At 69.8% G+C, this 56,917-nt stretch carries 52 protein-coding genes (1 of these 52 running past the window's edge); 40 read left to right on the forward strand and 12 right to left on the reverse strand.

Translation table 11 applies throughout. The annotated features are described in order from the left end of the window. On the forward strand, positions 1-834 hold the 3' portion of the coding sequence (locus TR42_RS04855) for a glycosyltransferase family 4 protein (protein WP_042213585.1). 231 nt of this gene lie to the left of the window's left edge; only the last 834 of its 1,065 coding nucleotides appear in the window; its start codon lies beyond the left edge, outside the window; it ends in the stop codon at positions 832-834. Between the two features lie 274 nt (positions 835-1,108). Here the strand turns inward: TR42_RS04855 and TR42_RS04860 are convergent, their stop codons facing one another. Both TR42_RS04860 and TR42_RS04865 read right to left on the reverse strand, forming a co-directional pair. Beyond that, positions 1,109-2,149 carry an acyltransferase family protein gene (locus TR42_RS04860; protein WP_042213587.1) on the reverse strand — a complete coding sequence of 347 codons (1,041 nt, stop codon included), beginning with the start codon at positions 2,147-2,149 and terminating at the stop codon, positions 1,109-1,111. A 301-nt stretch (positions 2,150-2,450) separates the two neighbouring features. Continuing rightward, positions 2,451-3,365 carry an acyltransferase family protein gene (locus TR42_RS04865; protein ID WP_143058943.1) on the reverse strand — a complete coding sequence of 305 codons (915 nt, stop codon included), beginning with the start codon at positions 3,363-3,365 and terminating at the stop codon, positions 2,451-2,453. 396 nt (positions 3,366-3,761) lie between these two features. On the opposite strand from TR42_RS04865, the gene TR42_RS04870 reads away from it, so the two are divergent. The 4 genes from TR42_RS04870 to TR42_RS04880 all read left to right on the forward strand — a co-directional run bounded on the left by TR42_RS04870 (position 3,762) and on the right by TR42_RS04880 (position 7,951). Beyond that, positions 3,762-4,694, forward strand: a complete 933-nt coding sequence (locus TR42_RS04870; RefSeq protein ID WP_042213591.1) for a sulfotransferase — start codon at positions 3,762-3,764, stop codon at positions 4,692-4,694. Positions 4,695-4,984: 290 nt separating this feature from the next. Beyond that, on the forward strand, positions 4,985-6,169 hold the full coding sequence (locus TR42_RS14990; protein WP_161786622.1) for a hypothetical protein: 1,185 nt from the start codon (positions 4,985-4,987) through the stop codon (positions 6,167-6,169). A 7-nt stretch (positions 6,170-6,176) separates the two neighbouring features. Continuing rightward, positions 6,177-7,133 carry a glycosyltransferase family 2 protein gene (locus TR42_RS14565; protein ID WP_074789322.1) on the forward strand — a complete coding sequence of 319 codons (957 nt, stop codon included), beginning with the start codon at positions 6,177-6,179 and terminating at the stop codon, positions 7,131-7,133. Between the two features lie 62 nt (positions 7,134-7,195). Further along, positions 7,196-7,951, forward strand: a complete 756-nt coding sequence (locus tag TR42_RS04880; protein ID WP_042213594.1) for a hypothetical protein — start codon at positions 7,196-7,198, stop codon at positions 7,949-7,951. On the opposite strand, the gene TR42_RS14745 is transcribed toward TR42_RS04880, so the two are convergent. Continuing rightward, a complete protein-coding gene (locus TR42_RS14745) occupies positions 7,891-8,718 on the reverse strand; it encodes a hypothetical protein (protein ID WP_143058942.1) in 828 nt (275 codons plus the stop codon). The two genes, TR42_RS04880 and TR42_RS14745, sit on opposite strands and share 61 nt — an antisense overlap. Positions 8,719-8,811: 93 nt before the next feature. On the opposite strand from TR42_RS14745, the gene TR42_RS14750 reads away from it, so the two are divergent. The 10 genes from TR42_RS14750 to TR42_RS04920 all read left to right on the forward strand — a co-directional run bounded on the left by TR42_RS14750 (position 8,812) and on the right by TR42_RS04920 (position 17,213). Continuing rightward, entirely contained in the window at positions 8,812-9,762 is a 951-nt protein-coding gene (locus tag TR42_RS14750; RefSeq protein ID WP_074789319.1) for a hypothetical protein, read from the forward strand. Next, the gene (locus TR42_RS14160; RefSeq protein WP_161786623.1) at positions 9,752-10,153 is read left to right on the forward strand and encodes a PqqD family protein; all 402 of its coding nucleotides are present in this window, start codon (positions 9,752-9,754) and stop codon (positions 10,151-10,153) included. The genes TR42_RS14750 and TR42_RS14160 overlap by 11 nt, the downstream gene beginning before the upstream one ends. A 515-nt stretch (positions 10,154-10,668) precedes the next feature. Beyond that, on the forward strand, positions 10,669-11,679 hold the full coding sequence (locus TR42_RS14570) for a CpsD/CapB family tyrosine-protein kinase (RefSeq protein ID WP_236623360.1): 1,011 nt from the start codon (positions 10,669-10,671) through the stop codon (positions 11,677-11,679). Position 11,680: 1 nt separating this feature from the next. Further along, positions 11,681-13,084 (forward strand): arsenate reductase/protein-tyrosine-phosphatase family protein, encoded by a 1,404-nt coding sequence (locus TR42_RS14170; RefSeq protein ID WP_052405610.1) that lies wholly within the window; start codon positions 11,681-11,683, stop codon positions 13,082-13,084. Further along, positions 13,084-13,395 (forward strand): hypothetical protein, encoded by a 312-nt coding sequence (locus TR42_RS04895; RefSeq protein WP_143058939.1) that lies wholly within the window; start codon positions 13,084-13,086, stop codon positions 13,393-13,395. Before TR42_RS14170 ends, TR42_RS04895 begins: the two co-directional genes overlap by 1 nt. A gap of 150 nt (positions 13,396-13,545) precedes the next feature. Further along, on the forward strand, positions 13,546-14,031 hold the full coding sequence (locus tag TR42_RS04900; protein ID WP_143058938.1) for a hypothetical protein: 486 nt from the start codon (positions 13,546-13,548) through the stop codon (positions 14,029-14,031). A 74-nt stretch (positions 14,032-14,105) separates the two neighbouring features. Continuing rightward, positions 14,106-14,579, forward strand: coding sequence for a hypothetical protein (locus tag TR42_RS04905; RefSeq protein WP_042213599.1), 474 nt, complete (start codon positions 14,106-14,108; stop codon positions 14,577-14,579). A gap of 96 nt (positions 14,580-14,675) precedes the next feature. Next, entirely contained in the window at positions 14,676-15,206 is a 531-nt protein-coding gene (locus TR42_RS04910; protein ID WP_042213601.1) for a hypothetical protein, read from the forward strand. Positions 15,207-15,325: 119 nt separating this feature from the next. After that, positions 15,326-16,330, forward strand: coding sequence for a hypothetical protein (locus TR42_RS04915; RefSeq protein ID WP_042213603.1), 1,005 nt, complete (start codon positions 15,326-15,328; stop codon positions 16,328-16,330). Between the two features lie 133 nt (positions 16,331-16,463). Next, positions 16,464-17,213: a hypothetical protein gene (locus tag TR42_RS04920; protein ID WP_042213605.1), complete on the forward strand. Its 750-nt coding sequence runs from the start codon at positions 16,464-16,466 to the stop codon at positions 17,211-17,213. A 31-nt stretch (positions 17,214-17,244) separates the two neighbouring features. On the opposite strand, the gene TR42_RS04925 is transcribed toward TR42_RS04920, so the two are convergent. Next, complete coding sequence (locus tag TR42_RS04925; RefSeq protein WP_042213607.1) at positions 17,245-18,279, reverse strand: glycosyltransferase family 4 protein; 1,035 nt, start codon at positions 18,277-18,279, stop codon at positions 17,245-17,247. A 241-nt stretch (positions 18,280-18,520) separates the two neighbouring features. Here TR42_RS04925 and TR42_RS04930 point away from each other — a divergent pair, with 241 nt between their 5' ends. The 6 genes from TR42_RS04930 (at position 18,521) to TR42_RS04955 (ending at position 25,254) form a co-directional block, all read left to right on the forward strand. Beyond that, positions 18,521-20,020 carry a UbiA family prenyltransferase gene (locus tag TR42_RS04930; RefSeq protein ID WP_052405612.1) on the forward strand — a complete coding sequence of 500 codons (1,500 nt, stop codon included), beginning with the start codon at positions 18,521-18,523 and terminating at the stop codon, positions 20,018-20,020. Continuing rightward, entirely contained in the window at positions 20,017-20,430 is a 414-nt protein-coding gene (locus TR42_RS04935; protein WP_042213609.1) for a GtrA family protein, read from the forward strand. The genes TR42_RS04930 and TR42_RS04935 overlap by 4 nt, the downstream gene beginning before the upstream one ends. Then, a complete protein-coding gene (locus TR42_RS04940; protein ID WP_042213611.1) occupies positions 20,427-21,725 on the forward strand; it encodes an FAD-binding oxidoreductase in 1,299 nt (432 codons plus the stop codon). Before TR42_RS04935 ends, TR42_RS04940 begins: the two co-directional genes overlap by 4 nt. Before the next feature lie 3 nt (positions 21,726-21,728). Then, positions 21,729-22,472 carry an SDR family NAD(P)-dependent oxidoreductase gene (locus TR42_RS04945; protein WP_042213613.1) on the forward strand — a complete coding sequence of 248 codons (744 nt, stop codon included), beginning with the start codon at positions 21,729-21,731 and terminating at the stop codon, positions 22,470-22,472. Positions 22,473-22,535: 63 nt separating this feature from the next. Continuing rightward, entirely contained in the window at positions 22,536-23,789 is a 1,254-nt protein-coding gene (locus TR42_RS04950; protein ID WP_143058936.1) for a hypothetical protein, read from the forward strand. Between the two features lie 202 nt (positions 23,790-23,991). Next, positions 23,992-25,254: a hypothetical protein gene (locus TR42_RS04955; RefSeq protein WP_042213618.1), complete on the forward strand. Its 1,263-nt coding sequence runs from the start codon at positions 23,992-23,994 to the stop codon at positions 25,252-25,254. A 16-nt stretch (positions 25,255-25,270) separates the two neighbouring features. On the opposite strand, the gene metX (TR42_RS04960) is transcribed toward TR42_RS04955, so the two are convergent. Further along, positions 25,271-26,497 (reverse strand): homoserine O-acetyltransferase MetX, encoded by a 1,227-nt coding sequence (gene metX / locus TR42_RS04960; RefSeq protein WP_081953188.1) that lies wholly within the window; start codon positions 26,495-26,497, stop codon positions 25,271-25,273. Then, complete coding sequence (locus TR42_RS04965; RefSeq protein ID WP_042213620.1) at positions 26,494-27,852, reverse strand: bifunctional o-acetylhomoserine/o-acetylserine sulfhydrylase; 1,359 nt, start codon at positions 27,850-27,852, stop codon at positions 26,494-26,496. The genes metX (TR42_RS04960) and TR42_RS04965 overlap by 4 nt, the downstream gene beginning before the upstream one ends. 448 nt (positions 27,853-28,300) lie before the next feature. Between TR42_RS04965 and TR42_RS04970 the strand changes: the two genes are divergently transcribed. Beyond that, positions 28,301-30,385 (forward strand): acyltransferase family protein, encoded by a 2,085-nt coding sequence (locus TR42_RS04970; protein ID WP_052405615.1) that lies wholly within the window; start codon positions 28,301-28,303, stop codon positions 30,383-30,385. A gap of 23 nt (positions 30,386-30,408) precedes the next feature. On the opposite strand, the gene metX (TR42_RS04975) is transcribed toward TR42_RS04970, so the two are convergent. Beyond that, positions 30,409-31,605, reverse strand: coding sequence for a homoserine O-acetyltransferase MetX (gene metX / locus TR42_RS04975; protein ID WP_081953189.1), 1,197 nt, complete (start codon positions 31,603-31,605; stop codon positions 30,409-30,411). A 147-nt stretch (positions 31,606-31,752) separates the two neighbouring features. Here metX (TR42_RS04975) and TR42_RS14175 point away from each other — a divergent pair, with 147 nt between their 5' ends. Further along, the gene (locus TR42_RS14175; protein ID WP_143058935.1) at positions 31,753-33,192 is read left to right on the forward strand and encodes a C40 family peptidase; all 1,440 of its coding nucleotides are present in this window, start codon (positions 31,753-31,755) and stop codon (positions 33,190-33,192) included. Positions 33,193-33,283: 91 nt separating this feature from the next. Here the strand turns inward: TR42_RS14175 and TR42_RS04985 are convergent, their stop codons facing one another. Then, positions 33,284-33,808 (reverse strand): inorganic diphosphatase, encoded by a 525-nt coding sequence (locus TR42_RS04985; protein WP_042213622.1) that lies wholly within the window; start codon positions 33,806-33,808, stop codon positions 33,284-33,286. A 72-nt stretch (positions 33,809-33,880) separates the two neighbouring features. Here TR42_RS04985 and dacB point away from each other — a divergent pair, with 72 nt between their 5' ends. From dacB to TR42_RS05025, 8 genes are all read left to right on the forward strand, one after another. Continuing rightward, complete coding sequence (gene dacB, locus TR42_RS04990; RefSeq protein WP_161786624.1) at positions 33,881-35,317, forward strand: D-alanyl-D-alanine carboxypeptidase/D-alanyl-D-alanine endopeptidase; 1,437 nt, start codon at positions 33,881-33,883, stop codon at positions 35,315-35,317. Then, positions 35,307-36,332, forward strand: coding sequence for a tRNA lysidine(34) synthetase TilS (gene tilS / locus TR42_RS04995; protein ID WP_236623363.1), 1,026 nt, complete (start codon positions 35,307-35,309; stop codon positions 36,330-36,332). The genes dacB and tilS overlap by 11 nt, the downstream gene beginning before the upstream one ends. A gap of 14 nt (positions 36,333-36,346) precedes the next feature. Next, a complete protein-coding gene (gene hpt / locus TR42_RS05000; RefSeq protein WP_042213626.1) occupies positions 36,347-36,886 on the forward strand; it encodes a hypoxanthine phosphoribosyltransferase in 540 nt (179 codons plus the stop codon). Between the two features lie 185 nt (positions 36,887-37,071). Next, complete coding sequence (gene ftsH / locus TR42_RS05005; protein WP_042213627.1) at positions 37,072-39,105, forward strand: ATP-dependent zinc metalloprotease FtsH; 2,034 nt, start codon at positions 37,072-37,074, stop codon at positions 39,103-39,105. A gap of 2 nt (positions 39,106-39,107) precedes the next feature. Further along, positions 39,108-39,674, forward strand: a complete 567-nt coding sequence (gene folE / locus TR42_RS05010) for a GTP cyclohydrolase I FolE (protein WP_042213630.1) — start codon at positions 39,108-39,110, stop codon at positions 39,672-39,674. 17 nt (positions 39,675-39,691) lie between these two features. Next, positions 39,692-40,504: a dihydropteroate synthase gene (folP, locus tag TR42_RS05015; protein ID WP_074789310.1), complete on the forward strand. Its 813-nt coding sequence runs from the start codon at positions 39,692-39,694 to the stop codon at positions 40,502-40,504. An 11-nt stretch (positions 40,505-40,515) separates the two neighbouring features. Then, the gene (gene folK / locus TR42_RS05020) at positions 40,516-41,550 is read left to right on the forward strand and encodes a 2-amino-4-hydroxy-6-hydroxymethyldihydropteridine diphosphokinase (RefSeq protein ID WP_052405620.1); all 1,035 of its coding nucleotides are present in this window, start codon (positions 40,516-40,518) and stop codon (positions 41,548-41,550) included. 34 nt (positions 41,551-41,584) lie between these two features. Beyond that, positions 41,585-42,055, forward strand: coding sequence for a DUF3180 domain-containing protein (locus TR42_RS05025; RefSeq protein ID WP_052405621.1), 471 nt, complete (start codon positions 41,585-41,587; stop codon positions 42,053-42,055). Here TR42_RS05025 and TR42_RS05030 read toward each other — a convergent pair. Continuing rightward, the gene (locus TR42_RS05030) at positions 42,052-44,124 is read right to left on the reverse strand and encodes an acyltransferase family protein (RefSeq protein ID WP_236623364.1); all 2,073 of its coding nucleotides are present in this window, start codon (positions 44,122-44,124) and stop codon (positions 42,052-42,054) included. The genes TR42_RS05025 and TR42_RS05030 overlap by 4 nt on opposite strands. A 195-nt stretch (positions 44,125-44,319) precedes the next feature. Here TR42_RS05030 and TR42_RS05035 point away from each other — a divergent pair, with 195 nt between their 5' ends. The 6 genes from TR42_RS05035 to TR42_RS05060 all read left to right on the forward strand — a co-directional run bounded on the left by TR42_RS05035 (position 44,320) and on the right by TR42_RS05060 (position 50,530). Next, complete coding sequence (locus tag TR42_RS05035; RefSeq protein ID WP_042213634.1) at positions 44,320-44,802, forward strand: PH domain-containing protein; 483 nt, start codon at positions 44,320-44,322, stop codon at positions 44,800-44,802. After that, complete coding sequence (locus TR42_RS05040; protein ID WP_042213636.1) at positions 44,799-46,406, forward strand: PH domain-containing protein; 1,608 nt, start codon at positions 44,799-44,801, stop codon at positions 46,404-46,406. The genes TR42_RS05035 and TR42_RS05040 overlap by 4 nt, the downstream gene beginning before the upstream one ends. Further along, positions 46,399-47,328, forward strand: a complete 930-nt coding sequence (locus TR42_RS05045; protein WP_042213638.1) for a Rossmann-like and DUF2520 domain-containing protein — start codon at positions 46,399-46,401, stop codon at positions 47,326-47,328. The genes TR42_RS05040 and TR42_RS05045 overlap by 8 nt, the downstream gene beginning before the upstream one ends. Further along, positions 47,328-48,200, forward strand: coding sequence for a pantoate--beta-alanine ligase (gene panC, locus TR42_RS05050; RefSeq protein WP_042213640.1), 873 nt, complete (start codon positions 47,328-47,330; stop codon positions 48,198-48,200). Before TR42_RS05045 ends, panC begins: the two co-directional genes overlap by 1 nt. Positions 48,201-48,223: 23 nt before the next feature. Beyond that, positions 48,224-48,709: an aspartate 1-decarboxylase gene (panD, locus tag TR42_RS05055; RefSeq protein ID WP_042213642.1), complete on the forward strand. Its 486-nt coding sequence runs from the start codon at positions 48,224-48,226 to the stop codon at positions 48,707-48,709. 126 nt (positions 48,710-48,835) lie between these two features. Continuing rightward, entirely contained in the window at positions 48,836-50,530 is a 1,695-nt protein-coding gene (locus TR42_RS05060; RefSeq protein WP_042213644.1) for an L-aspartate oxidase, read from the forward strand. A 234-nt stretch (positions 50,531-50,764) separates the two neighbouring features. Here the strand turns inward: TR42_RS05060 and TR42_RS05065 are convergent, their stop codons facing one another. The 3 genes from TR42_RS05065 to TR42_RS05075 form a co-directional block, all read right to left on the reverse strand. After that, positions 50,765-52,447, reverse strand: coding sequence for an FAD-dependent oxidoreductase (locus tag TR42_RS05065; protein ID WP_042213645.1), 1,683 nt, complete (start codon positions 52,445-52,447; stop codon positions 50,765-50,767). A gap of 122 nt (positions 52,448-52,569) precedes the next feature. After that, a complete protein-coding gene (locus TR42_RS14180) occupies positions 52,570-53,646 on the reverse strand; it encodes an acyltransferase family protein (RefSeq protein WP_143058934.1) in 1,077 nt (358 codons plus the stop codon). 107 nt (positions 53,647-53,753) lie between these two features. Then, positions 53,754-54,014: a metal-sensitive transcriptional regulator gene (locus tag TR42_RS05075; protein ID WP_042213859.1), complete on the reverse strand. Its 261-nt coding sequence runs from the start codon at positions 54,012-54,014 to the stop codon at positions 53,754-53,756. 105 nt (positions 54,015-54,119) lie between these two features. On the opposite strand from TR42_RS05075, the gene nadC reads away from it, so the two are divergent. From nadC to TR42_RS15120, 3 genes are all read left to right on the forward strand, one after another. Continuing rightward, positions 54,120-55,046, forward strand: a complete 927-nt coding sequence (gene nadC, locus TR42_RS05080) for a carboxylating nicotinate-nucleotide diphosphorylase (RefSeq protein WP_042213647.1) — start codon at positions 54,120-54,122, stop codon at positions 55,044-55,046. Between the two features lie 94 nt (positions 55,047-55,140). Next, positions 55,141-56,604, forward strand: a complete 1,464-nt coding sequence (gene lysS, locus TR42_RS05085) for a lysine--tRNA ligase (protein WP_081953204.1) — start codon at positions 55,141-55,143, stop codon at positions 56,602-56,604. A 1-nt stretch (position 56,605) separates the two neighbouring features. Then, entirely contained in the window at positions 56,606-56,773 is a 168-nt protein-coding gene (locus TR42_RS15120) for a hypothetical protein (RefSeq protein ID WP_169742204.1), read from the forward strand. Positions 56,774-56,917 lie beyond the last annotated feature (144 nt).

Here is a 56,917-nt window from a genome sequence, read left to right on the forward strand (position 1 = left end):
GCGCGACGGGCGTTGCAGTGCCGCCAGTATGACATCGTGCACTCGCATGGCGACGACTGGGCGCTACGGCTGAGGGGCACGCCCCTTGTCCGCACGTTCCACGGAAGCAGCTGGCGCGAAGCAGTGAGCTCCCGTGGCGCCCGTCGCATGAATCACGTGGTGCTCGCTGCCCTGGAGCATTTCTCGGCACGGCGCGCACGGGTTCGGATCGCGGTCGGCCTCGATTCGCAGGAGGAGTTCCACTGTGACATGGTGATGCCGCCCATTCAGAGGGTGTCACGTGCCGGGCTGAGCAAGCACGAGCGCCCGTCCTTCGTGTTCATCGGCTCATTCCACGGGAGGAAGCGTGGAGCGGTTGTGCTTGAAGCAGTCGAGCACGCGCGGCAGTTCGAGCCTAACCTGTCACTTGATGTGGTGGGGCCACCAGGCGATGCATCGAACTGGCCGAGTTGGGTGCGCCATCACAGCGGCATCGCCGACGCCCAAGTGTATGAGCTCATCGAACGCAGTTGGGCGCTCCTCGCGCCGTCGAGCTACGAGGGGTTCGGCATTCCGGTGTTCGAAGCCGCTGCGCTCGGTACTGTGGCGGTCGCCAGTCCCAACCCAGGCAGCAAGTTCATCGCTGGGCGATTTGGGGCCTCCCTAGTGATCCGGCTGCGTGATGACAGCGGCTTCGTCGAGGAGGTCTTGTCGATCGCGCAGGCTGTCGCGGCGCCGTCAAGTGTCGACCCGGAAGGAGACCGCCGTGCCGTCGAGGGAATGCTCGCAGACGCGAGTGCGCGGACACTCATCGAAAAGGTCTATGCGCGGCTGCTTGGTGGACGCCGCCCCTAGGCCGATGGTGGCAGCCACATACGCCGCAGCGGTGCGAGGAGCCTGACCGGCTCTCATGGCCACGGGTGATGTGTTGTTCATTCCGCGCTGGCGGCACGAGTGTGAACGGCTGTCGTACTCGACGGGGGCTGAGGTCGCCGAGCGAGTTATGCCGGCGGCGGGCAGGCGATGTAGCAGCCCGCGGCGTGGCCAAGCATTGCGGAAGCGTGCCAGGCTCACCCCCTGGTGATCGCCGGGCAAGAACGGGCGACAGCGTCACTGCGCGGAAGCAGAGTCAGCGGGCAACGACGCGAGAAGTCAGCGCTTCCGGGGCCCGGAATAGCCACGCAACACGCAAGCGATCCGCGATGGAATAGAGCAGGAGGGGCCCTACGACCCCGACGCTCACGCTCACCACCACTAGTACCGGCAATGAGTGGACCTCCAGCGCCAGCAGCGCTGCACGCGCACCCACGGCGAACACGATATGCCCGAGGAAGACCGCCATGGAACGTGCTCCGATGTAGGCGAGTGCAACCCCTCGCCGGCCGGAGGCGAGCAACCGCGCTGCCGCGAGCACCGCTACGAGGCCGAGCGTAGACGCCAGGACTCCGAGAACTATCGATTCGACATCGCGCGTTGCGCCGCCGGTGGTGGGCGGCGTCGCCGGTTGCAGCACGGCGATCGCCGCCATCGCGGTGAAGCTCGCGACTGCCGTTGCGGACAGCATTGCCGTCGAGAAGCGAGCTTGGAAACGCACGAACCTTTCCCCACGCCAAACCACGCCCACCATGTAGTACCCAGTGAGTGCGGCGCCCTGCGTTCCCAGATAGGGCCCGTTCAGGCCCCAGGTGGCTACCGAGACGGCGGCCGCAACAGCAAGGACGACCCACCCTCCCGAACGGTTGAGCCATGGGTTCAGTGCTGCGGCGACAAGCGTGACAATCGCAATCCATCCGAGGAACCACAGTTGCCCATCGGGATTCCACAGTTGCAGCAGAGTCGTCGGCGATGCCTCGCCGTTGGTGGCGGTATCGCCCAGAATCTTGGCGGCCCCTTGAACGATTGACCACACCATGTAGAGCCAAAGGAAGGTCACATCGCGCCGCACTGCATACGCCCATCGACCTTCGCGGTCGAGGCCCTGTCGGACAAAGAGCCCTGCAACGAAAGCGAATACGGTGAGGTGCCACATGTACAGCGACGCGTCGACTGCTTCGAACAGCGCCTTGGAGTTCACTACGCCTGCCGCGTTCAGTCCGCGCCACACGTGGCCGGCAACAATGGCGATGATCGCGATGCCCTTGGCGATGTCGAGCGAGCGGTCTCTGGACATGACCGAATCTTAGTGGGCCTGGTGAGTTGGCAACGGAGACGGGCAGGAGCACCCGCGTGAGCCTCCCTGAAACGCTTTCGCTCGCAGCCAAACTCTGGGTCGGCCAGATGGCCCGCCACGCTCGCGGGAGTCTCCGAAATCCGCCTGGGCGATGTCACAGCGGGAGGGTGGGGCAGAGGGAGCCGCGCGGCGGAGCCAAGCGCGAAGGCGCGGATCAAGGTCGACGCCGCCTACACGACTCGGAGAAGTGGAGACAGGCAGGCTGCAGCTGGGATGCTTGCCCTTTTCGGGCACAAGTTGCCTATTTGCGCGCGAGTCGACGGCCCCACGCGTTGAACGGTTGTTCCACGGTGGCATAAAGGAGGCGCGCCGCCACCAACGCGACCACCAGGTTGACCGCCGTGAGCCACGCCATGGGAAGCGCGATCAGATGATCGAGCGTGACCCGCACCGGTGTCGCCAGGAGATAGAAGGAGTAACTCACGGTGCCGAGCCACACGAGTGCCGGGACGTGCGCGACGTTGCGGCATGCGAACGCGAACGCGAAGAGCGCCAGGCCACCAAAGTAGGAGAGCGGGTAGTTGAGGGAGTTCCACAGCGGATCATCAAGGCCGACCCACGCGCCGAGAGCGACGCCGACTACAATCGCAGATCCTAGCCGGACCAGTTGAGCGCGCACGAGGATTCCCTGGTGAGTTTGATATGCGGCGTGCCCGAGCGCGCTCGTCGCAAGTAGGAGCGGCATGGTGGCAGGCAGCTCATGGCCGAGGACGCGTTCTGCGACGTTCATTGTGACGTAGACGGCAAGCCACGCGTAGCCGAGCTTCCATGAGTGAGCGAGGCGCCCGCGTCGCTTCGCGATGACTTGCTGTGCGTAGTACACCCATTCGATGCTCAGGGTCCACGCTGGGCCGAGGAGCGAGCCCAAGCCGACTAGTTGCTGCAACATCGTGTAGTTGATCGCGACCTCCGCGAGCCACGCGGGCGACGTCCATGGCTCCGAGCCGTATGCAACGACAAGCATGACCGTGAGTGCAACGAAGTACGCGGGGTAGAGTCGGAACACTCGCTTGATCAGGAACTCGCGTTCGCCCGTCCGGTCGAGGCTTACTGAGATGATGAATCCGCTGACGAGGAAGAACGCGACGACACCGACGCGGCCTATGTCGAAGTACGTCTCGCTGAACTCGCGGAACCAAGGGACGCGGTGAAGCATGTGTGCGAGAAGAAGACGAGGAGAGCTGCGAGACCGCGCGTCCACTCAAGAAAAACGAACAACCGCGCGTCTTTGGCTTTGTCTCTCGCGCGCCATCGGAGTGGCGATGCGGCACGAATCTTCTGCGCGCCGTTGTGCGATCCAGCCATGTTTGCTCCCCCGGGTAAGCATGGTGAGAGCCGTCAAGCCTGGGGACGAGCTCTCGATTCCACGTCTCGCGCAGCAATATACATCCGGGCACTTCGATGCTTCGGTGTCGGCTCGCAACAGCCCAGGACCCGATCCGCGCGATGGCGCGTCGCGAACGCGACCGAGCCCGACTGCGAATGAGCATCGCAGCCACCCGCGGAACAGGCGTGCCATGATGTCTCCCAGTAGCGGCCGGGAGGGGCGGACTTGCCGAAGCAGAACGTGATCTACGTGGCGAGCATTGGGCGCAGCGGTTCGACGCTGCTCGAGTCCATGCTTGGGGCACATAGCGCCATCGAGACCGTGGGCGAGGCGCACATCTGGCCGCATGAAGAGCGTTCTGACATTCGACCGTGCTCGTGCGGTGAGCTCATGTCGTCGTGCCCGTTCTGGCGCGCGGTGGCCGACGAGGTCCCGTTGGCCGAGATGATGGGGCCTGGCATCGACTTCTTTCGAGAGCATCACAACGCGGGGCGAACGCTCCGCCCTCGGCTGCTCCGTCAGATGTCTCCCGCGTGGCGGGCGTCTGCCGATGCGCACGCAGAGATCAACGCATACGCTGCCAACAATGCACGCCTGTTCGAGGCGTTCTCGCATCAGATGCGCGAGCAGTGCGGTCGTGCGCCTGAGTGGATCGTCGATGCGTCGAAGGATCCGTATCGACTGCTGTGGTTCGCGCGGTCGGGCATGTTCAACCTCAAAGTCGTCCATGTGACCAAGGATCCCGTCGCGTTCTCGTACTCGGTTACCAGGACTGAGATCGAGGCGGGTCAGAGGGCGAAGAGCATCTATCTCGGAGCCCGCCAGACTGGCGCTTGGGTAGCGCAGAATGCTCTCGTCTCGAGGATTGCGACGAATGTCCTGCAGCCCGCCGACTACATGCATCTTCGCTATGAGGACTTCGCGACCGATCCCCACGCGGCGTTCGAACAGGTGTGCAGCTTCGTTGGTGTCGCGTACGAGAGCGATGCAGTGCGCAACTTTCGGAGCGGTAATATGCATACAGTCGCGGGCAACCCCATGCGCTACGAGTCGCGACCGATCGAGTTGGACGAGCGCTGGCGCGACAGATTGCCGGCTGCGAACAAGTGGGTTGCAGCAGCGTTGTCGGTTCCCGTCAAGCGCCGCATGGGCTACTAGTGACTCGCGTCGCATCGCGTTACAGGACTTCGACGGCGCGTGCTGCCGCGCGGATGGCGTCGCCCCCGACTTCATGGTGGCTGGGGCCCGGCTGGTATCTGATTACGGCTCTCGTGGTGACTGGGGCGGCCTTCTTCATCGCGACAGCCAGTTCACGAGTAGCGGTCGCCGTGGTACTCACGGCGATCGGTCTCAGCCTCGGCTCACGGACCCGCATTCTCGTTTACGCCGCGATGCTAGCGCCGTTCTTGGGCCTGATGAGGCGAGTATTGAGTGGTGATACGGGGCGCGTGGACTTCGATCCTTTGGTGGTCGTCCCGCTCGTACTCACGGTAGTGGTGCTGGCGTTTCCGACGCGAGGCGTCGCCCGTCCGCGCCGCCGGGTACTTCCGCTCGCACTGGTATTCGCTTCGATAGCGCTCGCGCTTGTGGTCGTTCACGGGGCGTTCGCGTTCGATGTGCTCTATGGCGTGACAACCCTGGTGCTGCCGGTACTGCTGGTAGCAAGCATCGCAGACGGTCGCACTCCGGACGCATGGCCGGCCGTCATGCGAGTCCTCCCCGTGGTCGGAGTGCTCGCGGGCGCGTATGGAGTGCTCCAGTTCTACGTTCTCCCCGACTGGGACAGGGCATGGATGGCGGCTTCGGAACTCACGAGTATTGGCAGCCCTGAACCGCTTCAGGTCCGCGTCTTTGGCGGGTCCGAAGCTCCGGGTGCTTTCGCGTTCTTCTTGGGGATTGTCGTCGTGGTCGCTCTCGCACGCGCACTCGAGGCACGAGGGGCGGCACGGGTTCCGTGGTTCGTGTTGGCGGCGGCGCTGACGTTCCCCATCGTGCTCTCGGGAGTGCGCGCGACGCTCGCGGGCATTGCAGTCTGCATTGTCGTGCTATCGCTGCTCTATGGGCGAGGTCTCGGACGGCTGCTCCCGCTCGTGCTGTTGGCAGTTCTTACCTTGGTGATGCAGCGCACCGTGGGACTGTTCGGAGAAACCTCGAAGTTGCTCACTGCCGAGCGCCTCACCAACCTCGACGTGGCCAATGATGGCTCGGTGCAGGCGCGGCTCAAACTCTATGCGGCCCTGTTGAGGCCTTGGGAGCTGCTTGCGGGGGATCCCGCTGCAAGGCGCTCCGACGGTATGGTGCCGGATGTCGCGATTCGTTTCGGTATCTTCGCAGGCGTGATCATGGGGTGCCTCTTGGTGTGGATGACGGTGCAGGCCGTGCGGAATCTGCGGAACTCCGCTGCCGTGGCGGCCTCGCTCGTGACCGTGTTCTTCGTCGTCCACTCCTTCGCGGGCAACACTTTCTCCTCTGCTGCGGGCGTTGTGGCGGCAATGGCGCTCGGCTCGTCACTCGCGGCGCGAACTGCCGAGCCGGCCCTCGAAGGGGAGCTCGACCAAGTGGTGTCAGGCCGTTCCGTGCGCAAACCTGACAGCGGGGATCGCCGAACTGGTCGCAGCACGAGGAGGGGGTGAAACGGCTTTGCAGAGCCTCTCGGTCACCGTGGTGGTTCCAAGCTACAGGCGTCCCGACGACCTGCATGCGTGCCTCGAAGCGCTGGATCGGCAGCATTTCGCGCCGGACGTGATCGCCGTCGTCGCGAGGCCTGAAGACGCATCGACGCGCGCGGTCGCGGACCTCTGGGGCGCCAAGGTAGTCCCGGTTACACGGCCTGGTCTCGCTGCCGCGATCGAGGTGGGCATCAATGCGGCGGACACTGCGCTGGTGGCTTTCACCGACGATGACGCGCGCCCCCATTCCGACTGGCTGGCACGCATCGTCGCGACGTTCTCTGGCAACGAGGAACTCGGATTCGTGGGCGGACGCGACAACGTCCGGGGAGACGCGCTTGCCGGCTCGGAATCGCTCATCGTTGGGGCCATCCATCGTGGGCGCATTCTTGGCAACCATGCTCTCGGCAAGGGCGCTGCGCGCAACGTCGACCACGTGAAAGGCGCGAACATGGCCTTTCGTGTGTCGGCAATACGCGGCTTCCCACTCGCCGACCTAGTCGCGGGGGATGGCGCCCAACACAGGAACGAACTCTTTCTCTGTTGGGGCGCCGCGACGCGCGGTTGGGTCGGTGTCTATGACCCGCATATCCAAGTCGAGCATCTCCCTGCGGTGCGAGGTCCGGCCGATGACCGCAAGGCAGTGGCAACTGCGCGAACTGCGCTGGATACGCGCAACGCGGCGCTCGCCGCACTGCTGTTCCTGCCTGGTACGCGGCGTTCGGCCGTCGTATTGCGCGCGGTACTCGTTGGTGAGAGATTCCGGCCCGGCATCGCTTGGGCTGGCGCAGCGCGCCTTCGTAGGCTTGAGCCGCGCGCTTCCCTGCTTGCGAGTTTGCGCGGGACAGCGCAGGCTTTCATCGATGCTCGTGCGGCACGGCGGGTGCTGCGTGAATCTGCCTGGGCTGGCGAAGGGACCAAGCTGTGAGATCACCTACGCAACGCCGGCTCGTGTGGTTTCTTCACTTCCACAAGGCCGGAGGGTCATCGGTGATCGACCTCGCGCGCTTCAACAACGAGGTCTTGTCGGCGGCCCACGCGAACGGCAATCCGCTCGATCTGGAACATCGCAAGGTAGCAAGGCCGTGGGAACTGTCCCCCAGCGGATTGCGAGCGCACGTGGATGGACTGCGCGAAGCTGGGGTGACATTTGTGGCAAGCGAGTGGGGGGTGCCGGACCTCGACGCCTTGGCAGCGATGGAGGATGTCGACGTAGTCACTGTGGTCCGTGAACCGGTTGCTCGAATCGTCTCAAATTTCGGCTTTGACTATCTCCGCGGATTCACCGAAGCTACGTCCATCGAAGAGTACGTCGACCATCACTGCGATACCCATACGCAGACGGACTACTATACGCGCATGATCCTCGGGGCTGCGTACCGGATCGACGGCGATAGCGCGATGCAGGTCGCAGAGGTGGCACGGCGTCTTCAGCTTGTTCGCTATGTCGGGGTGCTTGAGGATCCCGCGTGGATTAGCGGCCTGTCGGACGCCTTGAATTGGCAGGCCGCGCCTGTAGCGGCTAAGTCGTCGAACCTTGGAGCAGTGCAGCGCGGAATACGGGTCATTCGCCAGCTAGGGCGAGGCCGCTTGGACCTCGCGATTCGGGCATTCGGTGCGGCACCGCACGTGGGTCCCGAATCGCGCGAGTGGCTGGCAGAGAGGAACGCTACGGATCTGCGGGTCTACAGTCGGCTCGCCTCGGATTCGACGCGAGCCTCGGACGAACTGAGGAGCGACCCGTAGACCTGGACGTCGGCCTGATTGCGGTCGACGAGCCACGCGCGGTCCGCGTCAGCAACGCCGACTGGAGCTAGCGCACGAAGCAGCAGCTCGGGCCGCTTGCGCCTTAACTGGGTGAAGGCGCGCCGGGCGACGGTCGATCGTTGGTGGGCGGCGGAGTTCGCGTGGAGATCGCCAGAGGCCCACCCGAGAGCGTCGGCTACCGCACCCATCGCATTCGGTGCTTCAAGCACCTGGACGACGTCGAAGCCGTCGAGCACCGCAAGTGCTTGGCGTGCAGACTCAGCGGGAGCGACATCTGTCGCCCATCTCTCGCGGAGGAGCATGCGCGAGTAGTAGTTGTGCTGAGTATGTCCATGCGAACGGTCTGCGCAGTAGCCGCGTATGGATCTTGCTCGCGTATCGCCGAGGAAGTGGTCGTAGGTGTAGTTGGATGTCATCCGAGCGATCGGATCGCGAATCAACGTCACGAGCCGAACCCTCGGGTCCGCAATGAGTGTGTCAAGCGCCGGCATCCCCCACTCCGTTGCAACGAAAGTCACACCCGATGCTTCGTAGGTGTCGACTAGCGCGCTGAGTCCCTCGGGTGACAGTTCCCAGACTCGCTCGAAACGACCATCGGTGTCGACCGGGTTGGCGCCACGGTGATGAGCGGGGAGGCGCTCGCCGTTGATCTCAGCGAGCTGAGCGAGCGATGTTCCCCCGGCTTTCCGGAAGTGCACGAACCAGGTGAGGGAATAGTCGCGATTCCTAGTTGACTCAGGGCTCACGTGGTGCTCTCCTCGCCGGATGCTGCGTAGTTGCTGGGACACATCACGGTATCAGTGCAGCGCACGAAGTCCTCCGACCGGTACCGTGCAGAGGTGGGATCAGAGACGGCGTTGACGCAACGGGATGCGGTGCTCCTTGCGCAAGTCGTTGCGCAACGGGCGGCGTCAGAGATCGGCGCGCGAACCGTCGCCATCAAGGGACCTGTTGCGGAATTCCATGGGTTGCGTCCGCCGAGGGCCATGTCCGACGCCGATATCTGGTGTGAACCTGGTCGGGTTGGCGACCTCGTCGCGCGGTTGGGCGACTACGGCTGGAGGCCGAGGCCAGAATCGGCGCTCGGAAGGCTCTTGACCACGCACTCAATCAGCGTCATTCATCCGGGTTGGCCGTGCGACATTGATGTACACCGCGATTTTCCTGGATTCTTGGCTGACCCGGAAGGCGTGTTCGATGAGCTGTGGGAACGTCGGGTCGCGATCGACATTGCCGGGATTATGGTCGATGCGTTGGACCGTGAAGCTTCGATACTTGTTGGGGCGCTGCATGCACTTCGCAATCCTGGCCGCCGGGTCCGTGACGACGCGGAGTTGCAGTACCTTGAGGCCGCCATACGAGGCACATTCGATGTCGAGGGGCTGCAGCGACTCAGGGAGGAGGCCGAGCTGCTCGGTGCGATGGAAACCGCGCGTGCGTTCCTTGAACGTGTCGGACTCGAACTGGGCCCCCCGTTGCCGCCGGGCAAGGACAAAGACTTGGACGCATGGCGGCTACGCACGGCGTCAGGTGCGTCCGTACTTGTGCGCACATTGATTGCGTTGCGTGATTCTCGGTGGCGCTCACGTCCGCGTCTGCTGCTCGCGGCGATCTGGCCATCCGCGGCGAGTCTGCGTATTGATCACCCTGAAATAGTTGCGGGACGGGCGTCGGCTCTTGGCACTCGTGTCGTGCGACTTTCGCGAGGGGTGCGTTCGGTGCCGGCGGCTCTGCGAGCATCGAGCCGCGTGCGGCGTGGCCACCAGGTGGAGCGCGATCGTGAAATCTGATTCGGTGGTGCCAGCGCGGCGCGATGGCAATGCGGTCCTTGAGCGCGCAGACTCTGTGGTCCTTCTCAACCCGGATCGGCTGTCGGTACAGCAGCAGGCTCTGATTCTCATTGGATCTGCGTTCGAGGTGTGGGCGGCTGTCGACGAGCGTCGGACGATCGTAGAAATCTGTGAGCTTCTAGGCGAGCGCTATGGCAAAGCCGCGAGTGAATTGGAGCACGATGTGTTCTCCCTGCTCGTTCGCTTGCAGAGTCTCGGCTTCGTCGAGTTTGGCGACGTGCGTTCGGTTGACACCCAGAACGTGAGTGAGTGCCGATCGCAGTTTCGCGTTCGCCGCGACTCTGGACCGGCTGGCGAGCAGCAGTGGGGGAGCGGAGTTTCATGGAATTGAATGATTACCTGCACGTTTTTCGCACGCGGTGGATCGCTATCGTTGTCATCACGGTGCTCACGGGGATTCTCGCGGGTGCCTGGACCCTGACGCAAGACAAGGTCTTCACGGCGACAGGTTCAGCGATCATCACCACTGGCGCAAGCCAGGACCTCGGTAGTGCGCTGGTAGGCGACAACTATGCGAAGTCGCGGGTCAAGAGCTATCTCGATGTCGCGAAGTCGCGGAAGGTCGCCGAGTTCGCCGCGGAGCAGTTGGGCATTAGCGTGAGGCCCGATGCGCTCGTCGCGCGGGTGACTGTTACCAACCCGACTGACACCGCGGTCCTTCGTGTCGCTGCGAACGGACCCACGCCCGAAGCAGCGCGTGATCTGGCGGAGGCCTGGATCGCGGGCATGACCCAAACAGTCGCCGATCTTGAGAACGAAGGCAGCGCGGCGAGCGTAGATATGTCGGTCGTCAAATTGCAGACACTGGACAGCGCAGTCCTCCCGACCTCGCCCACATCTCCGAATGTGCGGTTCGCCGTTTCCCTCGGACTGCTTATGGGCCTCGCGCTCGGCATCGGGTACGCGCTCGTCAAGGCGGCCCTCGACCGCCGCCTCCGAAAGCCTGGGGACGTCGAGCGGGAGTTCGACGTCCCCGTCGTCGGCGCGCTGCCGTTCGACGAGGCTATCGGCGCCTCCGGCAGCCCGACCGCCACCACCGACTTCGCGATGAAGGAGGCGGTGCGTCAGCTGCGGACCAACCTCCAGTTCATGGACGTGGACAACCCGCCGCGCGTCATCGTGGTGACATCGGCGCTCCCTGGCGACGGCAAGTCGACCGCGGTCATCAAGCTCGCCGAGGCGATCGCGGAGTCTGGTCAGGACGTGGTGCTGGTCGACGCGGACCTGCGCCGACCCGTGATCGCCAAGAAGCTCCGGCTGGTCGAGGGGGCAGGCCTCACCGACGTGCTGGTGGGCCGCGCGAAGGCCGCGGACGTCCTCCAGGCCTACGGTCCCACGGATCACTTCTATGTCCTGGCGTCCGGTGCGGTCCCGCCGAACCCGTCCGAGCTGCTCGGCTCCGACGCGATGAAGACCGTGCTCTACGGCTTCCCCAAGAAGGCCATCGTGCTGGTCGACACGCCGCCGCTGATCCCCGTGACGGATGCCGCTGTGCTGACGGCACGCACCGACGGCGCCCTCATCGTCGCGCGCTCGGGCAAGACGACCATCGACCTGCTCGACCGCGCCCTCCAGAACCTCGACAAGGTCAAGGGTCGCGCGCTCGGCGTGATCCTCAACTCGGTGCCGCGCAAGGGCGCGCACCGGGACCAGTACGCGTACGCCTATGAGTACGAGCGCAAGGCTACGGAGGGCGACGCCGAGCCTGCGACTGTTCCGACGGCACAGGCGAAGCCTGCGCCTCACACCCCGAAGCATGCGACCCGGCGCCAGGCAGCCGCGGAGCCGCCGGCCGGGATCCTCGACTGGGACACTGCGGCCAAGGGGGAGTCGCGCCGCGCGGCGGGGGAGAGCTGACGTGTTGGCACCGCTGATCGACACGCGCATGCGGGTGCTCATCGTCGACCACGACAACCGCGGGCGCTCGGCGGCCGGCGAACGCCTGCTCCGCCACCACCTCGCCCGCCATGGCGTGCCGGCAGAGCGCATCCGCGTGACCAGTGCGGGCCTCGACGCGGCCGACGGCGAGCTCATGCTCGACGTGGTGCGTGACGAGATCGAGCGTCTCGGCGCCAACGCGGACGGGTTCCGCACGCGATCGCTCAGCGGCGCGATCGTGGACGGTGCCGACCTGATCGTCACCGGCACCAAGGCTGAATGGGAGCAGCTGGTCCGCGTCTACCCGCACGTCGCGCGCCGGGCATTCACGCTCTCCGAGCTCGCGCACCTCTACGACGGTGCGGTGCGGGCGGCGCCGCTGGCCGAGCACGCGACGATGCTCGCCCGTCGCAGAGACGCCTCGCCGGGCCTTCCCCTCGACTTCGACCTGCCGCCCGTGCAGGACGCGGAGATCCACGTCGCGGTGCTGGGGGCGCGCATCGATGAGGCGTGCGCATGGGTCGCGGACATGTGGTCGGCGCTGCTGCCTGCGGGGGCGAGCCCTGCGGAGCCGACCGGCGAGGCGATGGTGCTGGACGCCTTCGGCGTGCGCGTGGCGGTCGACTTCGCCGGCGCCGATGTCGCGCCGATGGTCCTGCGCGCGAGTCGGATGTGGAGCCGGTGCGTGGTCGAGCCCATGGACGATGCGGCGGCCGAGGTCGCGCTCCGGGTCACGGTGGACTCGGATCCGAAGGTCCTCGCGGCGGCGCGGGCGCGAGGGGAGCTCGCCTACCCCGACATGGGTCACGCGCTGCACCTGCTCACCAGCGCCATCACCGTGCGCGCGATCGAACGCCGAGTCGGGGGACCGGTGCTGCTGCACGCTGCAGGCGTCGCGGCGCCCTCGGGCGACGTGGTCGGCTTCGTCGCGCCCTCCGGAACAGGCAAGACCACGCTCGCGCGCACGCTCGGCGCGCACTACGGTTACGTCACCGATGAGACCCTCGCGGTCTACGAGGGCCGCGTGGTCAAGCCGTATCCGAAGCCGCTCTCGGTCCTCCGAGCCCCTCCGCACACCCTCAAAGAGGAGTGGGGCCCCGAATCGCTCGACCTGGTTCCCACCCCGACCCGACACCTGCGACTGGCCAGGCTGATCCTGATCGAGCGGGACATCTACGCCGATCGCCCGGCCCTGGAGGAGGTGCCCCTGCTCGAAGGGCTCGCCCACCTCGCCGAGCAGGTCTCGTACCTCGCCCGCCTGCCGATGAAGCTGCACACGCTCGCGGACCTCGCAGAGTCGGTCGGCGGCATCGCGCGCCTGCGCTATCGCGAGGCTCGCGACATCATCCCGCTCATGCCCCAGCTGCTCGGGGAGGCCGGCTGATGCCTGCGAGGTCAGGGCCCGACGCTCCGATGGGGCTCGGTGCAGACGACCGGGTGCGGTCGGTGTGGGACGACGTGATCGAGCGTGACGGTCAGATGCTTGTGCTGTCCGGCAACGAGGTGTCGCTCCTCTCGATCGTCGCCACCGAGATCGCCCGTGCAGCCCACGACGGCATCACGCTCGAGGCGCTCGCGGACCATCTGGTCGAGGTCTTCGGCCCCCCGCAGCACACCGACGGCGTGGATGCCGTGAGGGAGATCATCGACGTGCTCATGCAGCGCGGCGTGATGGTCATCGAGCGGCCGCGCTAGGGCGTGGGGGAAGTGGCGGGCGAATCGCCAGGGTTTGCCACGGTCTGTAGCGATAACGGCGTTCCCCTAGGTCTTTACATGAATCGCTGCCGCTCCTAGCCTGGTCGCAGGCGCCGGGGCGACCCCGGCTTGCGAGCTGAGGGGTTCGTGTTGAGCGTTGCTGAGGACGGCCTGTCGCGCCGTCGCATCATCCAGGGAGTGGCGTGGGCAACTCCGGCGATCATGGTCGCGACGGCATCGCCGCCGGCCGCCGCGTCGGGGCCGGATGCAGCGACGATCGTGCTGGCGGCCTCGCAGTCGCACGGCACGGGCCAGAACTACACCGTCACCGCGACCGTGCAGAACGGTCCCAACACCGACGAGTCGCTGAAGAACATTCGCCTGGAGCTCCGAAGCGGTCAGAGCATGACCGTCACGGTGCCCGACGGCGCAGCCTGGTCCATCGTCTCGGGCAACGGCACCACGAGCGTGGTCATCGCGCTCGCGGTCGAGGCCCTGGCGGACAGCGAGAGCGAGACGGTCACCATTCCGCTCAGCGCGCCCAGTGGCGCGACCTCGGTGGTGGCCTCGGCGATGCGGTACTTCCTGAACAGTTCGCGCGGCGCGGCGGTGACGGTGACCGACGCGACGCTGTGACGTGTTGCCGTTGAGGCGCCTGTGGTCACCGCTTACCCTGGGGGAGGACGTTCCTCCAGGGTAAGGGGCATCTCATGGCTCCTGAGCCGGCCGAGTCTCGCGAGATCTCACGCAGGCACGTGATCATCGGCGCCGCCTGGGTGACCCCTGCCGTGCTGATCGCGACGGGCTCGCCGCCTGCGGCCGCATCCCTTGAGAACCCGCTCGACGGGTCCTACGTCGAGAGCATCGAGTCCGCGAACGACGACCTCTACCGCGCGACCATCCGCCTGCCCGAGGGCACCGTGCTCGAGGGTGCGACCCTGACCGTCAACTGGGTGCCCACGAACGATGGGGCCTCGGTGCAGGTCGAGACCGGGAGTGACCTGTGGGATCCCGGCAACACCAACGCCTCCTCGGTGGTCTTCATCGCACCAGGCCCCATCTCGGACGCCGATACCTTCCTGGTGCGCTTCGACAAGGGCATGAACGGCAGCGCCTGGACCGCGCTGCTGGAGGGCACCGTCGACGGTCAGGACGCGTCGGCGTTCTTCACCGGCACGCTCTGACATTCAAGACATGTGCGCCGCATCGGTCGCAAAGCGGCATGAATCGCTCTAACCTGCCAGTACGCGATGTTTTCCTGCACGTCGAAGGAGGCGCGAATGGCCGAGACCAACGAGCCGCGATTCACCGTCAGCCGACGCCGGGTGGTGGTCGGAGCCGCATGGGCGGCTCCGGCGGTCCTCATCGCGACTGGATCGCCGCCTGCCGCGGCCTCCACGCACACTCCGCCGGACTGGCAGCTCGAAGGCTCCGGTGAGACGTACAACACGGACACCATCTACGGCTACATCCACCTCACCAACACCGAGCCGACGGACGGTACCGGGCAGACCGTCAACGGACCCGTGACCATCCTGGTCGAGTTTCCCGGCGGTGCGCTCGCGCCCGCGCCGCCCGGGGCGAGCTTCGATCAGCCGGTCGACGGCTGGTCGGTCTCCCAGTCATCCGAGACCGTCACGTTCACCTACGACTACGACATAGCGCCAGGAGAGGGCTCGGGCACGGTGAACTACGAGATCCCGCTCACCGCGGCGGACCTCACGGGCACCATCACGATGACCGCGACCGCGTACGACGACGACGGCAACCCTGTGTACGCGTACTACACGTTCAACCTCGAGGACATCTGAGGTCGAGGCGCCGCGAGCATCGAGCCTGATGTCCGGCCCAGGCGTCTTCGGCGGGGCGTAAACTAGTGAGCTCCGGGTGTCTATGGGAGGCACCCGCCGCTGAGGAAGTTGCACCCCCGATGACAGATGTCGACGACGCCCGCGCGCGCGGGGAAGCCGTGTCGCGCCGCCGCGTGCTCCACGGCATCGCCTGGACCACGCCCGCCGTGCTCATCGCCACCTCATCGCCGCCCGCTGCCGCGTCAGGTGGTGAAGGCATCTCGTCCGCCCAGGGCGCCCTCGCTCTCGCCGGCACCTTCACGGCGCTCAACGAGTCCGCATTCACGTTCGACACGATGGTGGCGTATGCGGGCGCGGCGCGCTCCGCAGGCGCTGGGGTCAGCCCCGTCACCTCCGTCACTCTCGATCTCGCGCTCCCCTCGGGCCGGGTGACGGGGGAGGCGCCGAGCATCGTCTCCGGGTCCGCGTGGACCTACACCGGGGCAGCGACGGCGGGCGGGGAGACTTCCTTCACCTTCGCCTGGCAGGGTGACAACCTGACGGATGCGACGCCGAGCACCTCGCCGCTGACCGTCACCATCCCCAAGACCGCGAGCCTCGACGCGGCCGCCGTGACGTTCACCGCGCGCGGCACCTCCGCGGGCCTTCCGGTGCCGCCCAGCGTGGTGGTCGACACCAGGGCCGTTCTCACGGCGAACGCGCCCACGTTCGCCCATGGCGGGGCGATCCGCCATCAGGAGTGGTTCCAGTCCAACCCGAAGGTCGACGCGTGGGTGTTCAACGCCGCGCTGGTCTGGTCGGGACCCTGGTCGCCGGTGGGGCCCGCCATCAACCACATCGCGGTGGAGTTCCGCATCCCTGCCGGAGAGTCGGACGGCACGCTGCTGCCGTCCTGGGACGGAATCGGAGCCGGCTGGACCGCGGACGGCGTGCCTGCCGTGGTCGATGGGTTCTGGCGGGTGCGCTATCGCTACAACGGTGCGATCTCGAAGGGTTCCGAGCGGACGGACGAGCTCAGGTTCGCGCTGAAGGCACCGGTTGCCACGGCGACGGCGGTGCAGTACACGCTGACGGGCCAGTCGGCCGGGGTCGCGCTCACCGCCGCCGGGGTCGTCTCCCGCTGAGCTCGCGCGATCGTCGGGGCGCCGTCGGGTGTGAGCGCTTTCGGTCGAAATGCGGATGTGATCTGCGTCACATCGCTTCACAATGGGGGTTCAACCGGGCGCCTTCCAGGGATCTCGTCGTTATCGTCGCCGCATGGCGGACATCTCGCGGAGGCGCGTGGTCATCGGTGCGGCGTGGGTGACGCCGGCCGTCCTGGTCGCCACGAGCTCGCCGCCCGCCGCGGCCTCAGGGGGTGCCGGCGAGGAGCCGCCGCCGTGCGTCGACTCCGACCTCGGCGCGGCCGCTGCCGTCACGCCTCTCGACTGGGAGGTCACGAGCGGCGCGCTTCACCGCGACTGGCGTACCACGGGGTGGACGCCCGCGAGCGACGATGACGCCGCGGCGATCTCCGTTCCGAACAACTGGTGGAGCATCAGTGGGCCGGGGTTCCTCTCGATGGACGACAACCTGTCCTCATCTGCGCCCGCGGAGGTGACCGCGCGGTACACGTTCGAGGCGTCATCTGCGGTGGTCTACCGACTCTCGCTCGATCTCCGGACCGGGTACGGCAGCGACTCGGGCTGGATCAGCTCGCGTCAGCGTATGACTCTCACCGCCGACGGTACGCACGGCTCGACCGCCCTGCTCAGCCTTGCGGTGGCGCACCCGGCAGACAAGGGTCGGCCCACGGGAAGCCCGTCCGACGACGAGGTCGCGGCCCAGGGTTACGCGCTGCTTCCGATCGGCACCGCCACCCGCGACGTGCTGCTCTCCGGCGTGAGCGGGCTGGTGACGCTCACGTTCACCTTCACCGTGGACCCCGTGATCGACGCCCGCGGGCACCAGGTGAGTGACGACATCTGGGTGTCCAAGCCCTCGGTGGTCCAGGCCGGTTGCACCTGACGCACCACGCCAGGCGCCGGCGCGGGCCCGCTCAGCGCACCGGCAGCCCGGCGGCAGCGCGCTCGATGACGTCGAGGTAGCGGCGCCCCATATCGGAGGAGCGGCGCCCCGAGAGCGCCGAAGGAATCGCGGCGCGCAATGCCGAAGCCTCGTCCGCATCGCACACGAGCTGCCGCGCGGCGTCAGCAAGAGCGTCGAGATCGCCGTTGGGGACCACGATGCCGGCAGCTCCCGCCGCCTCGCCGAGTCCGCCGTCTCGCGTGACCACGGGCACGCAGCCGCACGCCATGGCTTCGAGTGCGACGACGCCGAACGGCTCGGCCCAGCGCGACGGTACGAGCACGAAGCGGTGTGCGTTGAGCTCGCCGCACACCTCGGGCCCCGTCAGCTCGCCGGTGAAGCGCACCTGGGTCTCGATGCCGAGGTCGATGGCGAGCGTCTCGAGCGCTTCACGTTCGGGTCCGTCACCGATCACCGTGAGATCGGCCGGTCTCCCCTCGGCGACGAGCCTGGCGATGGTCTCGATGGCGAGATCTGCGCCCTTGTCGCTCACGAGTCGTCCCACGAATGCGAAAGTACGCCGTCGTTCGGCGACCGGTGTCGTGTCGAAGAAGACATCATCGCGGTAGGAGTTCGGGATCACCGTTGACGCGGTCGAGAGGTGCTCGGCGATCGCGGCGCTGATCGAGATCACATGGGCGCGCGCAAGCACCTTCTGCTTGAGCACGTCGCGCGCCGACACCCGGCCATCCATCCGGCTGATCCATGTCCGGACCGCGATCACGAGCGGGCGACGCGCCAGGAGCAGCGGCCAGATGAATTGCAGGCAGATGTTGTTGTGGAATACGACGTCCGCGTCGCGGTGGGCGCGGAGGAGAGCGGACGGGGTCGGCCTCCGGAGCATCGTGAACCCGAACGCCGCATCGTCCACGTCGCGCGCCGTGCTGTGCGTCACCACCGTGACGGTGTGGCCCTGTTCGGCGAACTGGGTGGCGAGAAGCTCTGACATGCGCTCGATGCCGCCGACGTCCGGCGCGAACCTGTGCGTGACCAGCAGTACCCTCATCGCCGCCCCCCGGCATGTCCGCGTGGGTCCGAGACCGAACCTTCGCTCCGATCATGCCGTGTTTGCGGGTGGCTGTGAAGCGGTGCCCGAGGGTCGCGCCGACGGCGACGGTCCCGGCGGCGAGCAGGGGTACGTCGCCTCACGAATCTCGCGCCGGGGGTTGACACGGACGGCCGAAAGCGGCGGAATGGTCCCAGGCTGCGCTTTTTGCGGTCTACGCGGCGATTTGGGGGGAGCCGTCATGAAGAACGCGAGGCCTGCCGAGGCGCTGCTCGCTGCTCAGCGCGAGGACTTCGGGCGCGACGGCGAGGAGCGGGCGGCGGTGCCGCTCTGCGTCGACCTCGACGGCACGCTCATCGCCACGGATGTGCTGCATGAGGGCCTCGGCTGGATCGCCACGCATGACCCGTTGGCGCTGCTCCGGGTGCCCGGATGGTGGCGGCGCGGCCGGCAGCACGTCAAGAGCCGAGTGGCGGCATTGGCAGACGTGCCGGCGGTCGACCTGCCGCTCCGCCCCGAAGTCGTCGAGCTCATCCGCAGGGCGAGCGCGGACGGACGTCAGGTCATCGTGGTGACGGCGGCGGCGGACGAGGCGGTCCAGGACCTGGCCGCCGTGGTGCCTGGCGTCTCCGAGGTCGTCGGATCGACCGAGAGGCGCGGCAACCTGTCGGGCGAGCGTAAGGCTGCCTACCTCGTCGATCGCTTCGGCCCAGGAGGCTTCGACTACGTCGGTGACTCGAGCGCGGACCTCGCCGTGTGGGCGACCGCTCGCAGCGCGTTCGCGGTGGCCCCGTCCAGCGCCGTGGCGCGGAGGCTCGACGCCCTGGACGTCGACGCGACGGTGCTGCCTGCGAAGTCGAGTGCGCCCCGGTCCTGGCTGCGGCAGATCCGCCTTCACCAGGCAGCCAAGAACGCTTTGGTCTTCGCGCCGCTCGTGCTTGCGCACGAGATCTTCGACCTGGGTCTCCTCGGTCGGGCCCTGGCGATGGCGGTCGCCTTCACGATGCTCGCCTCGGCCACCTACATCTGGAACGACCTTCACGACCTCGCTGACGACCGCGCCCACCCGTCGAAGCGGTTCCGGCCGCTCGCGGCGGGCGACATCGGGATCCTGCCCGCGCTCGCAGCGGCGCTCGCGCTGACCCTCGGCGCCCTTGCGCTCGGGTTCGCGCTGGGGTTGCCGTCTCTGGCGATCCTGCTGGCCTACCTGTCCCTCACCCTCTGGTACTCGGCGCGCCTCAAGCGCATGATCGTGGCGGACGCGATCGCGCTCGCGGCGCTCTTCACGCTCAGGATCCTCGGTGGCGCCGCCGCTACCGCGCTCGAGGTCACCATCTGGCTCATCCTCGTCTCGACCTTCCTCTTCTTCAGCCTGTCGCTGATGAAGCGGTACTCCGAGTACGTCAAATACGAGATCGAGTCGAGTCCCGGTCGCGGCTACTTCGCCACCGATGCGGCGACGCTGCAGATGCTCGGTGTGGGATCCGCGCTCGTCTCCGCGCTCGTCATGGGCCTGTACGTCGCGAGCGACGACGTGGTCGCGCACTACTCCACTCCTGAACTCCTCTGGGCCGTCGTGCCGCTGCTCCTGTACTGGGTCTCGCGGCTCTGGATTCTCACGGGTCGCGGGCACATCGACGACGACCCGGTGCTCTACGCCATCAAGGAACGCGCCAGCCAGGTGGTCGGGCTCGCGATCGTGATCGTGCTGGTGGCGGCCACGGTGGTGGACCTCGGATGAGCGTCGCGCTCCTTTACGCGCTGTTCGCGGCGATCGCCACCGCCGTCAACATCGGCACCCAGGCGCTCGTCGACGCCGCGCTCGTGCACGACCTGGACCTGTACATCGCCCTTGTGATCGGCACGGTCGCGGGGCTGGTCTGCAAGTACCTGCTCGACAAGCGGTGGATCTTCGGCTTCGCCGCGCGCTCACGCGCGCACGAGGCGCGCACCTTCGTCATCTACGCCACGTTCAGCGTGGTGACCACCGTGATCTTCTGGGGGACAGAGCTCATGTTCGAAGCCATCTGGGGTACCGACCGCATGCGCTACCTCGGCGGGGCCTTGGGGCTCGCGCTCGGCTATGCGTCGAAGTACTTCCTGGACAAGCGCATCACATTCGCCTCGACCGAGCGGAGCGCGGTCGCATGACCGCCGTGACCGCCTGGGGGAACCTGGCGCCCGCCGAGCACAGCATCGTCGCCCTGCGCGACCGCGACAGCGCGCCCGGCCTGGTCGCGTCGGCCGAGCGGCCGGGCCTCGCGACCGGGCTGATGCGCAGTTACGGCGACGAGCCCCTCAACACGGGCGGGGTCGCATGGGATATGCGCGGCCTGTCGAGGCTCATCGCGTTCGATTCCGAGACCGGCGACCTCACGTGCGAGGCCGGTGTCACGATCGCCGACATCCAGCGCACGTTCGCGCCTCGCGGGTGGATGATGCCCGTCACCCCGGGAACCAAGCACGTCACCGTCGGGGGCGCGATCGCGAACGACGTCCACGGGAAGAACCATCACGTGGCCGGCAGTCTGGGCAACCATGTCGTCGCACTGACTCTCGCTCGAACCGATGGCACGGTGACGACGCTCGACGGCCCGTCCGACCCGATGTTCCGCGCCACCGTCGGAGGCATGGGGCTCACCGGCGTGATCCTGCAGGCGACCATCCGCATGCATCGCGTGGCCGGACCGTGGATGTCGGCCGAGGACGTGGTCTTCGGCGACCTCGACGAGTTCTTCTCGGTCTCTGCGGAGTCGCGGGACACGTACGACTACTCGGTCGCGTGGGTCGACATCACCACCCACGGCGGCGGCAGGGGCATCTTCACCCGTGGCAACAACGCGGTGGAGCAGCCGCCTGCGCCGCCGCCTGGGCGCGTCGTGACGATGCCGTTCACGCCGCCGCTGTCCCTCGTCAACTCGCTGTCGCTGCGCGTCTTCAACCGTGGCTACTTCGCGCTCAAGCGCTCCCTCGCGCGCGAGGCGCTCGTGCACTACGACCCGTTCTTCTATCCGCTCGACGGCATCGGCCGCTGGGATCGCATGTACGGCCCGCGGGGCTTCCACCAGTACCAGTGCGTGGTCCCCTCCGCGGGGGCGCGCGAGCCGGTGAGCGAGATGCTCAAGCAGATCCGGGTGTCCGGGCTCGGGTCCTTCCTCGGCGTGCTCAAGGTCATGGGCGACGAGCCTCCGATCGGCACGATGAGCTTCCCCCGCGAGGGTGTGACGTTCGCGCTCGACTTCCCGGAGCGGGGCGACGCCACCGCGGCGTTGTTCGTGCGTCTCGACGCGATCGTCTCCGAGGCTGGCGGACGCCTCTACGCGGCGAAGGACGCGCGCATGCCGAAGGAGATGTTCGAGGCAGGCTACCCGGGCCTCGACGAGTTCGTGGCGTACCGCGATCCGGGCATCAGCTCGGAGATGTCGCGTCGGCTGATGGGGGAGTGAGGGATGGCAGGGGTGCTGGTGCCGCGACGGGCCGTCGTGATCGGGGCGACGTCGGGCATGGCCGAGGCGGTCATGCGGCTATGGGTCTCAGGCGGGACGGGGCGTCTGCACCTCGTCGGGCGATCGCGCGAGAGGCTCGAGGCGGTGGCCGGGGACCTCGCGGCGCGGTCCGATGCCGTCGAGGTGACGATCCACGCGTGCGATCTCACGGACCCCGCCGCGATCTCGGCGGCGGTCGGAGAGGTGTCGGCGCTCGATCCGGACGTGGTCCTCATCGCCCACGGGGCCATGTACGAGCAGGCCGACATGCAGGAGGATCTCGCGCTCGCGGACCAGCAGCTCCGTGTGACGGGGGTCTCCCCGGTGCTTTGGGCGGAGGCGTGCGTCGATGCGCTCGACCGCGGCGTCGTGGCGGTGATCGGGTCGGTCGCAGGCGACCGTGGGCGGCGCAAGAACTACCTCTACGGGTCGTCGAAGGGCATGGTCGAGCGCGCAGTCGAGGGGATGCAGCATCGTGTCCACGGCAGCCGTCAGCGCGTGGTGCTGATCAAGCCGGGGCCGACGGCGACGCCGATGACCGCAGCGCTCGACCCGGGAGGTCTGGCGGATGTGGACGAGGTCGCCAGGAGCATCGCCGTCGGCATCGCCAAGGGAGCGCCGGTGCTCTACGTCCCTGGCCAGTGGCGAGCGATCATGGCGGTGATCCGTTCCATGCCGCGGCCCGTGTTCAACCGGCTGGATCTGTGAAGCCCCGAGTCGGGCACGTCGTGACGTGAGGAAGCGGACTCGGGCGGGGGCGAGATGGCGTCGATGGTGAGGGCAGACGTGACACGGGTGCGCGCGTGGGCGGGCCGTCGGGGGGCCGCCGACCTCGCGACCGCGCTGCTGTGGGCGAGCTTCGGTGCGGCGCTGGTCAGGAATCTCATGAATCTGCAGGGCGCCCGTTGGGCGCTGACCGACTGGGCCATCAACTACGAAGCCGGGTTCGTGCGCCGCGGGCTGTTCGGGCAGGTGGCGCTCGAGCTGTCGAGAGCCACGGGGCTCAGCCTGGTGGTGATCGCGGCCTCGGTGTCGATCGTGGCCTTCGCGTCGCTGCTGACGCTCGGCCTGATGGCGACCAGGAGGCGGCTCCTGCGTCCGTGGGCCGTGCCGAGCGCGGCCCTGCTGGGCGGAGCCGTCTACTTCGAGACCAATATCCTGCGCAAGGACGTGCTGCTGCTCGCGCTCATGGCCGCGAGTCTCGCAGTGCTCGGCAGCCGGATGCGGTTGCGGTGGAAGCTGGTGGGGGTCAACGTGGCTGCCGTCACGGCGGTGCTGATCCATGAGTCGTTCCTCGCGGTGTGCCTCCCCGCGCTGACGGTGGTGGCCTGGGCGCTGATCCGGCGAGCCGGAGCAGATGGCATGCATCGGTTGGCGTCGTACGTCGCGCTTGCGCCAGCGTGGGCGGCAGGGTGCGCGGTCACGGTGTTCAGCGTGCCTCCCAGGGGTGTCGACGTGGTGTGGGGAGCCTGGTTCGAGGGCGGAGCCTCGACGGGGATGGCCGGTGCGGTGCCCGACGTCGTCACGCACGCTCTTGACGCGCTCACCTGGGATGCGCAAGACGCGGTGGGGCTCTCGGCGAGCGCGCTCGGCTCGCGTGGCGCGTGGTTGTGGTTCCCGATCCTTGCCGTGGCGGTCGCGGTCACGATCGCGTCGATGCCGCGCATCGGCGCCGGAGCCGGGGCGGAGGGCCTGTGGCCGGGGTCCCAGGCCGCACTCGTGGTGGTCGTCGTCGGCGGCTCAGGCATGCTCTGGGTGGCGGGGATCGACTGGGGTCGATGGATCGTCCTCGCGTGCATGACTCTCGCGATGGTGTGGTGCTGGCACGTCGCGACCTCGCCCTCCGCTAGCGCGCCGCAACGGCGGGCGCGTGAGGCCCGCGTGCCGCGGTGGGTGATCCCTGCAGCGCTGCTGTTCTTTTCGACCGGAGGGTTCGCGGAATGGAGCGTCAGAGATTACGTCTCCGCCACGCCCATCGTGCAGATCCCCGTTCTCGCGTGGCACGTGCTCGAGGGGCTGGGGTGATCGTGACAGACCCATGTCAGCCGCCGATCCGTGAAGCGGTCGCGGGGGCTGGAACAACGGCGCGAGTGGTGTTGAGCGTCGCGCATGGCGCCGAGGATCTCGCACGGCAAAGGCGCGGCACACGCGGTCCGAACCGCGCACGGCAGGTACTTCGACAAGGGGGAATCGTGCTGGACAGGATGACGGACGGCGAGGTATCACGATGGTAGACACGGCGAAGCGGGCGACGGGCCGGGTGAGCGTCAGCGGGAACCGGCAGAGGGCCGCGAACATCGTGACGTTGCTCGTGTGGCTGAGCTTCGCCGCGGCGGCGCTGAGAAACACGATGACTGCGAGCGAGGCCGAGTGGGGCCTGTCGGAGTGGGCGATCAACTACGAAGGGGGGTTCGTCCGACGTGGGTTGACAGGCCAGGCGGCGCTTCTGCTGTCGAGGGCGACGGGTCTCAGCCTCCTCGCGATCGCCGTCCTCGCCTCTCTCGCTACCCTAGGCATGCTGGTCGCGCTGGGCGTGCTCGCTATGCGTCGCGGCTACATCCGGGGCTGGGTGGTGCCGAGCGCAGCGCTGCTCGGCGGCATCGTGTACTTCGACAACCTGGTGCGCAAGGATGCGCTGCTCCTGGTCTTGCTGGCCGCAGCGCTCGCCGCGCTCGGCAGCGAGATGCGCGTCGGGCTGAAGATCATTCTCGCCAATATCGCGGCAGCGGTCGCCATCCTGACGCACGAGGCCTTCGCGGCGTTCGCACTGCCGGCGCTGACACTGGTCGCATGGACTGTGGTGCGCGGCACGGGGCGGGGCCCGGTGCGTACCGCGACCGCGGTGCTGGCGCTCGCTCCCGCGTGGGCCACGGCGCTGGTTGTCGCGACGCACAGCGCGCCGCCCCGCGGGGTTGGCGCAGTCTGGCGAGCGTGGTTCGCTGGCGGCGCGTCGCCAGGCGTGGACGACGCGTCGCCCGACTCCGTCACGGGTGCGGTTGAAGCACTGACGTGGGACGCGCCGAAGGCGGTCGAGGTCGCCTCGGAGGCGTTCGGCTCACCCAAGTCGGCGGTCTGGTTCGGGATCGCTGTGGTGGCGATCCTTGTCACGGTCGCGGCGCTCCCCGGAGTGGCGAAAGGTGTCGAGGTGCAAGGGCTCTGGCCGTGGTCGCGGGCGATGCTCGTCGTGGTGGCTGTCGGAGGCTCAGGGGCCCTGTGGATCGCCGGGGAGGATTACGGGAGGTGGATCATCTTCGGATGCGGCACCGTGGCGCTCGTGTGGTGCTGGCACCTGGCGAGCGTGAGCCCGGAGGCCGGACACGAGTTCACGGCCCCTCTCGCGGACCGGCTTCCCGTGTGGCTCCCACCGGCGGTCGTCCTCGTGTTCTCGACCGCAGGCTACGGCACATGGAACCTCGACCTGTACTTGTCAGGCACGCCGCTGTGGCAGATTCCGCTCCTGGTCACGGACGTGGCGCATAGCATCGGCTGAGGGCGAACCGAGAATGCTAGGCGCGCGTTGCACGCGAGGACGCCCTCGCGAGTACCTCGCGCACCGCATCGTCTAGCCCTGATCCCTCGACCAGGAAGCCGTCGTGCCCGACCTCGGAGTGCAGCAGCGTCACGCCCTCGCAGCGGGGCAGGGCCGCGGCGAGCCGCTCGGAGTCCGCGAGCGGGTACAGTCGGTCGGAGTCGATCGCGATCACCAGCGCCTCGCCGTCGAAGTCGGCGAGCGCGGCCTCGACGCCGCCGCGCCCGCGCCCGACGTCATGGGTGTTGATCGCATGGAGCATGCGCAGGTACGTGTTCGCGTCGAAGCGCCGCGCGAGCTTCTCCGCGTGATGGTCGAGGTACGACTCGACCGCGAAGATCCCCTCGGGGCGCAGCACGTCCCCGTCCTGCGCATCGCGCCCGAAGCGCCCGTTCAGCTCCGGACCCGAGCGGTAGGTGGTGTGCGCGATCGCCCGGGCGATCCCGAGCCCGGTGTGCGGCCCCTCGCCGGGTGCCGCCTCGTAGTAGTCGCCGCCGCGGAACGCGGGATCCAGGCGGATCGCCGCGCCCTGCGTCGCGTGCCACGCGATCTGGTCGGCGGTGGTGGCAGCCGTCGCGCCGATCGCACCGATCGCCCGCACCCGCTCGGGGAACGATGCGGCCCACTCGACGGCGCGCATGCCGCCCATGCTCGGCCCGATCACCAGCGCCCAGGCATCGATGCCCAGGTGGTCCGCGAGGCGCGCCTCGGCGACCACCATGTCGTGCAGCGTGACGTACGGGAACTCTGAGCCCCACGGGTGACCGTCCGAGGGGTGGGGGTGCGCGGGCCCGGTGGTGCCCTGGCATCCGCCCACGACGTTGGCGCTCACCACGTAGAAGCGGTCGGTGTCGATCGGCCGCCCGGGGCCCACGAGCCCGTTCCACCAACCACCGGTGGGGTGGCCGTCCTCGGCGTCGCCCGCGACATGGCTGTCGCCGGTGAAGGCGTGCGCGACGTAGACCGCGTTGTCGCGCGCCTCGTTGAGCTCGCCCCACGTCTCGTAGGCGAGCGTGACGTCGAGCCCGCCGCGCGGGTCCGCCTCGAGCGGCAGCCAGCCGATGTCGAGGAAGCGCCGCGCCCCGGGGAGGTCGCCCGGACGCCACGCGGCCGAGGCGGGGATGGGGCCGAGCGTCTCGCGCGTCTGCTCGCGCGTGGGCGTGGAGCCCGGCGCCCACCCCGTCTCGACATGGTCGCCGCTCATGCGTACGCCACCGCGGCATCGTCCGCCTTCGAGGCCGCGACCTGCGCCGCCGCCTCGAAGCCCAGCCCCAGGTCGCCGAGGATGTCGTCGATGTGCTCGATGCCCACGGACAGCCGGACCAGGCCCGGGGTCACGCCGGTCGAGGCCTGCTGCTCGGGCGTGAGCTGCGAGTGCGTGGTGGTCGCGGGGTGGATCGCGAGCGAGCGCACGTCGCCGATGTTCGCGACGAGGCTGTGCAGCTCGAGCGCGTCGACGAAGGCCTGACCCGCCTCCTTGCCGCCCGCGATCTCGAAGGCGAGGACGCTGCCGCCGCCGCGCGGGGCGTACTTGCGCTGCAGGTGGTGCCAGGGGCTCGACTCGAGCCCGGAGTATGCGACGGAGAGCACCTGCGGGTGGCCCTCGAGGAAGTCGGCCACGCGCACCGCGTTGTCGACATGGCGCTCGACGCGCAGGCTCAGGGTCTCGATGCCCTGCGCGATGAGGAACGCGTTGAACGGGGAGATCGCGGCGCCCGTGTCGCGGAGCAGCTGCACGCGGGCCTTGAGGATGAAGGCGAGGTTCGCACCGAGCGGCGAGCCGACGCCGAGATCGCGGGCGTAGACCAGGCCGTGGTAGCTCGGGTCGGGCGCGTTGTACTGCGGGAAGCGCTCCGCGTGCGCGGCGAAGTCGAACGATCCGCCGTCGACGATCACGCCTCCGATGGCCGTGCCGTGGCCGCCCAGGTACTTGGTGGCGGAGTGGGTGACGATGTCGGCACCCCACCGCAGCGGGTTGACGAGGTAGGGCGAGGCGACCGTGTTGTCGACGACGAGCGGCACGCCGATCTCATGCGCGACGGCCGCCACCGCCTCGATGTCGAGCACGTCCTGCTTGGGGTTCGAGATCGACTCCCCGAAGAACGCCTTGGTGGTGGGGCGCGCGGCGCGGCGCCACGACTCCGGGTCGTCGGGGTCCTCGACGAACGTCACCTCGATGCCCAGCTTGGGCAGCGTGTACGCGAACAGGTTGTAGGTGCCGCCGTAGAGCGACGGCGAGGACACGATGTGGTCGCCCGCCTCGGCGAGGTTCTGGATCGCGAGGGTGTTCGCGGCGCTGCCGCTGCTCACCAGCAGCGCGCCCACGCCGCCCTCGAGCGCGGCGATGCGCTCCTCGACGGCCTGCTGCGTGGGGTTGCCGATGCGGGTGTAGATCGGTCCGAGGTCGCCGAGTGCGAAGCGGGCGGCGGCCTCGGTGGTGTCCTCGAAGACGAAGGACGTGGTCTGGTAGATGGGCAGCGCACGGGCGCCGGTCGCGGCGTCGGGGGTCTGGCCGGCGTGGATCTGCGTGGTCTCGAAGGCCCAGTTCTGGGTGGTCATGGTGGCTCCTGCGTGGAATCGGATCTGGTCTCTGATGGACTCGGATCCGCATCCCCGGGTCAGGTGTCACCGGTCGTCGGGCGTGCAAGCGCGCCGAGACCCGCAACCCTCAGGGATGCGGTGCGACACGTGGGAGCGTGCCCGTGGTGGGTGGGGCCTGCGTCAGCTCCGGATGGAGCCCGCGGCCGGCGCCCTCACGGGCGCACGCCGAACGTGCGCTCTCAGCGGCACATTCGACGGAACATGGCTCAGACCTTAGGGGCCCCTCCGTCGACGGTCAAGGCCGAACACGCGATCGTGCCGGGAGGGCGCGAGAGATGCGGCATTCGTGCGCAACGCATGCCGTCAGATCGCAAATCGCCCATTGACGGGCAATGCGGGCATCGGGTTAGCCTAGGCGCACGACCGTGGGTCACCACGGTTCTCGCATGGTCACGGGGGGAGAGCCATGGCCGGGACGGTGGAGGCCCGCGCGCGAGCGGCGGTACGGGAGGACGATACGCCGATCGCTCCAGCGGAGACGAAGGCGCAGTTCCGACCGGACATCCAAGGGCTCAGGGCAATCGCGATCCTTCTGGTGCTGGTGTTCCACGGTGGTCTGTCCGTGGTCAGCGGCGGCTACGTCGGCGTCGATGTGTTCTTCGTGATCTCCGGCTTCCTCATCACCGGTCATCTCTGGAACGAGATTGGCGCCACCGGCCGGGTGAGGTTCGGGCGCTTCTATGCACGCCGCGCGCGGCGCATCCTCCCCGCGTCGTTCGTGGTGCTTGCTGCAACCGTGGTCGGAGTGTGGTGGTGCGTCGCTCCCCTGCAACGAAGCGGGCAGTACGAGGCGATCGTATGGACGGCGGCCTACGTTCCGAACCTGTTGTTCGCGCGGTGGGGCACGGACTATCACGCGGACATCGCGCCGTCGCTGGTGCAGCACTACTGGTCACTTGGTGTCGAGGAGCAGTTCTACCTCCTGTGGCCGCTCGCGCTTGTGGTGGGCACCTTCGTCGCGAGGCGATCGCGCGGGCGCCTCATCGCGCTGGTGGGCGGGGTAGTGGCGCTCTCGCTCCTCGGTTCGGCGCTGATGACTTCGACCGCGCCGGCGTTCGCATTCTTCGGGCTCCCCACGCGAGCCTGGGAGCTCGGCATGGGCGGGTTGGTTGCTCTGCTGCTCGCAGCGGGCCGTTTGCGCCTTGGTCCACGGGCGGGGGCTGGCGTGGGGTGGGTGGGTATCGCCTTGATCGCATACGCGGCTTTCGGCCTTACAGAGCACACACCGTTCCCCGGCGTGGCCGCGTTGGCACCCGTGGGCGGAGCTGCGCTGCTGCTCATCGCGGGGGGCGCGGCCGATATTGCGCGGTGGGCCCCGGCTCGCATGCTCGGTATGCGCCCCATGCTCTTCATCGGAGCGATCTCGTACTCGCTCTACCTTGTCCATTGGCCGATCGTCGTGCTGCCGCAGTTCGCGATCGGCTACGAGACTCGCGTTCCTGTGTGGGTGACGCTGGGGCTGTCGGCGCTCGCCGTTCCCGTCGCATGGTTGGTCTATCGCTTCGTGGAGACTCCGTTCCGGTTCACTCCGCGCATCGCGGGCGCGCGCCCGGCCTGGGTGTTCGTGTGTGCAGCAGCAGCGTCCCTCGCGATCGCAGGGGCAAGCTGGGCGCTCACGCAGCTGTCGAAGAGTGAGACTCTCGACGCGGGGGAGACAGCGCCGTCTGCTGAGATCGTCGTCGCGCCGATCGGAACGCCCTACGTACCCAGCAATCTCACGCCGACCATTCGCGAAGCCCGGTATGACGTGACGGCAGTCGAGGAAGCGCCGTGCCACCAGGACTTCGGCAGCGTCAGCATCGATGGATGTGCCTTTGGCGCGGACAACGCTGCTCCGACAGTGGCGTTGTTCGGGGATTCGCACGCCGCGCAGTGGGGCACACCGCTCGAGCAGCTCGCGGGGAGTGGCGACATAGTGCTCACCAGTTACACCAAGAGCGCGTGCCCCTCGGCCGATGCTGTTGACCCGGGTGCTCTCGACTGCCCTGGGTGGCGCGACGCGGTGATTGAGAAACTGCAAGCCGACCCGCCGGACGTGATCTTGCTTGCAAACTTCGCGACGCGGTATGTCGGAGAACGAGACGGCGCCACCGAGTGGTGGGCGGAGCGGCTCGCCGCGGTCATCGCGGACCTGCCTGCGGAGTCAGCCGTGGTCGTGATTGCCGACACGCCTTTCAACCCGGTGCGCGAGGTTCCGGCGTGCCTCTCGCAAAACCTCGATACGACTGCCGCCTGTGCGCTCGACCGAGAAGTGACCGAGTCGCTGAGCGCGATCGGCGGGAGCCTCGGCGGCGCGGATGGGGTCATCGATATGACCGACTATCTGTGCGACGCGGAGCTCTGCCCTGCGGTCGTCGGCGACACCCTCGTGTATCGAGACTCGAATCACATGACTGCGACCTTCTCAGCGATGCTTGCGCCCGCGCTCGCCACCGCGCTGGAAGAGTTCACCGGAGGTGACGCACGCGTCGAGTTCGCAGCGGAGGGGTGAGGGCGCAACCTCGGTGCAATGCTTCACAGCTCCCGCTCGAACTCCTCCATGAAGGCGATCATCTGGGCCGCCTCGACCAGGAAGCCGTCGTGGCCCACGGGGGAGTGCACCACCTTGATCCCGTTGGATCCCGACAGCGCCGCGTCGAGCCGCTGTGAGTTCTGCATGGGGTAGAGGCGGTCCGAATCGATCGCGATGACGAGCGCCGGATCGGTGTACCGCGCGAGCGCGGTCTCCACCCCGCCGCGTCCGCGTCCCACATCGTGCGACTGGATGGCCTGGGCGAGCCGCACGTACGTGTTCGCGTCGAAGCGCCGCGCGAGCTTGCGCGCATGGTGCTGCAGGTAGCTCTGCACGGAGAACAGCCCGCCCTTGCCGAGGGGGTCGGAGCCGCCCTGGTAGCCGCGGTCGAAGCGGTCGTTGAGCTCGCCGGCGCTGCGGTACGTCGTGTGCGCGATCATGCGCGCGATGCCCATCCCGACGTGCGGGCCGTCGTCGTCCGCCGCGTCGTAGTAGTTGCCGCCGCGGAAGCGCGGGTCCGCCTGGATCGCGGCGACCTGCGCCGTGGACCAGGCGATCTGGTCGGCCGTGGTGGCGCCTGTCGAGCCGACGGGAGCGATCGCGCCGACGCGCTCGGGGGCCATCGCGATCCACTCGAGCGCGCGCATGCCGCCCATGGACGGGCCGGTCATGAGGCGCCATCGGTCGATGCCCAGGTGGTCGGCGAGGATGACCTCGGCCCGGGCCATGTCGCGCATCGTCACGTAGGGGAAGCGCGAGCCCCACGGGCGACCGTCCTCGGGGTGGGCGGATGCCGGGCCCGTCGAGCCCTGGCAGCCGCCGATGACGTTCGCGCACACGATGTAGTGGCGGTCCGGGTCGATGGGCTTGCCGGGGCCGACCATCGCGTTCCACCAGCCGCCGGTGTGGTGCCCGGGCTCCGCGGGGCCGAACACGTGGCTGTCGCCGGTGAGCGCGTGCGCGATGTAGACGGCGTTGTCCTTGGGGGCGTTGAGCTCTCCCCATGTCTCGTACGCGAGCGTCGCGCCGGGGAGCACGCCCATCGGGTCCGCCTCGAGCGGCAGGTCGCCCAGCGTGAGGAAGAGTCGGCGACCAGGGTGATCGCCCTCACGCCAGGCGGCGCTCGCGGGGATGGGCGCGCCCGCGCCCGGCCCTTCGTCCGCGGCGCGCGCGTCGGTCTCGATGCCGTCGTCATCCATGGCGCTCAGCCTAGAGGTCGCGCCGGTTGTGGACGTGCGGGAACGCCTGCGTGGACGGCGGTGGTGGGGTCTATGCGGATCGGTCGTCGCGGCCTAGTATCGGTGGCAGACGTGACTCGTGTGACAGGTGTGACAAAGGCGGTGGGTGTGACGGCAGCGGTTCGGCGGGTGCTCGCGCTCGCGCTCATGTTCGCGATCGCCAGCGCTATCGTGGTGGCGGGCCCGTCGCATCGTGCCCGCGCGGACGAGTACCCCGGTCAGGCCGAGATCGAGGCCGCCAGGGCCGCCGCGAACAGCGCGGCCGCCAGCGTCGACCAGCTCGACGGCGCGATCGCCTCGCTCGCCGACGCGCGCGACGAGGCCACCGCGAACGCCCTCCTCGCGGGCGAGGACTTCATCGAGGCGCAGGAGGCGTCCGACGTCGCCGAGACGACCCTCGCCGCGGCGCAGGAGCGCGCGGAGCAGGCGGAGAAGGAGCTCGCGGAGGCGCGCAGCAACCTCGCCTCAGTCGCGCAGGCCGCGTACCGGGACTCCGGCTCGATGAGCCAGATCGGTGCGGTCGTGGGCGCCGAGTCCGTCGACGAGGTGATCGCGCGCTCGGAGGCCTTCGCCCGCGGCTCCGACGAGGCCGACATGTGGGTGCAGCGCGTCAAGGCCGCCGAGCTCGTCGCGACCACCATGCGCGGCTACGCCGACGAGGCAGCGGCCGAGGCCGCCGCCGCCGAGGCCGAGGCGAGGTCCGCGTACGCGGAGGCACAGGATGCGCAGGCGCACGCCGAGCAGGCGGTCGCCGATGCGAACGCGACCCGCGCGGAGGCGGTCGCCCGCCTCGCTGCGCTGCGCGGAGTGACCGTGCAGCTCGAGGAGGAGCGTCAGGCCGGTCTCGAGGCCGACCGCGCCGCCGCCGCGCGGGCCGAGGCGGAGCGTCGGCAGCAGGAGGCAGAGCGTGCGGCGGAGGAGGAGCAGGAGCAGTCGCGCCCGCGGCCGACGGCGACCCGGACCTCGGAGCCGGAGCCCGAGGAGACTAAGACCTCGCGGCCGGAGCAGACCAGGACGTCGGAGCCGGAGCCGGAGGAGACCAAGACGTCCCAGCCGGAGCAGACGAAGACCTCCGAGCCCGAGCCGGAGCCGGAGGAGACCAAGACCTCCGAGCCCAAGCCCACCGCGACCGAGGAGCCCGAGCAGCCCTCGACCACATGGCGGTCGACGGCGTCGCAGGGACAGGCCGCCGCGAACGCCGCGGTCGCGCTGTCCGGCAAGGAGTACCTGCTCGGCGGCACGGGGCCCACCTACTTCGACTGCTCGGGGCTGACCTCGACCGCATGGAGCCAGGCCGGCATCTGGGTGACGCGCACCTCGCGGTCGCAGTACGCGGCCACCTCGCACCTGCCCTACTCGCAGCTGCGGCCCGGTGACCTGGTGTTCTGGGCCACCGACACCTCCAACCCGTCGACCATCTACCACGTGGCGATGTACGTGGGGGGCGGCATGGTGATGGAGGCGTCGCGGCCGGGCAAGCTGTCGGGCACGCGCGGCCTGTACGCGTGGTCGACCGGCAACCTCATGCCCTACATCGGCCGCCCGTAGACGGGCTCAGGGCCCCGGCGGCCGCAGGCCGCCCGAGCAGGCGAAAGGCCCGGGCCGCATCGTCGCGGCCCGGGCCCTCAGCTCATGCTGATCAGTGCCCGCTGGGCGGGAGCAGCGGGTTCATGTTCGCGAACGGCGTGCCCTTGGCGCGCTCGATCGAGGCACGGATCTCCTCCTCGGCCTCCTCGCGCGACACCCAGTGGGCGCCCTCGACGGACTTGCCGGGCTCGAGGTCCTTGTAGACCTCGAAGAAGTGCTGGACCTCGAGGCGGTGGAAGTCCGAGACGTCGGTGAGCTCCTGACGCCACGTCTGGCGCTGGTCGCCGACGGGCACGCACAGCACCTTGTCGTCGCCGCCGGCCTCGTCGCGCATGCGGAACATGCCGAGCGCGCGGCAGCGGATCTGGCAGCCGGGGAACGTGGGCTCCTCCAGCAGCACGAGCGCGTCCAGCGGGTCGCCGTCCTCACCGAGGGTGCCGTCGATGAACCCGTAGTCGTCGGGGTAGCGCGTCGAGGTGAAGAGCATGCGGTCGAGCACGATGCGACCGGTGTGGTGATCCACCTCATACTTGTTGCGCGAGCCCTTAGGGATCTCGATGGTGACGTCGAATTCCATGCGTGCGTCCTTATGCGTAGGTCTCGGGTCCGGGGTACCGGTACTAGTGTGGCCCAAGTTCGGAGGTCGTGGGTGCGAAGAGCAATCGCCTGGGTGATGGTGAGCATCCTCGTGCTCGCGGGCGGATATGTCTACGCCGACGCCCAGGACTGGGTGCCCGGATGGTTCACCGCCGAGCCCTTCGACGTCCCGCAGGCGCCCTTCGTCACGCAGGAGCCTGTCGCCGTCGCGAGCCCCTCCGGCACCGACGCGGTGGCGCGGATCGACACCGATGCGCCCCGCCCGTCCGCCGCCGAGGTGCAGGCCCTCGCCGAGCAGGTCCGGGCCGATTCGCGCACCGGCGCATCGACCAACATCTCCGTGGTCGACTACCTCGACGGCACCGTCTACGCCGACGTCAGCGCCGCCGACCCGCAGGTCCCCGCCTCGACCACCAAGCTCATCACGGTGGTCGCGGCCGTCGCGGAGCTCGGCGCGGACTTCACGACCACCACCACCGTCGCGTGGGTGCCCAGGACCCGCACGCTGACGCTCGTCGCCGGGGGCGACGTCCTGCTCGCGGCGGACCAGGGCCACCACGGCGACGTGGACGATGCGGAGGACGCCGCCCAGGGATGGGCCGGCCTGGGCGACCTCGCGGATCAGGTGGTCGAGGCGCTCGCGGACTCGCTGGGCGAGGACGTCATCGTGCAGATCGACGACTCGGACTTCCCCGGCCCCGCCTGGCCCGCCGAGTGGCCGCAGTACGCGTTCGACATGGGCTACGCGGCGCCGGTGACGGGCCTCGCCGTCGACGGCGCGCGCCTCACGGACGACAACTACGCGAAGCGCGCCTCGGACCCGTCGGTGCATGCCGGCGAGCTGTTCGTCGAGGCGCTCGAGGCCCGCGGGGTCGCCGTCGACGGCGAGGTGACCCGCGCATCGTCCCCCGTCGCGGACGATGCCCGTGGGCGGGAGGTCGCGTCCGTGGACTCGGCGCCCCTGTCCGAGATCGCGCGCCACCTCCTGTCCGTCTCGGACAACACGGTCGCCGAGCAGGTCGCGCGCGTGCTCGCGATCGAGGCGGGTCGCAAGGCGACGCCGACGGGGGAGGCCAAGGCCATCATCGCGTCGCTGCGCGAGCTCGGGGTCGACGTCACCGGGCTCGAGCTCCACGACGGCGCCGGTTACTCCGAGAGGAACCAGATCTCGCCCGCGACCATGACGAGCGCGCTGCTGGCCGCCCGCGACGAGCCGGCGCTCGAGGGGCTCCTCGACTGGCTGCCCCTCGCGGGCCTCGAGGGGACCGTCGCAACGAGGTACGAGGGTCTCGCGCCGGCGGGCTACTGGCGCGCGAAGACGGGCTCGCTCACCGGGGTGACGTCGATCGCGGGCGTGGTGGTGACCGCGGACGGCCGGCCGCTCGCGGTCGCGATCCTCGCCGACGGCATGCCGTACGGCCAGGAGGCGCCCAAGGCGGCGTTCGACGACCTCCTCGTCGCGCTGGCAGAATGCGGCTGTGAGGGATGAGGGCGACGCGGTGACGGGACCGCATCCCGCGGTCGCGGCCTGCCGGGTCGCGGTGCGCGACGCCCTCGGCGACCTCGAGCTCGGCACCCGCGTCTGGGTCGCATGCTCCGGAGGTCCGGACTCGCTCGCGCTGGCGGCCGCGGTGGCCTTCGTCGCGCGGAAGCAGGGTCTGTTCGCCGGCGCGATCATCGTCGACCACGGGCTGCAGCCCGACTCCGCGGTGGTTGCCGAGCGCGCCGCCCACGAGGTGCGCCGCGCGGGCATCCACACCGTGCACGTCGAGCGCGTGACCGTCGGTCGCGCGGGCGGCATGGAGGCCGCGGCCCGCGAGGCGCGGTACGCGGCGCTCGAGGCGCGCATGGACGCCGAGGGCGGGCTCGACCCGCTGCTCGTCACCGGCCACACGATGGACGACCAGGCGGAGACCGTGCTGCTCGCGCTCGCGCGCGGCTCGGGCGCCCGTGCGCTCTCGGGGATCCCCTCGCGCCGCGGCCGCATCGTCCGGCCGTTCCTCACCGTGCGCCGCAAGGACACGCTCGCCGCCTGCCAGGCCCTCGACCTCGACCCGTGGCACGACCCGACCAACGTCACCGAGGACGGCCCGCGCCGCTCCGCGCTGCGGACCAAGGTGATGCCGTCGCTCGTCGAGGTGCTGGGGCCGGGGGTGGTGTCCGGGCTCGCGCGATCGGCGGCGCTGCTGCAGGCCGATGCGGACGAGCTCGACCGCCAGGCGCGGTCCGCGATGACGGTGCCGTCGTCGGCGGCGCGCTCCGACGAGTGGCGGTGCGACATGCTCGCCGCGCTGCCCGACGCGATCCGCACGCGGATGCTCAAGATGCTCGCGGAGAACAAGGGCGCCGGCCCGCTGACGGCCACCCATGTCTCGGCGCTCGACTCGCTCGTGATGCAGTGGAAGGGCCAGGGCGCGATCTCGCTCCCCGGCGGCTACGAGGCGCGGCGCGAATATGGCAGGCTGGTCATCAGCCACCCGGATCATAAGGAGAGGCCCCAGTGAGCTTCCAGTTTGACATGAGCGACTTCTCCGAGGTTCTCGTGAGCGAGAACGCGATCGGGCGCAAGCTCGACGAGATGGCGGCGCAGATCCGCGCCGACTACGAGGGCAAGGACCTCCTGCTCGTGGGTGTGCTCAAGGGCGCGGTCATGGTGATGGCCGACCTCGCGCGCCGCATGCCCCCCGCGGTCCAGATGGACTGGATGGCGGTGTCGTCCTACGGATCGGGCACCAAGTCGTCCGGCGTGGTGCGCATCCTCAAGGACCTCGACGCGGATCTCACGGGCCGCCACGTCCTCATCGTCGAGGACATCATCGACACCGGCGTCACGCTGTCGTGGCTGCTCGGCAACCTGCGTTCGCGCGGCGCCGCCTCGGTCGAGGTCGCCTCGCTGCTGCGCAAGCCCGACGCGGCGAAGGTCGAGGTGCCGGTGACGTACCTCGGCTTCGACATCCCCAACCAGTTCGTGGTCGGCTACGGCCTCGACTTCGCGGAGAGCTACCGCACGCTGCCGTTCGTGGCGGTCCTCAAGCCCGAGGTGTACGGGGACAAGTAGCCCGCTCCCGAGCGCCGCCCGCGACGCTCACCACGGAACTCGGCGTGGCGCGCCGGCGTTGAGCCCGGTATGAGGCCTCATCCCCGTCGTGTCGAGACCGGCTCTGTTCCCCCTGCCAGGTGGGGGCAAGCCCAGAGCGAAACCTTCACGTGGCACCCGAGCCACCGCGTAGAGTCGGGTGCACGATGAAGAACGTCCTCAACATCCGCCTGATCATCTTCTACGTCGCCGCCGCGCTGCTCGTCGCCTGGCTCGTGTCGGGGCTGCTGTCCCCGCGCACGCAGCAGGTCGACACCTCGGTGGGCCTCACCATGCTCGAGCAGCAGGTCGCCGAGCAGGTCAAGATCGTGGACGGTGATCAGCGCGTCGAGCTCACGCTGATCGATCCCGCCGACTTCCCGGACGGGACGCCCGAGGAGTGGGCGGACTACCGCGGCAAGGTCGAGTTCTTCTACGTCGAGCCTCAGGGCGAGGAGATCGTCACCGCCGTCAAGGAGGCGGACCCGGAGCAGGGCTACAACTCCGAGGTGCCGCAGAGCTCGATCTGGGCGTCGATCGCATTCACCTTCCTGCCGATCCTCCTGCTGGTGGGCCTCTTCTGGTTCCTCATGTCGAACATGCAGGGCGGCGGAGGCGGCCGCCTCATGAGCTTCGGCAAGTCGAAGGCGTCCATGGTGACGCCCGACACCCCGACGGTGAAGTTCGACGACGTCGCCGGCGTGGACGAGGCCGTCGAGGAGCTCAAGGAGATCGAGGAGTTCCTCGAGAACCCGGCCAAGTTCCAGGCCGTCGGCGCGAAGATCCCCAAGGGCGTGCTGCTGTACGGCCCTCCCGGCACCGGCAAGACGCTGCTCGCGCGCGCCGTCGCCGGTGAGGCGGGCGTGCCGTTCTTCTCGATCTCCGGCTCGGACTTCGTCGAGATGTTCGTCGGCGTCGGCGCGAGCCGCGTGCGCGATCTCTTCGAGCAGGCCAAGAAGAACAGCCCGGCCATCATCTTCGTCGACGAGATCGACGCGGTCGGCCGCCACCGCGGCGCCGGCATGGGCGGCGGTCACGACGAGCGCGAGCAGACGCTCAACCAGATGCTCGTCGAGATGGACGGCTTCGACATCCACACCAACATCATCATGATCGCGGCGACCAACCGCCCCGACATCCTCGACCCGGCGCTGCTGCGCCCCGGCCGCTTCGACCGCCAGGTCGGCGTCGACGCGCCCGACCTCAAGGGCCGCGTCAAGGTCCTCGAGGTGCACGCGAAGGGCAAGCCGATCTCCCCGGAGGTCGACCTCGACGCCCTCGCGCGCCGCACCCCCGGCTTCACGGGTGCGGACCTCGCGAACGTGCTCAACGAGGCCGCGCTGCTGACCGCCCGTCGCGAGAAGCAGCTCATCGGACCCGATGAGATGGACGAGGCGATCGACCGCGTCATCGCCGGACCTCAGAAGCGCACCCGCGTGATGAACGACCACGACAAGACGGTCACGGCGTACCACGAGGGCGGTCACGCGCTCGTCGCCGCGGCGATGCGCCACACGGACCCGGTCACCAAGGTGACGATCCTCCCGCGCGGCCGCGCGCTCGGCTACACGATGGTGATGCCGCAGGAGGACCGCTACTCCAAGACCCGCAACCAGCTGCTCGACAACCTCGCGTACGCGATGGGCGGCCGGATCGCCGAGGAGCTCATCTTCGGCGACCCGTCGACGGGCGCCTCGAACGACATCCAGCAGGCGACCGAGATCGCCCGCCAGATGGTCACCGAGTACGGCATGTCCACCAGGGTCGGCTCCGTGCGCCTCACCGGAAGCTCGGGCGAGGTGTTCCTGGGCCGCGACATGGGCCACGGCCGCGAGTTCTCCGAGTCGGTCGCGGCGACGGTGGACCAGGAGGTCCGCGCGCTCATGGACAACGCGATGGCCGAGGCGACGCTCGCGCTCACCCAGAACCGCGGCGTGCTCGACGCGCTGGCCGAGGCGCTGCTCGAGAAGGAGACGCTCGGCGAGACCGAGCTCGCCGCCGTCTTCGCGGAGGTCGAGAAGGTCCCCGCGCGCGACGAGTGGATCTCCGGGCACTGGATCGCCGCGGCCCCGGCCGAGGCCAAGGGCGGCGCCATCGAGGCGCCCTCCAAGGTCGAGGCGGACGCTGCGGTGGCGCAGCCGGACGAGGCCGAGGAGCAGCCGGTCCCCGCGCCGGAGCTCGTCGAGCCGAAGGACCAGTAGGCGTGGCGGTCGACGAGCCGCGCATCGAGGCGGCGGTCCGCGAGATCCTGGCGGCGGTGGGGGAGGACCCCGACCGCGACGGGCTCAAGGACACCCCGAGCCGCGTCGCGCGCGCCTACGCCGAGTTCTTCCAGGGCCTGCACCAGGACCCCGCCGACGTGCTGAGCGCGGTCTTCGAGCTCGGTCACGAGGAGATGATCCTTGTCAAGGACATCGAGCTGTACTCGATGTGCGAGCATCACCTGGTGCCGTTCCACGGGGTCGCGCACGTCGCGTACATCCCCGGCGCGGACGGCCGCATCACCGGGCTGTCCAAGCTCGCACGTCTCGTGGATGTCTTCGCCAAGCGCCCGCAGGTGCAGGAGCGGCTCACCACGCAGGTCGCCGATGCGCTGGTCGACGAGCTCGGCGCGCGCGGCGTCATCGTCGTGGTCGAGGCCGAGCACCTGTGCATGTCGATGCGCGGCGTGCGGAAGCCCGGCTCGCGCACGGTGACCTCCGCGGTGCGCGGCATCATGCGCGACGCCGCGACGCGAGCCGAGGCGATGAGCCTCATCGTCGGCAAGTAGGGCGCGGAGGAGGCGCGATGACGCTCGTCTTGGGCATCCTCAACGTCACCCCCGACAGCTTCAGCGACGGCGGACGCTTCGCCGAGATCGACGCCGCGATCGCGCAGGGCGTGCTGCTCGCGCGCGACGGCGCGGACCTGGTCGACGTGGGCGGCGAGTCGACGCGGCCCGGCGCCGCGCGGGTCGCGCCCGAGGAGGAGCAGCGGCGGGTGGTGCCGGTCGTCCGGGCGCTCACTGAGGCAGGCGTGGCCACGAGCATCGACACGATGCACGCCTCCACCGCGCGCGCCGCGGTCGAGGCCGGGGCGACGGTGGTCAACGACGTGTCGGGCGGGCTCGCGGACCCGACGATGGCGGCGACGGTCGCGGAGCTGGGCGTCGACTACGTCGCGATGCACTGGCGCGCGCACGCTACCGAGATGGACCGACGCGACACCTACGGCGACGTGGTCGCGGAGGTGGGCGCCGAGCTCGACGCGCGGGTCGAGGCGCTCGTCGCGGCGGGCGTCGCCGAGGACCGCATCGTGCTCGACCCGGGCCTGGGCTTCTCGAAGGTCACGGACTCGAACTGGCCGCTGCTCGCGAACGTCGACGCCTGGGCGCGCGGCCGGCGTGTGCTCATCGGCGCGTCCCGCAAGCGCTTCCTCGGCGCCGCGATCGCGCGGTCCGGCGTCGACGCCGCCGACCCCGGCGCGCGCGAGCACGCCACCACCGCAGTCACCGCCCTCGCCGCCGCGGCGGGCGCGTGGGGGGTGCGCGTGCACGATGCGCATGCGGCCGCCGACGCCGTCCGGGTCGTGTCGGCTTGGGAAAACGCGCGACGACCGTAAGGATGGAGAGCATGACGACTCCGACGATCACCCCCTACCTCAAGGACGGGATCGAGCTCGATCAGATCATCGTCCAGGGCATTCGTGTCACGGGCTTCCACGGCGTGTACGCGCGCGAGAAGGAGTCGGGGCAGCTGTTCCTCGCCGACGTGGTGGCGCATGTGTCCACCCGTACGGCAGCCGACCGCGACGAGCTCGGCAGGACCGTCAACTACTCCGACATCGCGGACCGCGCCGCGGAGGTGCTCGGCGGCGATCCGGCCGACCTGCTCGAGACCGTGGCCGAGCACATCGCGCGCGCGATCCTCGAGATGCCCGGCGTGCAGGCGGTCGACGTCATCGTCCACAAGCCGCAGGCGCCGCTCCACGTCGAGTTCCGCGACGTCATGGTGAAGATCCGCCGCGACCTCCGCTCGGGGACGCTGTGGGCGGACAAGCGCATCGGCTCCTCGGCGGGTGGTTTCGCCGACCCGCTGGCTCCGGCGCCGCGCAGCACCGACCCGGGCGACGCGCAGCCGCTGCAGCCGGTCACGGCGTACCTGGGTCTCGGCGGGAACATCGGCGACGTCGAGGCATCGTTCCGCGAGGCGCTGTGGGAGCTGCACCGGATCCCGGGGATCGAGGTGACCGGCGCATCGTCGCTGTTCCGCACGCGGCCCGTCGGCGGGACCGAGCAGGCCGACTTCCTCAACGCGGTGGTCCAGCTCGAGACCGCGCTCGCGCCGCGCGCGCTCCTGGCCGCGTGCCAGGGGATCGAGGTGCTGCACGGACGCGAGCGGCTCATCCCGAACGGCCCGCGCACGCTCGACGTCGACCTTCTCGCCTTCGGCGATCTCGAGCTCGAGTCCGAGGACCTCGAGGTGCCGCACCCGCGGGCGGCCGAGCGCGCGTTCGTGCTCCAGCCGTGGGCGACGCTCGCCCCGGACTTCGTGCTCCCGGGCTTCGGCCGCATCGGCGATCTCGCGGCGGCCGTCGGATCCGACGGCGTCGAGCTGGTCGAGGAGCGCTGGCCCGCGCTGCAGAGGAAGGCGTCCTCGCAGGAGTGAGCGCGATGAGCACCGGAGCGGGACGGGAGGCCCTGTGACCCCGCTGAGCCGCGCCCGGCTGCTGCTGCTCGCGGTGGTGATGGGCGTGGTCGCCTGGGCGGTCGCCCGGATGGCCGTGACGTCGGGATCGTCTCCGCTGTCCGTGCCGTGGACCGTGCTGGCGGTGGCGGCGGTGGTCGGCGTCGCTGTGCTGTGGCTCGGCTGGACCGTGCGCCAGTACCGCAAGGGCCGCAACCCCGCGCTCAGCGGCCTGCGCGCGGCACGCACCGCCGTGTTCGCGCAGGCGTGCTCCTACACCGGGGCGATCATCGCGGGCGCCTTCGCCGGCTACGGGCTCGCGATCGCGCTCGAGTGGTCGCACGCGCCTCGTCGCGAGGTCGCGATCTCGGCCTTCATCGCGGCGCTCGGCGGGCTCGTCCTCACGGTCGCCGGGCTCGTCGCGGAGCACTGGTGCAAGGACGGCGGCGACCAGGACGAGAACAAGGGAGGTTCGGCGACAGCCTAGCGCGACGAGCTCGCGTGCACGTGCTGTCCCTTGGAGCTCTCTGCGTCGAGCACGTCCAGCAGCTCGCCTCCGAGGACGGCGGCGAGCTGCTCGGCGAAGGTCGCGGTGATGTGGTGCTCGTCGCGGTACACGAGCGTGCTGCCAAGGATCGGTGGACAGCTGTCGCCGGAGCAGATGTGGTCGGTCAGGTCGACGTATGTCGCGCCGGCCAACGTGGCCGTGCGTGCCTCCGCGGTCTGCAGGTCAGGGTCGATCGCCGCTTCTCGTGGCGTGGAGCAGGCGAGCGCCTCGTCTAGGTTGGCGGCCAGGCACAGCACCGGGTCGCGGTCGAGGGAGGGCGTATCGGCGAGCACGACGGCATGGGCCTCCACACGGGCCAAAGTGCGCCCGAGCGCAGCCGTCCACGTGGCGTGGCGGTCCTTCGGCTCAGGCGCGAGTGGCGCCAGCACGTGGCTCGAGATCACGACGAGTTCGAGGGACTGCGCGTTCAGTTCGGCGATGGCGCCGTCGCGCCATAGTGTGCACTCCTGGTAGGTCCGGCCGTCGCGGGCGAAGTCGGCCGAGACTGCCGGGCACGCGTCCTTGGTGAGGGTCTGCACGGCGTAGCCGTTGGCCTCCGCGAAGGTTGTCAGTGCCGGATACCACTGTGCGGCGTGCGAATCGCCGAACAACGCGATCCGGGGCGCGGTCGCCGAGCCGAACAGGCAGCCCGTGCTCTCGACGGTGGCGAAGTCGTTGTTGCAGCCGTTCTCATAGAGTTCGGGAAGGTCACCTGTCGCGCTCCATAGGTCCGGCGCGAGGTCGCTCGGCACGTATGACGACGGGTACCCGTGCGGCACGACGGACGAGTCACGGCCCGCGAGTGGCGTGTCCTTTGTCGCTTCGTAGGCGAGGGTTGCGCTCGCAACTGCAGCGAAGGATGCTCCGACCGCTGCTGCGAGCGTGCGCCACGCAGGGGCGTCCGCGAGGACCGACGCGTTCCTCGCGGGCTTCTCGATGTATCGAAAGAGCAGCCACGCGAGCGGTACGCACAGAAGAGCGATGCCGACCTTCGTCGTGGTCGAGACTGCGGTACCGAAGCCGAAGGCCGCCTGCGGCACCATGAGTGCCGGCCAATGCACCAGGTAGAGCGCGTACGAGATGGTGCCGAGGAAGGTGAGCGGGCGTACCGACAGCACGATGCTGGCGCCGGAGGGTGCGTCACGGGAGCCCGCGAGGATGACGGCGGCTGTCGCGAGGACAGCCGGTAGTGCACCCGTCCCCGGCGGCATCGTCGCCGGGGGGTACAGGGTCAGGGTGAGGAGGATGCAGGCGAGACCTGACCAGCTCACCACAGACGCGGTCGTGCGGCCGAGCGGAGCGCGATGCCGCGCAGCAGCGAACGCGACGAGCCCCCCGATACCGAGCTCCCACGCCCGTGTCGGCAGCATGAAGAACGCCATCGGCTGGTTCCACACGGTTCCCACCACGCCGGCCGCGAATGAACCGGCGACGAGAAAAGCCACCACGATGAACAGGGCTCGACGCGTCCGAGCGAACGCCCATCCCAGAGCGAGGGCTATGGGCCACAGCAGGTAGAACTGCTCCTCGACGCCGAGCGACCAGTAGTGCTGGAACAGCGATGGGTTCGTGCCGGAGAGGTAGTCGGTCCGTTCCATGGCGAAGTAGATGTTCGGGACATAGAACGCTGTTGCGAGGGCTCCGCGCCATACCTCGTGCATCAGCAGCGGCGGGTACCAGAGCATTGCTGCGCCGATCGACAGGAGCAGCACCGTGAACGAAGCAGGAAGGATGCGGCGCGCGCGGCGCGCGTAGAACTCGGCATATCCGACGCGCCCCGTAGTCTCGAGACGCTTCAGGAGGTGGCCCGTGATGAGGAAGCCGCTGATGACGAAGAACACATCGACACCGAGGTATCCGCGCTGCAGGAAAGGGACGCCGGCGTGGTAGAGCACTACCGCGGCAACGGCGATGGCTCGAAGGCCCTGGATATCGAGGCGGAAGCGGGAAGCGTTCGTCGGGGGCGCCGCGCGTCGCGCGGGCATCGTGGTCGAGGTCAGCGCGGCCATGAACTCTCCCCCTGGGTTCGCCCTGCAACGGCATGCTCAGGCTAACCGGGCGTTTGTGCCGGCACCAGGGATTCTGGCGATATGCGCACGAATCATGTGATTTCGGGCGGAGAGGCTTGCCGGGTGGCTGCGGTGCGTCGACGGACCAACGGCTGCACGGCGGCTTCGGCGCGCGGCCCCTGGCAGACTGGAGCCATGTCCTGGTACGAGAGCGCGGCAGCTCCCTGGAACCCTGTCTCCCGCAAGCTCATCACGGCGCGGATCGTCCCGCTGAGCATCACGCTCGGGCTCGTCGCCCTGGGAGGCACGGTCGCGGCGCTCCTCGCGGATGAGCCGTGGCTCCTCGCGGTGACCGTCGGCGCCCTCGTGCTCGCCGCGTGGGGATCGTGGGTCATCGTCCGCCAGGTCTCGGCGCACGCCTGGGCCGAGGGCGAGGAGGACCTGCTGGTCCGCAAGGGGCGCATGTTCCGCTCGGTCACCGTGGTGCCCTACGGACGCATGCAGTTCGTCGACGTCAAGGCCGGGCCGCTCGACCGCTACCTCGGCATCGCGACGGTCCAGCTCCACACCGCGTCGCCGGGCACGGACGCCTCGATCGCGGGCGTCCCCGCGGAGGAGGCCGCGCGCCTGCGCGACCGTCTCACCACCCGCGGCGAGGCGCGGCTGGCGGGCCTGTGACGGCCGAAGGCCCGCTCTACCGGGCCCCTCGCGAGTGGACGCACCTCCACCCGGTCTCGCCGTTCCTCGGCGGCTGGGCGATCCTGGGCCTGCTGCTCGCGTACTGGATCCATCAGTTCCTGCCGTCCTGGGTCGACGGCGGCGACGACACGTTCGCCTTCTTCGACCGCTTCCCGCTCATCGGCCTCATCGTGGCGGCGACGCTGGGCTTCGCCCTCACCATGGCGGTCTCGGTGTGGCAGTGGCGCCGCACGCAGTTCCGCATCGGCGACGACGCTGTCTACCTCCGTCAGGGCATCGTCACGCAGCAGCAGCGCCAGGCCAGGCTCGACCGGCTCCAGGCCGTCGACGTGGTCCAGCCGCTGCTCGCCCGCATCTTCGGGTTCGCGGCGATCACCGTCCAGGTGGCCGGCGGCCAGAAGTCCGGCATCGAGCTCAAGTTCCTCCGGCTCGGCGACGCGGAGGCGCTGCGCAACGAGATCCTCGCGCTCGCGGCCGGGGTCAAGGCCGGGGGCGATGCGCCTGAGGCCGACGCCATGGCCGGTGACGCGGCCGCATCGTCCGGCGGCATCCGCGCCCATCTCGCGGAGCGCGCCGAGGCGCTCGCGAACCCCGAGGCGCTGCTGACGGGACGCGAGAACGTCCGCACCGCGGTCGCCGCGGCCGAGGAGCGCGAGGTCTACTCCGTGCCCCTCGGTCGGCTGCTGGGCTCGATCGCGCTGTCGGGGCCCACGATCTTCCTGCTGACGCTGCCGTTCGCCGGGCTCATCGGCTTCGTGTTCTTCCAGCTCGACGTGGTCGCCGCCGTCGCCGCGATCCTCGGCACGTCCCTGATCGCGATCGTCACGGCCCTCGCGGGGCTGCTCGGGTACTTCTGGACGAGGCTCAACGGAGGCTTCGGCTTCACCGCGGGCATCTCCGTGGACGGGCTGCGCCTGCGTCACGGCCTCACCGAGACCCGCCGGCAGACCGTGCCGCCGGGCCGCGTCGCCGCGATCCGCCTCTACCAGCCCTTCCTGTGGCGCTCGCGCGACTGGTGGCGCATCACCATCAACGTCGCCGGCTACGGCGAGGACCAGGAGTCCGTGTCGGTGCTCCACCCCGTGGCGACCCGCGAGGAGGCGCTCCGCGCGGTGTGGCTGGTGCTGCCCGACCTCGGCGACCCCGACCCGCACGGCACGCTCGGCTACGCGCTGCACGGCACCGGCGACGAGGGAGGCTTCACCACGAGCCCCGAGTCCGCCCGCCGCGTCGACCCGCTGCAGTGGCGCTTCCGCGGGGTGCGCGCCACCGACCGGGCGCTGCTCATCCGCCGCGGGCGCTGGGAGCGCGAGCTCTTCGTCGTCCCGCACGAGCGCACGCAGTCGCTCGGTCTCACCCAGGGCCCGGTGCGCCGCGCGCTCGGGCTCGCGAACGTCGAGGTCCACTCGACCCAGGGCCCGGTGCGCCCGATCGCGGCGCACCTCGCGGTGGACGATGCGGTGGCGCTGCTCGACGCGCAGGCCGCGCGTGCGCGTGAGGGCCGCCGGAGGCAGACACCGGAGCAGTGGATGAGCGCGGTCGGCCTGAGCGGTGCGCCGACGGAGGGAGACGTTCATGGATGACGTCCGCGGGCACGCGGTGAACGGGAACACGCGGCGGCCGGGACGGCTGCGCATCGGCGTGGTCGGCGCGGGACGCGTCGGCGCGGTCCTCGCGGCGGCGCTGCGCGAGGCCGGTCACGAGATCGTCGCCGCGTCCGGGGTGTCCGACGCGACCCTCGCCCGCATCGACGCGCTCCTGCCTGGGGTGCCCGTCGCGGACCCCGACGAGGTGGTGCGCGCCGCGGAGCTGGTGCTGCTCACCGTGCCCGACGACGCGATCGGCCCGGTGGCCGCCGGGCTCGCGAAGGTCGAGGCGTGGAGGCCCGGCCAGCTGGTGGTGCACACCTCCGGCCGCCACGGCATCGACGTGCTGGCGCAGTCCGGCGCCGCGGGCATCGTGCCCCTCGCGATCCACCCCGCGATGACCTTCACCGGCACCTCGATGGACCGGGCGCGCCTCATCGACGCGGTGTTCGCGGTGACAGCCCCGCCCGGGATGCTGCCCATCGCGCAGGCGCTCGTGGTCGAGATGGGCGGCGAGCCCGTGGTGATCGAGGAGTGGGACCGGCCGCTCTATCACGCGGCCCTGGTGCACGGCGCGAACCACGTGGTGACCGCCGTCGCGCAGGCGAGCGGCGTGCTGTCGCGCATCGGGATCGAGGAGCCCGCGCGCGTGCTCGGCCCCCTCATCCACGCCTCGGTCGACGGGGCGCTGCGCGACGCGCCGGGCGCCGTGTCCACCCTCACCGGACCGGTGGTGCGCGGCGACGCGGGCACCGTGGCGGCGCACCTGCGGGCGCTCGAGGGGCAGCCGGAGGCGCTTTTCGCGTATCGTTCCATGGCGCGCGCGACGGCCGACCTCGCGCTCAGCGGCGGCCGGATCGGCCCCGCCCAGTACGCGGACCTCATCGCGACGCTCGGCACCGAAGGGATGGGAGACTGATGCGCATCGTCCACACCGCGAGCGAGCTGCGCGGCCTGGCACGCAGGCCCGCCCGCCGCGAGGGCGACCGACCCAGCAGGGCCGTGGTCATGACCATGGGCGCCCTCCACGAGGGCCACCTGGCGCTGGTCCGCGCCGCGCGCGACGAGGCGGACGAGGTGGTCGTCACCATCTTCGTCAACCCGCTCCAGTTCGACGAGGCCGACGACCTCGACCGCTACCCCCGCACGCTCGAGGCGGACTGCGCGTTGCTCGAGCCCCTCGGCGTCGACGTGGTCTTCGCCCCCGACGTCGACGAGGTCTACGCCGGCGGCGAGCCCGTGGTGACCGTCTCCGCGGGCGCGATCGGCGAGGTCTTCGAGGGTGAGCATCGTCCCGGGCACTTCGACGGCGTCCTCACCGTGGTCGCGAAGCTGCTCAACCTCACGCAGCCGGACCTCGCGTTCTTCGGGCAGAAGGACGCGCAGCAGGTGATCGCCGTGCGGACGATGGTGCGCGACCTCAACTTCCCCGTCCGGGTGGTGGCGGTCCCCACGGTGCGCGACAAGGACGGCCTCGCGCTGTCCTCGCGCAACGTGTTCCTCGCCGACGACGAGCGCGAGCGCGCGCTGGTGCTCAACGTCGCCCTGCGGGAGGCCGATGCCGCGGTCCGCGACGGTGCGGGCGTCGCCGCCGCGCTCGCGGTCGGACGCGCGGTGCTCGCGTCGCAGCCGGGCGTCGAGGTCGACTACCTCGAGTTCCAGGACCCCGTGACCGCCGACGTGGTGCCCGAGGGCTACCGTGGAGAGGCAGTGCTGGCCGTGGCCGCCCGGGTGGGCGAGACGCGGCTGATCGACAACGTGGTGACGCGCTTCGGCCCCCTCGCGGGCTGACGCCGCCGCGGAAGGACAGACCCATGACCTCGCTTCAGCGACCGATGATGATCTCCAAGATCCATCGCGCGACCGTGACCCAGGCGGACCTGCACTACGTGGGCTCCGTCACCATCGACGTCGACCTCATGGAGGCGGCGGACCTGCTGCCCGGGCAGCAGGTCGACATCGTCGATGTCACCAACGGCGCTCGGCTCACCACGTACGCCATCCCCGGCGAGCGCGGCTCGGGCGTGGTGTGCATCAACGGCGCGGCCGCGCACCTCATCGCCCAGGGCGATCTGGCCATCATCATCGGCTACGGCATGCTGGCCGACGCCGAGGCCCGGACCTTCGAGCCGCACGTGGTCTTCGTCGACGAGGCCAACAAGGTGATCGAGCTGTCCGACGAGCCCGGGCTGGTGCCCGAGAACGCCGCCGGCCTCGAGCCCTCGGGGCTGCCCGTGCACGAGTTCCACACCCAGGGCTGGGACGCCTACCCCTCCCCTGTACAGTCCCAACGGAGTTGAGCGCGACACGCCGGCGAATGCGGACGATGCGGGGGTCAGGACCGGCGTGTCGCCGCGAACTCCGTCCTCACTGTCGGAATCCGGCTGCGGCGCGGGTCCCGCATCGGCGCCGGTAGCCTGACCGTCATGACCGCCTTCGTGCGCAGCCTCGCCGCGCCCCAGCCCGGCTGGACCATCGAGACCGACGTCATCGTGGTGGGCTCCGGCATCGCCGGCCTCACCACCGCCCTGGACCTCCGCGAGCGGGTCGACCGCGTGCTCGTGGTGACCAAGGGCGAGCTGAGCTCGGGCTCGACCGTGTGGGCGCAGGGCGGCATCGCAGCCGCGCTCGACCCCGAGGACACCCCCGAGGAGCACCTCGAGGACACGCTCGTCGCGGGCGTGGGCCTGTGCTCCGAGGAGGCGGTCCGCGTGCTCGTGACCGAGGGGCCGCACTCGGTGCGCAAGCTCCTCCGCCGCGGCGCCCAGTTCGACACGGGACCGGACGGCGACCTCACGCTCACGCGCGAGGGCGGCCACCACCGCGACCGCATCGTCCACGCCGGCGGCGACGCCACCGGCGCCGAGATCTCTCGCGCGCTGGTCGAGCAGCTCGAGGCCGTGCGCAACGACCCGGGCATCGAGGTCATCGAGCACGCCATGGTGGTCGACCTCCTCACGGCCGCGCCCGATGCGGAGGGCCGTCCCGGGCCCGTGTGCGGCGCGACCATCCACATCATCGGCGAGGGTCAGCGCGACGGCGTGGGCGCGGCGCTCGCGAAGGCCGTCGTCATGGCGACCGGCGGCATCGGCCAGGTGTTCCGTTCGTCGACCAACCCCGCCTCGTCCACCGGCGACGGCCTCGCGGTCGGTCTGCGCGCGGGTGCCGCGGTCGCGGACGTCGAGTACGTGCAGTTCCACCCGACGGTGCTGTGGCAAGGGGCCAACGCGCGTGGCCAGCTGCCCCTCATCTCGGAGGCGGTGCGCGGCGAGGGCGCCTACCTGCTCAACGGCGCGGGCGAGCGCTTCATGGTCGGCACCCACCCCATGGCCGAGCTCGCGCCCCGCGACGTGGTGAGCCGCACCATCGTCGAGGAGATGCGCGAGGAGGACGCGGACTCGGTGTTCCTCGACTGCCGCCACCTCGAGCGCGACTTCCTCACGCGCCGCTTCCCGTCGATCTGGGCCTCGCTCAAGGAGCACGGCCTCGACATGGCGCACGACCTCATCCCCGTCGCGCCCGCGCAGCACTTCCACTCGGGCGGCATCCTCACCGACCTGCACGGCCGTTCGACGCAGAAGGGCCTCTACGCGATCGGGGAGGCGGCGTGCACCGGCGTCCACGGCGCGAACCGCCTCGCCTCGAACTCGCTGCTCGAGGGCCTCGTCTTCGCGCGCCGCGCGGCTCGCGACGCCGCGGCCGCCGTGGCCGACGGCCTGCTCCAGCAGTTCGAGCCGGTCGAGCGCTCGGGCGAGTCCGCCCTGGTGCCGGCGACGATGCGCCCGCGCGTCCAGGCCATCGCGCACGAGGGCGCGGGCCCGGTGAGGGACGGCGACGGGCTGGACGATGCGGTGGCACGGCTCGACCGCATCCGCGCGCGATTCCACACCGACCCGGTGTCCGCGGTGGTCCCGCAGACCGCGGAGTGGGAGACCACCAACATCGTCGCGGCGGCCTCGGTGCTGTGCCAGGCGGCGCTGCTGCGCGAGGAGTCGCGCGGCGGTCATCAGCGCGCCGACTTCCCGGAGACGGATCCGGAGTGGGCCGTGAGGCTCGCGGCGCGGCTCGACCCCGACGGCGAGCTGGTGTTCATGAAGGCGCCGCTCGACCTGGGCGAGTAGCGCCTCCCCCGTCGGCGCACACCCGCACGCCGCCGCCCCGCCGTCCACCCTGCCCGCACCCTGGAATGGGGCGTCTGCGGTCGGTCTCGGGCGCGCGGAGCCTGCCATGGGGCACTGGTGGTCGGGCGCGTGACGAGCCCGACCGCCAGTGCCCCATGGCGCTCACCGCGCGCCCGGAAACGACGCTGGCCGCCCCATTCGCGTGAACGGGGCGGCCAGCGGTCGGTCGGACGGCTACGCGTGCGCCGGCTGGAACGCTCCGGTCGCGAGCTCGAGACCCGGGACCGCCTCGACGAGCGTGAACATGCCGCCGTCGAGCGTCGCCGAGTCGAGTCCGTGCTGCGCGAGCACGCGGTGCGCGTAGTACGAGCGCACGCCGGAGGCGCACAGCACCCGCACCGGGCGTCCCGCCGCGAGCTGCTTGACGCCCTCGATGTACTCGCGGATGTGGGTGTGCGGGAGGTTCATCGCCTCGGGCAGGTGGCCCATCGCGTACTCGCGCTCCGAGCGGACATCGAGCAGCAGCGCGTTCTCACGTGCCCAGTCGAGGTCCTGGAAGCGCCAGACCTTGGTCGTGCCGTTAAGGACGTTCTGCGCGAGGAAGCCGAGCATGTTGACCGGGTCCTTGGCCGAACCGAACGGCGGCGCGTACGCGAGCTCGAGCTCAGCGATGTCGTCGACGTCGAAGCCCGCGCGCAGCGCCGTCGCGAGGACGTCGATGCGCTTGTCCGCGCCGTCCGGGCCGACGGCCTGTGCGCCGAGCAGCTTGCCCTCGGGCGAGAACACGCCCATGAGGTGGAGGATCTGCGAGCCGGGGAAGTAGCCGGCGTGGTTGCCCGGGTGGGTGTGGACCACGAAGTAGTCGATGCCCGCAGCGTCCAGCATGCGCGGCGAGGCGCCGGTCATCGCGGCGGTGAGCCCGAACGCGCGGACGATGGCGGTGCCGAGCACGGGCTGCGCCTCGTCGACGCGGCCCATGATCGAGTCCGCGGCGCGACGGCCCTGGCGGTTCGCGGGGCCCGCGAGCGGGACCGGGCCCACCTGGCCGGTGACGCCGTGGCGCACGGCGATCGCGTCGCCCGCGGCCCAGATGTGCGGATCCGAGGTGCGCTGCAGCGAGTCGACCACGATCGCGCCGCGGTCGGTGAGCTCGAGCCCCGCCTCGCCCGCGAGGGCCGAGTTGGGGCGCACGCCCACGGACATCACGACGATGTCGGCAGGGACCTCCGCGCCGTCGCCCAGGGTCACGGTGACCGCCGCATCGTCGCCGCCCTCGCGGATGCCCGTGGCGGCGACTCCGGTGCGGACGTCGACGCCGTGCGAGCGCAGCTCCTTCTCGACGAGCGCGCTCATCTCAGGCGCGAGCGGGGGCAGCACCTGCGGCGCGAGCTCGACGAGCGTCACCTCGAGGCCGCGGTGGCGGAACGCCTCGGCGGTCTCCAGGCCGATGAAGCCGGCGCCCATGACGACCGCGCGCTTCGCGTCGGCGGTGCGGGCCGCGAGCTCGCGGGCCTCGTCGACGGTGCGCAGGTGGGTGACCTGGGGCAGGTCGACGCCGGGGATGGGCGGGACGATGGCGTCCGCACCGGGGGACAGCACCAGGGCGTCGTAGGTGAAGGTCTCGGTGCCGTCGGGGGTCGCGACCAGCACGGACTGCGCCTCGCGGTCGATGCTGATGACCTCGTGCTCGGTCCGCACGTCGAGGTCGAGCTCGGCCTTGAGCGACGCGGGGGAGTGGAGCAGCAGGTAGGAGTCCTGCTCGATCTCGCCGCCCACGTGGTAGGGCAGGCCGCAGTTCGCGAAGGAGACGTACTTCCCCTTCTCGAAGACGATGATCTCGGCCTGCTCGTTGAGCCGTCGGGCACGGGCCGCGGCGCTCATGCCGCCCGCCACTCCACCGATCACCAGGATGCGCATGTGAGGTCCTTCCGTCGAAAGTTCGTGGACCAGGCTAACAGATACCCCCGGGGGTATATTCCGACCTTGGTCCCGACGTGCTTGGAGCGGGGACGATGCGCCTGGAGGGACGCGCTCCCAGGCTACGCCTCCGGGGCGCGCCTGGGCCGCGCGGGCACCATGGCCATGGCGCGTCGACGCGCGATCGCCTGTCCCGCCCGTCGGGCGGCACGATGCGAGGGCCGTTCGACCAGGAGGTAGAACGCCGCCGTCGCGGCCGATGCGGCGAGCACGGAGACGCCCAGCAGCGCGAGGTCGCCGCCGCCCTCCGGGGCGGGCACGAGCTCGAGGGCGAGCGGATGCGCGAGATACAGGGAGAAGCTCGCCGCGCCGGCGGTCTCGAGCACCGCGAGCGTGCGTGAGACGCCCGGCCTCGACTGGAAGTGGACGACCTCGAGGCCCAACCACGCGCCGATGAGCGGCGCGAGCAGCGTCAAGGTGATCGCGTTGCTCGCGAAGGGGCCGACGTAGGGCTCGCCGTGATACGCGAGCACGCGCAGCGCCGCGCTGCCGAGCAGCACCCCGGCCCTGATCGTCCACATGGTGCGCGCGCGAAGCACCGGCAGCCGCTGGTACCGCTCCGCGAGCACGGCGCCCAGGATCCAGACGGGCAGCCCGATCACGGGCGTCCACCAGCCGAAGACCGTGTACGAGAGGTCTCCCGAGGTGATCTGCGAGAAGTTGAGCGCCGTGAACACGAGCGCGATGCCGAGCGCGCCCAGGCCCAGCCGGGCCATCGGGATCCGCGACGCCAGGAGCGCCGGATAGAGCGTGTAGTAGACGAGCTCGCAGATCACGCTCCACAGCACCGTGTGCATCCAGTAGCCGCCCTCGGGGGCGTACCCGAGCGCGACGGACGCGAGCATGAACACGGCGACAGGCGGGACGATGCGGAGGTAGCGGCGGGCCGCGAACTGCGCGACATCCAGCCGGCGCCCGCGGGCCTGCGGCAGGTGGATGACGAAGCCGCTGAGCACGAAGAACACCATCACGGCCGCCGGGCCGTTGAAGCCGTTCGAGAACGCGATGTCGACGCCCGTGGCGGCGGTGCGCCCGATCACCGGGGACAGCTGATCGGCGAGCGCGAGGTGGATGTGTCCGAGCGCGACCACGGCCGCGCAGACGAATCGGATCGCGTCGAGCCCCACCACACGCTGCATGACGTCCCCCCGGCCGTTCACGCGGGACGACGCCGCATCGCGGCGCCGTCGCTCCTACCGGGATGGTAAGCGGACGTTCCGGACGAACGTCAAGGGTGCGGCGCGTATCAGGCCAGCGACATGAACATCTTCTGGAGGCGCTCCTTGGCCTCCGCGGTGTCCTCGTCGGCGCGCACGCACTGCTCGAGGCCGGTCGCGATCATGGTGAAGCCGGCGCGGTCGATCGCCTTCGACACCGCCGCGAGCTGCGTGACGACGTCAGCGCACTCGCGCTGATCCTCGATCATCTTCAGCACTCCGGCGAGCTGTCCGTGCGCACGGCGCAGGCGCTTGACCACGGGGTCCATGTCCTCGGGGCTCAGGTGGATCTCGGCCATGGCAATCCTCCCAGGTGCGTTCGGCGTCCCCACAGCATACCCCTCGGGGGTATCTGTGCACGAGGCTCGTGGTCGCACGCGTGCCACCATGGCCCCATGACCCGCACGCCCCACCCCGAGGAGATCGCGCTCGCCGCGCCCACCGTCGCGCCGCTCGACCCCGGCGCCCTTGCGCGCATCGTCCGCCTGTCGCTGGACGAGGACCTCGGCGGCGACCCGGGCCGCGACGTCACCACGCAGGCGACGATCCCGTCGGACGTCCGGGTCTCCGGCGTGGTCGCGGCGCGCGAGGAGTGCGTGCTCGCGGGCGTCGACGCGATCGGGGAGACGATGCGCCAGGTGGCCGCGCGCCACGACCTGCCCGTGCCGAGCATCGTGCTCGAGGCCGCGGACGGCGACCGCCTCGCACCCGGCGCGGTGATCGCCAGGCTCGAGGGGCCGGGCCACGTGGTCCTCATCGCCGAGCGCACGCTCCTCAACCTCATGTCGCGCGCGTCGGGGGTCGCGACGCACACCCGACGATGGGCCGATGCGCTCGCGGGCACCGGCGCTCACGTGCTCGACACGCGCAAGACCACCCCGGGGCTGCGCGAGATCGAGAAGTACGCCGTGCGCGTCGGCGGCGGCGTCAACAAGCGCATGGGGCTGTTCGACTGCGCCATGGTGAAGGACAACCACATCGTCGCGGCGGGCTCCGTCGCGGCGGCGATCGCCCGCATCGGCGACGCGTACCCGGACGTGCCCGTGCAGGTCGAGGTGGAGGACGCCGTGCAGGCCGCCGAGGCGATCGCCGCGGGCGCCCGCTTCCTCATGCTCGACAACATGCCTCCGGAGACGATGCGCGCGCTGGTCGACCAGGTCCGCGCAGGGGAGGGCGCCACCGGCAAGGTCTGGCTGGAGGCGACGGGCGGTCTTACGCTCGCGAACGTGCGCGACGTGGCGGCCGCGGGGGTCGACTTCATGTCGGTCGGCGCGCTCACCCACTCGAGCCCGATCGTGGACCTGGGCCTCGACCTCGCCTGACCCGCGAGCGCACCGCGGCGCGCCCCGTAGAATTGCCTGCGTGACTGAGCAGACCGCGCCCGCGACCGAGACCACGGACGACGTCCCCGAGCAGATGCGCGTGCGCCGCGAGAAGCGCGACCGCCTCATCGCGGACGGGGGTGAGGCGTACCCCGTGTCGGTGGACCGCACCCACGAGATCGCTCAGGTCAAGGACCTCTACAAGGGCCTCCAGGACGGCGAGGAGACCGAGGACGTGGTCGGCGTCGCCGGCCGCGTGGTCTTCATCCGCAACACCGGCAAGCTCTGCTTCGCCGCCATCCAGGACGGCGAGGGCGAGCGCCTGCAGATCATGCTGTCGCTGGCCGAGGTGGGCGACGAGTCGCTCGCGGCCTTCAAGGGCGACGTGGACCTGGGCGACCACCTGTTCGCCAAGGGTCGCGCGATCAAGTCGCGCCGCGGAGAGGTCTCCGTCTTCGCGTCCGAGTGGGCGATCGCGGCCAAGTCGCTGCGTCCGCTGCCCACGCTCCACAAGGAGCTCGCGGAGGACACCCGCGTGCGCCAGCGCTACGTCGACCTCATCGCCCGCCCCCTCGCGCGCGACACCGTCCGCAACCGCGCCAAGCTCAACCGCAGCCTCCGCGAGAGCCTGCACTCGCGCGGCTACATCGAGGTCGAGACCCCGATGCTGCAGACGCAGCCCGGCGGCGCGGCCGCCCGCCCGTTCGTCACGCACATGAACGCGTACGACATCGAGCTCTACATGCGCATCGCGCCCGAGCTGTTCCTCAAGCGCGCGGCCGTGGGCGGCATCGAGAAGGTCTTCGAGATCAACCGCAACTTCCGCAACGAGGGCGCGGACTCGTCGCACTCGCCCGAGTTCTCGATGCTCGAGGCCTACGAGGCGTACGGCAGCTACGACACCATGGCGGAGCTCACGCAGAGCCTCGTCCAGGGTGCCGCGGAGGACATCTTCGGCACGCAGGTGGTCACCCTCACGGACGGCTCGGAGTACGACCTCTCCGGCGAGTGGACGTCGATGGGCATGTACGAGTCGCTCTCCGAGGCGCTCGGCGAGGAGATCACCCCCGAGACCTCGGTCGCGGCGCTGCAGGCGCTGTGCGACAAGGTCGAGCTCTCCGTCGATCCCAAGCGCGTCAACCACGGCAAGCTGGTCGAGGAGCTGTGGGAGCACCACGTGGGCGGCGACCTCTACGCCCCGACGTTCGTGCGCGACTTCCCGGTCGAGACCAGCCCGCTCACCCGCGACCACCGCACGCGTGCCGGCATCGTCGAGAAGTGGGACCTCTACGTCCGCGGCTTCGAGCTCGCGACCGCCTACTCCGAGCTGGTCGACCCGGTCATCCAGCGCGAGCGCTTCGAGCAGCAGGCGCGCATGGCGGCACAGGGCGACGACGAGGCGATGCGCCTCGACGAGGACTTCCTCACCGCGATGGAGTACGCGATGCCCCCGAGCGGCGGCATGGGCATGGGCATCGACCGCCTGCTCATGGCGCTCACGGGCCTGGGCATCCGGGAGACCATCCTGTTCCCGCTCGTCAAGCCCACCGAGGACTGAGATGCCCGTCTGGCAGCAGGTCCTGGTCGGCATCGTCCCGTCGATCGGGGTCGGCGCGCTGTTCTGGTTCGTCATGCGCGCGGTGATCCGCGCCGACCGCAACGAGCGGGCCGCTCTCGCGCAGGAGGATGCCGCCGCCGCGCAGGAGGACAACGCCGCCCAGGCGTGAGCGATTTCCGTTCGCTTCTAACTGCCTGAGAGGGCGAACGCTCCTTCCTGAGCGCGAATCGCCTGGTGCATATCCGATGGGCCCCTCCGGGCATACGTGCGAGCGGGATTATCGGCGCTGCGCAAGTCTCACGCCCAATTGGCC

Source organism: Demequina mangrovi (genome assembly GCF_000759715.1).
GTDB lineage: Bacteria > Actinomycetota > Actinomycetes > Actinomycetales > Demequinaceae > Demequina > Demequina mangrovi.

What these genes read in the sequence shown, in the direction of transcription:
- TR42_RS04860 (WP_042213587.1), bottom strand. Translation starts at nt 2,149, where the DNA reads ATGTCCAGAGACCGCTCGCTCGACATCGCCAAGGGCATCGCGATCATC.
- TR42_RS04865 (WP_143058943.1), bottom strand. Translation starts at nt 3,365, where the DNA reads ATGCTTCACCGCGTCCCTTGGTTCCGCGAGTTCAGCGAGACGTACTTC.
- TR42_RS04895 (WP_143058939.1), top strand. Translation starts at nt 13,084, where the DNA reads ATGCCTGCGAGGTCAGGGCCCGACGCTCCGATGGGGCTCGGTGCAGAC.
- TR42_RS04905 (WP_042213599.1), top strand. Translation starts at nt 14,106, where the DNA reads ATGGCTCCTGAGCCGGCCGAGTCTCGCGAGATCTCACGCAGGCACGTG.
- TR42_RS04910 (WP_042213601.1), top strand. Translation starts at nt 14,676, where the DNA reads ATGGCCGAGACCAACGAGCCGCGATTCACCGTCAGCCGACGCCGGGTG.
- TR42_RS04915 (WP_042213603.1), top strand. Translation starts at nt 15,326, where the DNA reads ATGACAGATGTCGACGACGCCCGCGCGCGCGGGGAAGCCGTGTCGCGC.
- TR42_RS04920 (WP_042213605.1), top strand. Translation starts at nt 16,464, where the DNA reads ATGGCGGACATCTCGCGGAGGCGCGTGGTCATCGGTGCGGCGTGGGTG.
- TR42_RS04925 (WP_042213607.1), bottom strand. Translation starts at nt 18,279, where the DNA reads ATGAGGGTACTGCTGGTCACGCACAGGTTCGCGCCGGACGTCGGCGGC.
- TR42_RS04930 (WP_052405612.1), top strand. Translation starts at nt 18,521, where the DNA reads ATGAAGAACGCGAGGCCTGCCGAGGCGCTGCTCGCTGCTCAGCGCGAG.
- TR42_RS04935 (WP_042213609.1), top strand. Translation starts at nt 20,017, where the DNA reads ATGAGCGTCGCGCTCCTTTACGCGCTGTTCGCGGCGATCGCCACCGCC.
- TR42_RS04940 (WP_042213611.1), top strand. Translation starts at nt 20,427, where the DNA reads ATGACCGCCGTGACCGCCTGGGGGAACCTGGCGCCCGCCGAGCACAGC.
- TR42_RS04945 (WP_042213613.1), top strand. Translation starts at nt 21,729, where the DNA reads ATGGCAGGGGTGCTGGTGCCGCGACGGGCCGTCGTGATCGGGGCGACG.
- TR42_RS04950 (WP_143058936.1), top strand. Translation starts at nt 22,536, where the DNA reads ATGGTGAGGGCAGACGTGACACGGGTGCGCGCGTGGGCGGGCCGTCGG.
- TR42_RS04955 (WP_042213618.1), top strand. Translation starts at nt 23,992, where the DNA reads ATGGTAGACACGGCGAAGCGGGCGACGGGCCGGGTGAGCGTCAGCGGG.
- metX (WP_081953188.1), bottom strand. Translation starts at nt 26,497, where the DNA reads ATGAGCGGCGACCATGTCGAGACGGGGTGGGCGCCGGGCTCCACGCCC.
- TR42_RS04965 (WP_042213620.1), bottom strand. Translation starts at nt 27,852, where the DNA reads ATGACCACCCAGAACTGGGCCTTCGAGACCACGCAGATCCACGCCGGC.
- TR42_RS04970 (WP_052405615.1), top strand. Translation starts at nt 28,301, where the DNA reads ATGGCCGGGACGGTGGAGGCCCGCGCGCGAGCGGCGGTACGGGAGGAC.
- metX (WP_081953189.1), bottom strand. Translation starts at nt 31,605, where the DNA reads ATGGATGACGACGGCATCGAGACCGACGCGCGCGCCGCGGACGAAGGG.
- TR42_RS04985 (WP_042213622.1), bottom strand. Translation starts at nt 33,808, where the DNA reads ATGGAATTCGACGTCACCATCGAGATCCCTAAGGGCTCGCGCAACAAG.
- hpt (WP_042213626.1), top strand. Translation starts at nt 36,347, where the DNA reads ATGAGCGACTTCTCCGAGGTTCTCGTGAGCGAGAACGCGATCGGGCGC.
- ftsH (WP_042213627.1), top strand. Translation starts at nt 37,072, where the DNA reads ATGAAGAACGTCCTCAACATCCGCCTGATCATCTTCTACGTCGCCGCC.
- folP (WP_074789310.1), top strand. Translation starts at nt 39,692, where the DNA reads ATGACGCTCGTCTTGGGCATCCTCAACGTCACCCCCGACAGCTTCAGC.
- folK (WP_052405620.1), top strand. Translation starts at nt 40,516, where the DNA reads ATGACGACTCCGACGATCACCCCCTACCTCAAGGACGGGATCGAGCTC.
- TR42_RS05030 (WP_236623364.1), bottom strand. Translation starts at nt 44,124, where the DNA reads ATGGCCGCGCTGACCTCGACCACGATGCCCGCGCGACGCGCGGCGCCC.
- TR42_RS05035 (WP_042213634.1), top strand. Translation starts at nt 44,320, where the DNA reads ATGTCCTGGTACGAGAGCGCGGCAGCTCCCTGGAACCCTGTCTCCCGC.
- TR42_RS05045 (WP_042213638.1), top strand. Translation starts at nt 46,399, where the DNA reads ATGGATGACGTCCGCGGGCACGCGGTGAACGGGAACACGCGGCGGCCG.
- panC (WP_042213640.1), top strand. Translation starts at nt 47,328, where the DNA reads ATGCGCATCGTCCACACCGCGAGCGAGCTGCGCGGCCTGGCACGCAGG.
- panD (WP_042213642.1), top strand. Translation starts at nt 48,224, where the DNA reads ATGACCTCGCTTCAGCGACCGATGATGATCTCCAAGATCCATCGCGCG.
- TR42_RS05060 (WP_042213644.1), top strand. Translation starts at nt 48,836, where the DNA reads ATGACCGCCTTCGTGCGCAGCCTCGCCGCGCCCCAGCCCGGCTGGACC.
- TR42_RS05065 (WP_042213645.1), bottom strand. Translation starts at nt 52,447, where the DNA reads ATGCGCATCCTGGTGATCGGTGGAGTGGCGGGCGGCATGAGCGCCGCG.
- TR42_RS14180 (WP_143058934.1), bottom strand. Translation starts at nt 53,646, where the DNA reads ATGCAGCGTGTGGTGGGGCTCGACGCGATCCGATTCGTCTGCGCGGCC.
- nadC (WP_042213647.1), top strand. Translation starts at nt 54,120, where the DNA reads ATGACCCGCACGCCCCACCCCGAGGAGATCGCGCTCGCCGCGCCCACC.
- lysS (WP_081953204.1), top strand. Translation starts at nt 55,141, where the DNA reads ATGCGCGTGCGCCGCGAGAAGCGCGACCGCCTCATCGCGGACGGGGGT.
- TR42_RS15120 (WP_169742204.1), top strand. Translation starts at nt 56,606, where the DNA reads ATGCCCGTCTGGCAGCAGGTCCTGGTCGGCATCGTCCCGTCGATCGGG.